General features: G+C 72.9%; 50 protein-coding genes, 1 pseudogene and 1 riboswitch (2 of these 52 cut by a window edge). Of the genes and pseudogenes, 31 read left to right on the forward strand and 20 right to left on the reverse strand.

From position 1 onward, the window contains the following. The 6 genes from ACV7NM_RS23010 to ACV7NM_RS23035 form a co-directional block, all read left to right on the forward strand. A protein-coding gene (locus ACV7NM_RS23010) for an NYN domain-containing protein (RefSeq protein ID WP_463414034.1) crosses the window boundary here: on the forward strand, window positions 1–1,287 show its 3' portion. The gene continues 78 nt to the left of window position 1, outside the view; 1,287 of the gene's 1,365 nt are visible here — the last part of the coding sequence; its start codon lies off the left edge, out of view; the stop codon is at window positions 1,285–1,287. A 300-nt stretch (window positions 1,288–1,587) separates the two neighbouring features. Then, window positions 1,588–2,625, forward strand: a complete 1,038-nt coding sequence (locus ACV7NM_RS23015; RefSeq protein ID WP_463414035.1) for a C40 family peptidase — start codon at window positions 1,588–1,590, stop codon at window positions 2,623–2,625. 238 nt (window positions 2,626–2,863) lie between these two features. Then, entirely contained in the window at window positions 2,864–3,907 is a 1,044-nt protein-coding gene (locus tag ACV7NM_RS23020) for a C40 family peptidase (RefSeq protein ID WP_463412046.1), read from the forward strand. A gap of 24 nt (window positions 3,908–3,931) precedes the next feature. Further along, window positions 3,932–5,050, forward strand: coding sequence for a hypothetical protein (locus ACV7NM_RS23025; protein WP_463412047.1), 1,119 nt, complete (start codon window positions 3,932–3,934; stop codon window positions 5,048–5,050). Between the two features lie 24 nt (window positions 5,051–5,074). Next, complete coding sequence (locus ACV7NM_RS23030; protein ID WP_463412048.1) at window positions 5,075–6,217, forward strand: glycosyltransferase family 4 protein; 1,143 nt, start codon at window positions 5,075–5,077, stop codon at window positions 6,215–6,217. 179 nt (window positions 6,218–6,396) lie between these two features. Beyond that, window positions 6,397–8,028, forward strand: coding sequence for a GMC oxidoreductase (locus tag ACV7NM_RS23035; RefSeq protein WP_463412049.1), 1,632 nt, complete (start codon window positions 6,397–6,399; stop codon window positions 8,026–8,028). Here the strand turns inward: ACV7NM_RS23035 and ACV7NM_RS23040 are convergent. Then, on the reverse strand, window positions 8,025–9,821 hold the full coding sequence (locus ACV7NM_RS23040; protein ID WP_463412050.1) for an AMP-dependent synthetase/ligase: 1,797 nt from the start codon (window positions 9,819–9,821) through the stop codon (window positions 8,025–8,027). The genes ACV7NM_RS23035 and ACV7NM_RS23040 overlap by 4 nt on opposite strands. 229 nt (window positions 9,822–10,050) lie before the next feature. Here ACV7NM_RS23040 and ACV7NM_RS23045 point away from each other — a divergent pair, with 229 nt between their 5' ends. From ACV7NM_RS23045 to ACV7NM_RS23070, 6 genes are all read left to right on the forward strand, one after another. After that, on the forward strand, window positions 10,051–10,833 hold the full coding sequence (locus ACV7NM_RS23045) for a metallophosphoesterase family protein (protein ID WP_463412051.1): 783 nt from the start codon (window positions 10,051–10,053) through the stop codon (window positions 10,831–10,833). 123 nt (window positions 10,834–10,956) lie between these two features. After that, on the forward strand, window positions 10,957–11,397 hold the full coding sequence (locus ACV7NM_RS23050; RefSeq protein ID WP_463412052.1) for an SRPBCC family protein: 441 nt from the start codon (window positions 10,957–10,959) through the stop codon (window positions 11,395–11,397). Window positions 11,398–12,054: 657 nt separating this feature from the next. Continuing rightward, on the forward strand, window positions 12,055–13,212 hold the full coding sequence (locus ACV7NM_RS23055) for an ArsA family ATPase (RefSeq protein WP_463414036.1): 1,158 nt from the start codon (window positions 12,055–12,057) through the stop codon (window positions 13,210–13,212). 76 nt (window positions 13,213–13,288) lie between these two features. Continuing rightward, a complete protein-coding gene (locus tag ACV7NM_RS23060) occupies window positions 13,289–13,768 on the forward strand; it encodes a DUF5304 domain-containing protein (RefSeq protein ID WP_463412053.1) in 480 nt (159 codons plus the stop codon). Window positions 13,769–13,829: 61 nt separating this feature from the next. Next, window positions 13,830–14,771 carry an ROK family glucokinase gene (locus tag ACV7NM_RS23065; protein ID WP_361315987.1) on the forward strand — a complete coding sequence of 314 codons (942 nt, stop codon included), beginning with the start codon at window positions 13,830–13,832 and terminating at the stop codon, window positions 14,769–14,771. A 70-nt stretch (window positions 14,772–14,841) separates the two neighbouring features. Then, window positions 14,842–15,609, forward strand: coding sequence for an endonuclease/exonuclease/phosphatase family protein (locus ACV7NM_RS23070; protein WP_463412054.1), 768 nt, complete (start codon window positions 14,842–14,844; stop codon window positions 15,607–15,609). 298 nt (window positions 15,610–15,907) lie between these two features. On the opposite strand, the gene ACV7NM_RS23075 is transcribed toward ACV7NM_RS23070, so the two are convergent. Further along, complete coding sequence (locus ACV7NM_RS23075) at window positions 15,908–16,501, reverse strand: hypothetical protein (RefSeq protein WP_463412055.1); 594 nt, start codon at window positions 16,499–16,501, stop codon at window positions 15,908–15,910. Continuing rightward, window positions 16,440–17,219: an alpha/beta hydrolase gene (locus tag ACV7NM_RS23080; RefSeq protein ID WP_463412056.1), complete on the reverse strand. Its 780-nt coding sequence runs from the start codon at window positions 17,217–17,219 to the stop codon at window positions 16,440–16,442. Before ACV7NM_RS23080 ends, ACV7NM_RS23075 begins: the two co-directional genes overlap by 62 nt. Window positions 17,220–17,381: 162 nt before the next feature. Here ACV7NM_RS23080 and ACV7NM_RS23085 point away from each other — a divergent pair, with 162 nt between their 5' ends. The 5 genes from ACV7NM_RS23085 to ACV7NM_RS23105 all read left to right on the forward strand — a co-directional run bounded on the left by ACV7NM_RS23085 (window position 17,382) and on the right by ACV7NM_RS23105 (window position 22,392). Further along, window positions 17,382–18,080, forward strand: a complete 699-nt coding sequence (locus ACV7NM_RS23085) for a lysophospholipid acyltransferase family protein (RefSeq protein WP_453355693.1) — start codon at window positions 17,382–17,384, stop codon at window positions 18,078–18,080. A gap of 43 nt (window positions 18,081–18,123) precedes the next feature. Then, entirely contained in the window at window positions 18,124–19,332 is a 1,209-nt protein-coding gene (macS, locus tag ACV7NM_RS23090) for a MacS family sensor histidine kinase (protein ID WP_463412057.1), read from the forward strand. Window positions 19,333–19,466: 134 nt separating this feature from the next. Beyond that, window positions 19,467–20,111, forward strand: coding sequence for a response regulator (locus ACV7NM_RS23095; protein ID WP_463414037.1), 645 nt, complete (start codon window positions 19,467–19,469; stop codon window positions 20,109–20,111). Between the two features lie 174 nt (window positions 20,112–20,285). After that, window positions 20,286–21,314 (forward strand): 6-phosphofructokinase, encoded by a 1,029-nt coding sequence (locus tag ACV7NM_RS23100; RefSeq protein WP_463412058.1) that lies wholly within the window; start codon window positions 20,286–20,288, stop codon window positions 21,312–21,314. An 82-nt stretch (window positions 21,315–21,396) separates the two neighbouring features. Continuing rightward, window positions 21,397–22,392, forward strand: coding sequence for a 2-hydroxyacid dehydrogenase (locus tag ACV7NM_RS23105; protein WP_463412059.1), 996 nt, complete (start codon window positions 21,397–21,399; stop codon window positions 22,390–22,392). 34 nt (window positions 22,393–22,426) lie between these two features. On the opposite strand, the gene ACV7NM_RS23110 is transcribed toward ACV7NM_RS23105, so the two are convergent. Then, window positions 22,427–24,310: an anthranilate synthase family protein gene (locus ACV7NM_RS23110; RefSeq protein WP_463412060.1), complete on the reverse strand. Its 1,884-nt coding sequence runs from the start codon at window positions 24,308–24,310 to the stop codon at window positions 22,427–22,429. A 281-nt stretch (window positions 24,311–24,591) separates the two neighbouring features. On the opposite strand from ACV7NM_RS23110, the gene ACV7NM_RS23115 reads away from it, so the two are divergent. Together ACV7NM_RS23115 and ACV7NM_RS23120 are read left to right on the forward strand one after the other, a co-directional pair. Further along, window positions 24,592–25,956, forward strand: coding sequence for a class II 3-deoxy-7-phosphoheptulonate synthase (locus ACV7NM_RS23115; protein WP_463412061.1), 1,365 nt, complete (start codon window positions 24,592–24,594; stop codon window positions 25,954–25,956). A gap of 155 nt (window positions 25,957–26,111) precedes the next feature. Beyond that, window positions 26,112–26,378: a (2Fe-2S)-binding protein gene (locus ACV7NM_RS23120; protein WP_463412062.1), complete on the forward strand. Its 267-nt coding sequence runs from the start codon at window positions 26,112–26,114 to the stop codon at window positions 26,376–26,378. Window positions 26,379–26,393: 15 nt separating this feature from the next. Here ACV7NM_RS23120 and bfr read toward each other — a convergent pair whose 3' ends face one another. Next, window positions 26,394–26,873, reverse strand: a complete 480-nt coding sequence (gene bfr / locus ACV7NM_RS23125) for a bacterioferritin (RefSeq protein ID WP_463412063.1) — start codon at window positions 26,871–26,873, stop codon at window positions 26,394–26,396. A 172-nt stretch (window positions 26,874–27,045) separates the two neighbouring features. On the opposite strand from bfr, the gene ACV7NM_RS23130 reads away from it, so the two are divergent. Beyond that, the gene (locus tag ACV7NM_RS23130) at window positions 27,046–27,678 is read left to right on the forward strand and encodes a sulfite oxidase-like oxidoreductase (RefSeq protein ID WP_463412064.1); all 633 of its coding nucleotides are present in this window, start codon (window positions 27,046–27,048) and stop codon (window positions 27,676–27,678) included. A 24-nt stretch (window positions 27,679–27,702) separates the two neighbouring features. Here ACV7NM_RS23130 and ACV7NM_RS23135 read toward each other — a convergent pair whose 3' ends face one another. From ACV7NM_RS23135 to thiO, 6 genes and pseudogenes are all read right to left on the reverse strand, one after another. Beyond that, complete coding sequence (locus ACV7NM_RS23135; RefSeq protein ID WP_463412065.1) at window positions 27,703–28,239, reverse strand: DUF4396 domain-containing protein; 537 nt, start codon at window positions 28,237–28,239, stop codon at window positions 27,703–27,705. Window positions 28,240–28,317: 78 nt separating this feature from the next. After that, entirely contained in the window at window positions 28,318–29,202 is an 885-nt protein-coding gene (locus tag ACV7NM_RS23140) for a deoxyribonuclease IV (RefSeq protein WP_463414038.1), read from the reverse strand. 96 nt (window positions 29,203–29,298) lie between these two features. Further along, window positions 29,299–31,189 (reverse strand): annotated as a pseudogene (pknB, locus tag ACV7NM_RS23145) (Stk1 family PASTA domain-containing Ser/Thr kinase). Between the two features lie 525 nt (window positions 31,190–31,714). Continuing rightward, window positions 31,715–32,509, reverse strand: coding sequence for a thiazole synthase (locus tag ACV7NM_RS23150; RefSeq protein ID WP_463412066.1), 795 nt, complete (start codon window positions 32,507–32,509; stop codon window positions 31,715–31,717). Window positions 32,510–32,513: 4 nt separating this feature from the next. Next, entirely contained in the window at window positions 32,514–32,714 is a 201-nt protein-coding gene (thiS, locus tag ACV7NM_RS23155) for a sulfur carrier protein ThiS (RefSeq protein WP_136215206.1), read from the reverse strand. Beyond that, window positions 32,711–33,892, reverse strand: coding sequence for a glycine oxidase ThiO (thiO, locus tag ACV7NM_RS23160; protein ID WP_463412067.1), 1,182 nt, complete (start codon window positions 33,890–33,892; stop codon window positions 32,711–32,713). Before thiO ends, thiS begins: the two co-directional genes overlap by 4 nt. Then, a riboswitch (TPP riboswitch) is annotated at window positions 33,890–34,002 on the reverse strand. It overlaps the preceding gene by 3 nt. A 91-nt stretch (window positions 34,003–34,093) precedes the next feature. Between thiO and ACV7NM_RS23165 the strand changes: the two genes are divergently transcribed. The 5 genes from ACV7NM_RS23165 (at window position 34,094) to ACV7NM_RS23185 (ending at window position 38,577) form a co-directional block, all read left to right on the forward strand. Then, the gene (locus ACV7NM_RS23165; protein ID WP_463412068.1) at window positions 34,094–35,320 is read left to right on the forward strand and encodes an NAD(P)/FAD-dependent oxidoreductase; all 1,227 of its coding nucleotides are present in this window, start codon (window positions 34,094–34,096) and stop codon (window positions 35,318–35,320) included. A 157-nt stretch (window positions 35,321–35,477) separates the two neighbouring features. Continuing rightward, window positions 35,478–35,843 (forward strand): Rv2175c family DNA-binding protein, encoded by a 366-nt coding sequence (locus ACV7NM_RS23170; protein ID WP_136215209.1) that lies wholly within the window; start codon window positions 35,478–35,480, stop codon window positions 35,841–35,843. A gap of 103 nt (window positions 35,844–35,946) precedes the next feature. Continuing rightward, complete coding sequence (gene thiE, locus ACV7NM_RS23175; RefSeq protein ID WP_463412069.1) at window positions 35,947–36,579, forward strand: thiamine phosphate synthase; 633 nt, start codon at window positions 35,947–35,949, stop codon at window positions 36,577–36,579. A 97-nt stretch (window positions 36,580–36,676) separates the two neighbouring features. After that, window positions 36,677–37,591, forward strand: coding sequence for a methylenetetrahydrofolate reductase [NAD(P)H] (metF, locus tag ACV7NM_RS23180; RefSeq protein ID WP_463412070.1), 915 nt, complete (start codon window positions 36,677–36,679; stop codon window positions 37,589–37,591). 50 nt (window positions 37,592–37,641) lie between these two features. Next, window positions 37,642–38,577, forward strand: coding sequence for a hypothetical protein (locus ACV7NM_RS23185; protein ID WP_463412071.1), 936 nt, complete (start codon window positions 37,642–37,644; stop codon window positions 38,575–38,577). A 64-nt stretch (window positions 38,578–38,641) separates the two neighbouring features. Here ACV7NM_RS23185 and ACV7NM_RS23190 read toward each other — a convergent pair whose 3' ends face one another. The 5 genes from ACV7NM_RS23190 to ACV7NM_RS23210 form a co-directional block, all read right to left on the reverse strand. Next, window positions 38,642–40,039, reverse strand: coding sequence for a phytoene desaturase family protein (locus ACV7NM_RS23190; protein ID WP_463412072.1), 1,398 nt, complete (start codon window positions 40,037–40,039; stop codon window positions 38,642–38,644). Window positions 40,040–40,083: 44 nt separating this feature from the next. After that, entirely contained in the window at window positions 40,084–40,710 is a 627-nt protein-coding gene (locus ACV7NM_RS23195) for a DUF4126 domain-containing protein (RefSeq protein ID WP_463412073.1), read from the reverse strand. A 95-nt stretch (window positions 40,711–40,805) separates the two neighbouring features. Beyond that, a complete protein-coding gene (locus ACV7NM_RS23200; RefSeq protein ID WP_463412074.1) occupies window positions 40,806–41,207 on the reverse strand; it encodes a DUF3040 domain-containing protein in 402 nt (133 codons plus the stop codon). Window positions 41,208–41,514: 307 nt separating this feature from the next. Beyond that, the gene (locus tag ACV7NM_RS23205; RefSeq protein ID WP_463412075.1) at window positions 41,515–42,273 is read right to left on the reverse strand and encodes a methyltransferase; all 759 of its coding nucleotides are present in this window, start codon (window positions 42,271–42,273) and stop codon (window positions 41,515–41,517) included. 98 nt (window positions 42,274–42,371) lie between these two features. Further along, the gene (locus tag ACV7NM_RS23210) at window positions 42,372–42,869 is read right to left on the reverse strand and encodes an SAV_6107 family HEPN domain-containing protein (protein WP_463412076.1); all 498 of its coding nucleotides are present in this window, start codon (window positions 42,867–42,869) and stop codon (window positions 42,372–42,374) included. Window positions 42,870–43,086: 217 nt separating this feature from the next. On the opposite strand from ACV7NM_RS23210, the gene ACV7NM_RS23215 reads away from it, so the two are divergent. Genes ACV7NM_RS23215 through ACV7NM_RS23225 form a run of 3 tightly spaced genes read left to right on the forward strand, consistent with a single transcriptional unit; the run spans window position 43,087 to window position 46,899 of the window. Next, on the forward strand, window positions 43,087–44,178 hold the full coding sequence (locus tag ACV7NM_RS23215; protein ID WP_463412077.1) for an ATP-binding cassette domain-containing protein: 1,092 nt from the start codon (window positions 43,087–43,089) through the stop codon (window positions 44,176–44,178). Further along, window positions 44,150–46,237: a YhgE/Pip family protein gene (locus ACV7NM_RS23220; RefSeq protein ID WP_463412078.1), complete on the forward strand. Its 2,088-nt coding sequence runs from the start codon at window positions 44,150–44,152 to the stop codon at window positions 46,235–46,237. The genes ACV7NM_RS23215 and ACV7NM_RS23220 overlap by 29 nt, the downstream gene beginning before the upstream one ends. 29 nt (window positions 46,238–46,266) lie before the next feature. Further along, window positions 46,267–46,899, forward strand: a complete 633-nt coding sequence (locus ACV7NM_RS23225) for a TetR/AcrR family transcriptional regulator (RefSeq protein ID WP_190182138.1) — start codon at window positions 46,267–46,269, stop codon at window positions 46,897–46,899. Between the two features lie 297 nt (window positions 46,900–47,196). Here ACV7NM_RS23225 and ACV7NM_RS23230 read toward each other — a convergent pair whose 3' ends face one another. The 4 genes from ACV7NM_RS23230 to ACV7NM_RS23245 form a co-directional block, all read right to left on the reverse strand. Beyond that, window positions 47,197–49,599, reverse strand: a complete 2,403-nt coding sequence (locus ACV7NM_RS23230; protein WP_463412079.1) for a transglutaminase TgpA family protein — start codon at window positions 49,597–49,599, stop codon at window positions 47,197–47,199. Next, window positions 49,596–50,954, reverse strand: a complete 1,359-nt coding sequence (locus ACV7NM_RS23235) for a DUF58 domain-containing protein (RefSeq protein WP_463412080.1) — start codon at window positions 50,952–50,954, stop codon at window positions 49,596–49,598. Before ACV7NM_RS23235 ends, ACV7NM_RS23230 begins: the two co-directional genes overlap by 4 nt. Next, complete coding sequence (locus ACV7NM_RS23240) at window positions 50,954–51,964, reverse strand: AAA family ATPase (RefSeq protein WP_463412081.1); 1,011 nt, start codon at window positions 51,962–51,964, stop codon at window positions 50,954–50,956. Before ACV7NM_RS23240 ends, ACV7NM_RS23235 begins: the two co-directional genes overlap by 1 nt. A 156-nt stretch (window positions 51,965–52,120) precedes the next feature. Continuing rightward, on the reverse strand, window positions 52,121–52,672 hold the full coding sequence (locus ACV7NM_RS23245; protein ID WP_463412082.1) for a beta-class carbonic anhydrase: 552 nt from the start codon (window positions 52,670–52,672) through the stop codon (window positions 52,121–52,123). A 341-nt stretch (window positions 52,673–53,013) separates the two neighbouring features. Here ACV7NM_RS23245 and rsmH point away from each other — a divergent pair, with 341 nt between their 5' ends. The 3 genes from rsmH to ACV7NM_RS23260 all read left to right on the forward strand — a co-directional run. Next, window positions 53,014–53,943, forward strand: coding sequence for a 16S rRNA (cytosine(1402)-N(4))-methyltransferase RsmH (rsmH, locus tag ACV7NM_RS23250; protein WP_463412083.1), 930 nt, complete (start codon window positions 53,014–53,016; stop codon window positions 53,941–53,943). Between the two features lie 86 nt (window positions 53,944–54,029). Further along, complete coding sequence (gene ftsL, locus ACV7NM_RS23255; RefSeq protein ID WP_463414039.1) at window positions 54,030–54,443, forward strand: cell division protein FtsL; 414 nt, start codon at window positions 54,030–54,032, stop codon at window positions 54,441–54,443. Window positions 54,444–54,554: 111 nt separating this feature from the next. Continuing rightward, window positions 54,555–56,510, forward strand: the 5' portion of a protein-coding gene (locus ACV7NM_RS23260; RefSeq protein WP_463412084.1) for a peptidoglycan D,D-transpeptidase FtsI family protein. It continues 15 nt past the right edge of the window; only the first 1,956 of its 1,971 coding nucleotides appear in the window; the start codon lies at window positions 54,555–54,557; the stop codon falls past the right edge of the window.

Below are 56,510 nucleotides of genomic sequence, written 5' to 3' on the forward strand. Positions count from 1 at the left end.
GAAGGCGTCCGGCGCCGGGTCATCGCGCTCGTCTCGGACGCCTTCGGCGGTCTGACGGTCGCGGACCTGCCCGCGCAGCTGCGCCAGTACGCCCGGTTCACCCCGACCCGACGGGCCAAGTTCGCCGGGAACGCGATGGCCGCGGCCGTGGAGACGGACCCCGTGTTCCGCGGGCGCGTCGCCGAGAAGCTCCGTGACGCCCAGACGGAACTGGCCGGGGCGCTGGAGTGCGGTGCCCCGCCCGCCGCGGCCGACCCGCAGGACGTGGCGGCCGCCGCGTACATCCTGCGGCCCTCCGGCTGGGTCAAGCTGGTGGCCGCCGCCGGCGAGGAGGTCCAACGCGCCGATGCCGAGCGGGTCGGTGACGAGACCCGGCGCGAGCTGGAACGTCTGCGCGAGGAACTGGCCCACGCGCGCGCGTCGCAACGCTCGGGTGGCGAGCAGGTGCGGGCCGAGCTCGACGCGGTCCGCAAGGAAGCGGAATCGCTTCAGCGCAAGCTGCGCAGCGCCCAGAGCGACGTCAAGCGGGGCGAGGCGGCCCTGCGCAAGCTGACCGCGGAGGTCGACGGCATCCGCGGCGACGCCGCCGCCCGGGTCGCCGCCGCCGAGAGCGAGAGCCGCCGGCTCAAGTCCCGGCTGGCGGAGGTGGAGTCGGCGCTGGAAACCTCGCGCCGGGCCACCCGGGAGGGACGCAGCATCGAGGACATGAGGCTGCGGCTGCTGCTGGACACCGTCTTGGACGCGGCCGCCGGGCTGCGCCGGGAGTTGGCGCTGCCGCCGGTCTCCACGCGGCCGGCGGACACGGTGGACGCGGTGGAGCCCGGCCGGATGACGCCGAAGGACATCGCGGCGCGGGCCCTGTCCGAGACCGATCCGGCGCTGCTGGACCAGTTGCTGGCGCTGCCCCAGGCGCATCTGGTGGTCGACGGCTACAACGTGACGAAGACCGGCTACCCGACGATGCCGCTGGAGAAGCAGCGGTTGCGGCTGTTGGGCGGGCTGTCGATGTTGGCCGCCCAGACGGGCGCCGAGATGACCTGTGTCTTCGACGGCGCCGAGCTGGCCGCGCCGGTGCTCCTCGCGCCGCCGCGCGGCGTGCGCGTGCTCTTCTCGAAGGCCGGGGTCACGGCGGACGAGCTGATCCGTCAACTGGTGCGGGCCGAGCCCCCCGGCCGCCCGGTGGTCGTGGTGTCCACCGACCGCGAGGTCGCGGACGGCGTGGCGAAGTCCGGAGCCCGTCCTGTTACGTCCGCCTTGTTGCTGAAGCGGCTTTCGCGCGTTTCATGACGTTCGCCCGCGGTCGTGGTGGATCGACCGTTCTCGACAATTACCGTCCGCGATGCCGGAATTGGCGGTGCGTCGTGGGAACGTACCGTCAAGTCCCCGGCACCCAGCGTTGGGAGCGGGTGAAGAAGTCGGTGTGGGGCCGATTTTTTGCTCACGAGGATTTGAACTGATCACAGCCGGGTCACTAGGGTCTGTTCAAACCTTCGTGCGGTAGGTCACTCATTCGGGGTGACGGCGAAGGTGCTGCCCGAACGTGTGGTGTTCCGTTCCGGCGGCGTGAGGAAGAAGGAGCTCGCCTTCGTGGCGTCCCACCGTCGACCCAAGCAGCCGAGCCGCTCGCGCGTGACCGCGCTCACCGCCTTCGCCGCAGCGGCTGTCGCCCTCTCCTCGCAGTCGGCCATGGCCGCCCCCGACAAGCCGAACAAGGACGAGGTCAAGGCCAAGGTCGACGCCCTCTACGGCGAGGCGGAGCAGGCCACCGAGAAGTTCGACGGCGCCAAGGACCGCCAGGACAAGCTCGAAAAGGAGATCGGGCAGCTCCAAGACCAGGTCGCGCGCGGCCAGCTCGAACTCAACGACATGCGCAACACGTTGGGTTCGATGGCCAGCGCCCAGTACCGCACCGGCGGCATCGACCAGTCCCTCACGCTCCTGCTCTCCGACGACCCGCAGAGCTACCTCGACAAGGCCTCCACCTTCCAGCAGTTGAGCGCCAAGCAGATCGAGACCATCGGCAGGATCCAGGCCAAGCAGCGCTTCCTGGCCCAGCAGCGCCAAGAGGCCTCCGGCAAGCTCGCCGACCTCGACGCCACCCGCAAGGAGCTCGGCGAGCAGAAGAAGGCCGCGCAGGACAAGCTCGCCCAGGCCCAAGCCCAGTTGAACACCCTGAGCGCGCAGGACCGGGCGCAGCTCAGTGCCGACGGCGCGAGCAGCAGCCGGGCCAGCCGCAGCGCGAGCGGTGGCGGCGGCGCCGCGAAGGGCTCGGGCCGGGCCGGGGCGGCCCTCGCCGCCGCCGCGTCCGTGGAAGGCGCCACCTACCACATGGGCGACACCGGCCCCAACTCCTTCGACTGTTCGGGGCTGACGCAATGGGCCTACGCGCAGGCGGGCGTCAGCATCAGCCGTACCACCTTCACCCAGGTGAACGACGGCACGCGCATCGGCCGGAGCGAACTCCAGCCCGGTGACCTGGTCTTCTTCTTCAGCGACCTGCACCATGTGGGCCTTTACGCGGGTAACGGCCAAGTCCTCCACGCCTCCCACCCGGCCCCGAACGGCGGCGTCAAGTACGAGCCGATGGACGACATGCCGTTCCAGTTCGGCGTCCGCGTCGGCTGAGCCGAACACCCCCGGGACGCGCCCTACACCGCCCATCCGAGCGAATCGCGCGGCGCCGCCCTGACCCCCCGCCCCGCCGGTGACCTGCGTCTCCGGCGGGGCGTCGTCGTGCGCACCCCCGGACGGTCGTTGGCCGGTGCCCGGCGGCGCGGCTACTGTCTGCCAGCGCGGAACCCGGCACACGGCCGTCCACGGGGGGCGGACCCGGGCTGCGCGCAGCGCAAGGGAGCGGTTTCACGTGGCGTCCCATCGCCGGCCCGGGCTCACCGGCCTCGACCGGAGCATCAAGCTCACCGCCTTCACCGCCGCCGCGGCCGGCGCCGCCGTCGCCCTGACGGGGGCCGTAGCGAGCGCGGCCCCGGCCCTGCCCCAGGAGCCCCCGTCGGGCGCCCGCGCGCAGGTCGACCGGCTCTTCGAGGAGGCCGAGCAGGCCACCGAGCGCTACAACGAGGCCGACGAGAAGGCCGGCAAGCTCCGGGCCGAGATCAGCCGGGCGCAGGACGCCGTGGCCCGCGGCCAGGACCGCATCAACACCATGCGTGGCGTCCTCGGCGCCTTCGCGGGGGCCCAGTACCGCTCCGGCGGTCTCGACCCCGCCCTCGCGCTGATGCTGTCCGAGGACCCCGACGGCTACCTCGACAAGGCCGCCGTCCTCGACCGGCTCAGCGGCCGTCAGGCCCGGCAGCTCACCGAACTGCGCGAGGAGCAGCGGCGGCTCGGCCAGGAAAGGCAGGAGGCCTCCGTCAAACTGGCGGAGTTGGAGGCGTTGCGCTCTGACGTCGCCGAGCACAAGCGGGAAGTCACGGCGAAACTCGCGCAGGCCCGGCGGCTGCTGGACGCCATGCCGTCCGAGGAGCGCGCCGACTTCGAGCGGGCCTCGCGCTCGGAGGACCGCCCCGACGCGCTGCCCGACCTGTCCTCGGCCGTCCCCTCCTCGTCCCGGGCCGCGGCAGCCGTGCGCGCGGCCCGCGCCGCGATCGGCCGGCCCTACGTGTGGGGTTCGACCGGGCCCTCCGGGTTCGACTGCTCCGGGCTGATGGTGTGGTCCTACCGCCAGGCCGGGGTGTCCCTGCCGCGCACCTCCCAGGAGCAGCGGTACGCCGGCCGGCGGGTGCCGCTGTCACAGGCGCAGCCGGGGGACCTGGTGACGTACCGCTCGGACGCCAGCCACGTCGCCATGTACGTGGGCAACGGGCAGGTCGTCCACGCGCCCTACCCGGGGGCCCGGGTGCGCTACGACCCGGTCGGGATGATGCCGGTGTCCTCGGTGACCCGGCCCTGACGGGCGGGTGCGTACGATCGGCTGATGCCCCCCGGTCGTCGCCTCGTACGCCTCCTCGCGCTCGTCCCGCTCCTGTGCGCGCCGGCGACCGGCTGCGCCGCGCCGGCCGCCGACACGACGGTCCCCGCCGTCCGCAAGGCCGTCGCCGACTGGGCCGCGGCGCCGCCCGCCCGGCTCGCCGGCATCCCGCTGGAGGGATGGTCGTACGAGGTCACCTCGGTGCGTCGGGACGGTGCGCGGGCCTTCGCGCGGGCGGTGCTGCACTACCGCCTTGTCGGCTACGACGGCGCCGCGGCGGACGCCCCGCGCGAGGTGGAGCTGGTGCGCGGCGGCGCCGACGGATGGCGGGTCGCCGCCGACCGCCCCGCGCCGGGAGCGCCGCCGCAGCTTTGGGACCAGGGCGCGGTGACGGTCGTACGGGGAGCGCACGCGCTGGTGCTGGGCGTCGGCCGGGACGAGGGGACGCTGTCCGGGATCGCGGCGGAGGCGGACCGGGCGGTGCCCGCGGTCAGTGCCGCCTGGCCGCGACCGTGGGCGGGCCGGGTGGTGGTGCTCGCCCCGGCGACCCTCGACGCGATGGCGGCGCTGCTCGGCCGCCCGGCCGACGCCTACCGCGGGATGGGCGCCGTCACCACCGGCCGGGTGGGATCCGGGCCCGCCCCGGCCGACCGGGTCGTGATCAACCCGGAGGGGTACGCGAGCCTGTCGGAGGCGGGCCGGGGCATCGTCTTGACCCACGAGACGACCCATGTGGCGACCCGCGCCGCGACGACCGCGAAGACCCCGCTGTGGCTGTCCGAGGGCTTCGCGGACTGGGCCGCGTACCGGGCCGGCGGCCACCCCCCGGCCGAGGCCGCGCCGGAGCTGGCCCGCGCGGTGCGGCGGGGCGACCTGCCGGGCGCGCTGCCCGCGGACGGGGACTTCGCCTTCGGCGGTGCCCCGGAGGCCTTGGCGCGGTCGTACGAGGGAGCCTGGCTCGCCTGCCGGCTCATCGCGGCGAAGTGGGGCGACGCGGCCCTGGTGCGGCTATACGAGGAGGCGGGCCGCGCACCGCTGCCGACGGCCCTGGACGAGACCCTCGGGGTGGACCGGGCCGAACTGACCCGGACCTGGCGCGAGGCCCTGCGGGAGGAGCTCGCATAGGGGCGTCGGGTACGTTGGCTGGCGATGCACAAGACGCTGATCGTGACCAATGACTTCCCGCCGCGACCGGGCGGCATCCAGGCCTTCCTGCACAACATGGCCCTGCGGCTGGATCCCGCCCGGATCGTCGTCTACGCCTCCACCTGGAAGCACGACGAGGAGGGCCGCGCGGCGACCGCCGCCTTCGACGCGGAGCAGCCGTTCCAGGTGGTGCGCGACCGTACGACGATGCTGCTGCCGACGCCCCGCGTGACCCGGCGCGCGGTGGAACTCCTCGGCGAACACGGTTGCGCGTCGGTGTGGTTCGGCGCGGCGGCCCCGCTGGGCCTGATGGGTCCGGCGCTGCGCAGGGCGGGCGCCCGGCGGATCGTCGCGACCACGCACGGGCACGAGGCGGGCTGGGCGCAGCTACCGGCCGCCCGGCAGTTGCTGCGGCGGATCGGCGAGGGCACCGACAGCCTCACCTACCTGGGGGAGTACACGCGTACCCGGATCGCCTCGGCGCTCACGGACGGGGCGGCGGCGCGGATGACGCAACTGCCGCCGGGCGTGGACGAGAAGACGTTCCACCCCGGATCGGGCGGGGCCGCGGTACGGGCCCGGCTGGGCCTGACCGACCGGCCGGTGGTGGTGTGCGTGTCCCGGCTCGTGCCCCGCAAGGGGCAGGACACCCTGATCGAGGCGATGCCGCGCATCCTGGCGGCGGTGCCGGACGCGGCGTTGCTCATCGTGGGAGGCGGCCCGTACGAGGCGGACCTGCGGGCGCTGGCCGCCTCCACGGGGGTCGCGGACTCGGTGGTCTTCACCGGGGCGGTGCCCTGGGCGGAGCTGCCCGCCCACTACGGCGCCGGGGACGTCTTCGCGATGCCGTGCCGGACCCGGCGCGGCGGCCTCGACGTCGAGGGCCTCGGCATCGTCTACCTCGAAGCCTCCGCCACGGGCCTGCCCGTGGTGGCGGGCGACTCGGGCGGGGCGCCGGACGCCGTCCTGGACGGGGAGACCGGCTATGTGGTCCGGGGCGGGGAGCCGGCCGAGGCCGCGGACCGGATCGTGACCCTGCTCCTGAACCCGGAGCTGCGCCGCCGGATGGGCGAGCGGGGCCGGGCCTGGGTCGAGGAGAAGTGGCGCTGGGACCTGCTCGCGGAGAGGCTCCGCGAGCTGCTGTGAGGCCCGGACGCGGGGCGGGGGCGAATTCTCGCACCTCGCGGTCGATCATGGGGCGTGGTCCGGCGAAGCGGGCGGGGTCGGACGGGGCGCGACTACGGTCGAGCCATGTCCGACTGTCACTCACATAAGTGTCGGTGCGGGTTATGGCCGGTTGGGCGGAACCCGCTCATGATGCGCCCATGACACCCAACCTGACGCGCCGTCAACTCCTCGGGGTAGGCGCCCTCCAGACCGCCGCCGTCCTCGGGTTCACCCGGATCGGACTGTCGTCCGCCGCCGCCGCCGCCGTCGAGCCGCCCGCCGCCCAGTACGCCCCCGCCATCGTCGTCGGGTCCGGCTACGGGGCCGCCGTCGCCGCCCTGCGCCTCGGGCAGGCCGGCGTGCGGACCGTCGTCCTCGAAATGGGGCGGCTCTGGGACACCCCCGGCCCGGACGGGAAGGTGTTCCCCTCCACCTCCGCCCCGGACCGGCGCTCCATGTGGTTCCGCGACCGCACCGAGGCCCCGCTCGCGCAGTTCCTCTGGCTCGACGTGGTCAACCGCGACATCGACCCCTACCCCGGCGTCCTCGACCGGGTGAACTACGACGGCATGTCCGTGTACGTCGGGCGCGGGGTGGGCGGCGGCTCGCTCGTCAACGGCGGCATGTCGCCCACGCCCCGCCGGTCCTACTTCACCGAGGTCCTGCCGCGTGTCGACGTCGACGAGATGTACGGCACCTACTACCCCCGCGCCCGCGCCATGCTGGGCGTCAACGACATCGACCCCGCCTGGTTCGAGTCCACCGAGTGGTACCGCTTCGCCCGGATCTCCCGCAAACACGCACACAACGCCGGGCTCAAGACCACCTTCGTGCCCAACGTCTACGACTTCGCCTACATGCAGCGCGAGGCGGCCGGCACCGCCACCAGATCCGCCCTGGCCGGCGAGGTCATCTACGGCAACAACCGAGGCAAGAAGAGCCTCGACAAGACCTACCTCGCCGCCGCCCTCGGCACCGGCAACGTCACCATCGAGACCCTCCAGCGGGTGGTCGGCGTACGCCAGGACCCGTCCGGGGGCTACGTGTTGACCGTACGCACCATCGACCTCACCGGCCGGGTCACCCAGACCCGCGAACTCGGCTGCGCGCAGCTCTTCCTCGGGGCCGGCAGCCTCGGCACCACCGAGATCCTGCTGCGCGCCCGCGAGACGGGGACCCTGCCCGCGCTGGGGGAGAAGGTCGGACTGGGCTGGGGCCACAACGGCAACGTCATGACCGCCCGCGCCAACCACCTCTGGGACACGGTCGGCGCGAACCAGGCGACCATGCCCGCCCTCGGCATCGACGACTGGGACAACGCGGCCAATCCCGTCTTCGCCGAGATCGCCCCGCTTCCCATGGGGTTCGAGCACTGGATCTCGATGTACCTGGCCATCACCAAGAACCCCGAACGCGGCCGCTTCACGTACGACGCGGCCACCGACTCGGCGCGACTGAACTGGACCCGGGACCAGAACGCCCCGTCCGTCGCCGCGGCCAAGAACCTCTTCGACCGCGTGAACCGGGCCAACGTCACGATCTACCGCTACGACCTGTTCGGCGACGACAGGGCCTTCGCCGACGACTTCACCTACCACCCGCTCGGCGGCTGCGTCCTCGGCGACGTCACCGACGACTACGGCCGCGCCAAGGGCTACCGGGGGCTGTACGTCGTCGACGGCTCGCTGATCCCCGGCTCGCTCGGCGTGAACCCGTTCGTCACGATCACCGCCCTCGCCGAGCGGAACATGGCGCGGATCCTGGCGGAGGACCCGCGGCAGGCGTCCTAGCCCCGGTACAGGGCGTCGATCTCGTCCGCGAAGTCCTTCGCGACCACGTTGCGCTTGAGCTTCAGCGAGGGCGTGATGTGGCCGGACTCCTCCGTGAACTGGGAGGACAGAATACGGAACTTGCGTACCGACTCCGCCTTGGACACCGCCGCGTTGCCGTCGTCCACGGCCTGCTGGACGGCGGCGATGAGGTCCGCGTCCTCGCGCAGCTCCGCCGCCGTCACCCCGGCCGGCTTGCCGTGCTCCGCGGCCCACCGGCCGAGGAACTCCTCGTCGATGGTGACCAGCGCGGCCACGAACGGCCTCGCGTCGCCGACCACCATGCACTCCGCGACCAGCGCGTGGGCGCGGATGCGGTCCTCGATCACCGCGGGGGCCACGTTCTTGCCGCCGGCGGTGACGATGAGTTCCTTCTTGCGCCCGGTGATCGCGAGGTAGCCGTCCTCGTCGAGGGTGCCGACGTCGCCCGTGTGGAACCAACCGTCGGACAGCGCCTCGGCGGTCGCCGCCTCGTTGTTCCAGTAGCCCGTGAAGACGTGCTCGCCGTGCACCAGCACCTCGCCGTCGTCGGCGATGCGCACCACGGAGCCGGGCAGCGGCTGGCCGACCGTGCCGATCTTCGTCCGGTCCCACGGGTTGAAGGCCGTGGCCGCACAGGACTCGGTCAGGCCGTAGCCCTCCAGGACCGTGAAGCCGATGCCGCGGAAGAAGTGGCCGAGCCGCTCGCCCAGCGGCGCGCCGCCGGAGATCGCGTACTCGCCGCGCCCGCCGAGGACGGTGTGCAGCTTGCTGTAGACCAGCTTGGTGAAGAGCTTGTGCTTCAGGCGCAGCCCGAGGGACGGCCCGCCCGGGGCGTCCAGGGCTCGGCTGTAGGCGATGGCCGTCTCGGCCGCCGCGTCGAAGATCTTGCCCTTGCCGTCGGCCTGGGCCTTGGCGCGCGCAGAGTTGTAGACCTTCTCGAAGACGCGCGGCACGCCGAGGATCAGCGTCGGCTTGAAGGACGCCAGCTCGTCGGTGAGGTTCTTGATGTCCGGTACGCAGCCCAGGCGGATCGGCGCCAGTACGGACGCCACCTCCACCAGGCGCCCGAAGACGTGCGCCGCCGGCAGGAAGAGCAGCACGGAGCACTCGCCGGTGCGGAACAGGGGGCTGAGGCGCTCCACGACGTTGCCGCACTCGGCGAAGAAGTTGCGGTGGGTCAGCACGCAGCCCTTGGGGCGGCCGGTGGTGCCGGAGGTGTAGACGATGGTGGCCGTGTCGTCGGCGTTCGCGAGGGAGCCGCGGCGGTCGACCTCGTCGTCGGAGACCTCCGCGCCCGCCGCCTTGAGCGCCTCGAAGGCGCCCTGCTCGATCTCCCAGACCTCGCGCAGCTCCGGGAGCCGGTCGCGCAGGGCGGCCACGGTGGCGCTGTGCCCCGGGCTCTCGGTGATCACCGCGGCGGCGCCGGAATCCCCGAGGATCCACTGGATCTGCTCGGGCGAGCTGGTCTCGTACACGGGGACGGTGATGGCGCCCGCGCTCCAGATGGCGAAGTCGAAAAGCACCCACTCGTAGCGGGTGCGGGAGATCAGGGCGACGCGCTCGCCGGGCTGGACGCCCGACGCGATCAGGCCCTTGGCCGCGGCGCGGACCTCGGCGAGGAAGTCGGTGGCCGTGACGTCCTGCCACCGGCCGTCGACCTTGCGGCTCATGACGGCGGTGTCGGGATGCTGGGCGGCATTGCGGCGGATGAGATCCGTCAGGTTCCCGTCCGACGGGACCTCGTACAGGGCCGGAAGGCTGAACTCGCGCAAGACTGCTGCTCCTCTGGGCGCCATCGCCACCGTGTGGACCGACCGGACGTTACCCACCGGTAGTGGGTTCACGATAGAGGGAACCGGCCAGATGTTCCCTGCGTCACACGACGCGGCGGTCCCCTGCCGACACTAGTCGACCCCGCTGACGACTCGGAAGTAACCGCAGGTCCGGCCACTTGCGGGACTGCCCCTACCCGAGCGGCCCGGGCACCCCTAGGGTGGCGGCATGGGTGGCAGGAAGAGTCGTACGCGGGTCCACGTAGTCAGCGACGTCCACGGCAACACCGAGGCGCTCGCCCGGGCCGGGGAGGGCGCCGACGCGCTGATCTGCCTCGGTGACCTCGTCTTGTTCCTGGACTACGCCGACCACTCGCGCGGCATCTTCCCCGACCTGTTCGGCGTCGAGAACGCCCACCGGATCGTGGAGCTGCGCACGCAGCGCCGGTTCGCGGAGGCCCGCGACCTCGGGCGGGAGCTGTGGGCCGGACTGGACCGGGAGCGGCTCATCGAGGGTGCCGTCCGGCGTCAGTACGCGGACATGTTCGCCGCGTTCCCGAGCCCGACGTACGCCACGTACGGCAACGTCGACATCCCGGGGCTGTGGACGGAGTACGCCGGACCCGGCACGACCGTGCTCGACGGCCAGCGGGTGGAGATCGGGGGCCGGGTCTTCGGCTTCGTGGGCGGCGGGCTGCCGACGCCGATGCGGACGCCGTACGAGGTGGGCGTCGAGGAGTACGCGGCCAAGGTCGAGGCGCTGGGGGAGGTGGACGTGCTGTGCTCGCACATCCCGCCGGAGGTGCCGGAGCTCTGCTACGACACGGTGGCCCGGCGGTTCGAGCGGGGCAGCGAGGCCCTGTTGGCGGCGATACGACGGGTACGACCGCGGTACGCGCTCTTCGGGCACGTCCACCAGCCGCTGGCCCGGCGGATGCGGATCGGGGCCACGGAATGCGTGAACGTCGGCCATTTCGCGGCGACGGGGACGCCGTGGGCGCTGGAGTGGTGAGCGGCCGGTGCGAGCGCGCCCCGGGGGAGGCCCTGGAGTGGCCGGGGCCGCACGCGCGGTAGCCTTCACCCGGCGGCCGGAGGCCCCCACACACTTGTCGAACTCCCCGGAGGAGCGACCGCGATGGCGGAACACACCAGCTCGAGCATCACGATCGAGGCGGCCCCGGCCGACGTCATGGCCGTGATCGCCGACTTCGCCCGCTACCCGGAGTGGACCGGTGAGGTGAAGGAGGCGGAGGTGCTGGCGACCGATGCCGAAGGCCGCGCGCAGAAGGTCCGGCTGCTGCTGGACGCCGGGGCGATCAAGGACGACCACACGCTGGCGTACACCTGGAAGGGCGCGGACGAGGTCAGCTGGACGCTGGACAAGTCGCAGATGCTGCGGCAGCTGGACGGCTCGTACAAGCTGACTCCGATGGCCGGCGGCAAGCACACCGAGGTGACCTACCAGCTGACGGTGGACGTCAAGATCCCGATGCTGGGCATGATCAAGCGCAAGGCGGAGAAGGTCATCATCGACCGCGCCCTGGCCGGCCTGAAGAAGCGCGTCGAATCCGCCTGAGCGCGGGTACGCGGAGGCCCGCGCCGCGGTGAGCACAGCCTCCACCGGCCGCTGCCGCCCGGCCATGAGCGGCCGGCCGGCCGCCCGGGCGTGGCTGCCGGGCCGTGAGCGGGCCGTCGCCCTCCCGTCGTAGCCGCCCGCGCGTTGCCCCTGGCCCCGGCGGGCCGGGTCCTGACGTCTTGGTCCCGGCGGTCCGGGCTGCCGGTTCCGACGCGTCCTGCGGTCCGCCGGGGCGGGGGTCGTGTGGTGGTTGGGGTCGGGGGTGCTCGTACGGGGCTTCGGGGCCGCCGGGTGTTGCCCGTGGGTTCGCAAACAGGTGCCCGGTCTGCCCGGGTCCCGGTCGTTCGGGGCGGCCCGGCGTCGGGTTCGGCCCCGCCGTGAGCGGGCCGGCAGCCGCCCCGGCTGTAGCCGCCCGGGTGCTGCCGTCCCGCCCCCGGCCGGGGCGCGCCGCCCCGGTCCCGGCGACGCGGTCCTGACGTCTTGGTCCCGGCGGTCCGGGCCGTGCGTTCCGATGCGTCCTGCGGGCCGCCGGCGGGGCTCGTACGGGGCTTCGGGGCCGTCGGGGGTTGCCCGTAGGCTTCGGGAGCAAGCGGTCGGTCCGCCCTGGCGCCGGCCGGGGCCGTGAGCGATCCGTACCGCATCGAGGAGCACCGCAGCATGCACACCCTGCTCGTCACCGGACCCGGTGGCGCCGGGCGGACCACCGTGGCCGCCGTCACCGCGGTCGCCGCCGCGCGGGACGGGCGGCGCGTACTGCTGCTCTCCGGTGACCCCGGCGATCCCCTCGGCTCGCTGGTCGACCGGGACGAACCCCGGCTGCGGGTCGCTCGGATCGACTCGGGCGAGGAGTTCCGGGCCGAACTCGTCGCCCTCCAGGAACGCGGCGCCGCCCTCCTCGGCATGCTCGGCAGCCGTCCCCTCGGAGCCGAGGAACTCACCGAACTGCCCGGCGCCGAACAGTTCGCGCTGCTCCGCGCCCTGCGGCGGGCCGCCGCGGCCCCCGACACCGACCTGGTCGTCGTGGACATGCCCCCGCTGCACCAGACGGTGACCACCCTTGCCCTCCCCGCGCAGCTCCGCCGCTACCTGGCCCGGCTGCTGCCCGCCGAACGGCAGGCCGCCCGCGCCCTGCGCCCCGTACTCGCCCAGCTCGCCGGGGTCCCGATGCCCGCCCAGTGGCTCTACGAGGCCGCCGCCCGCTGGGACGAGGAACTCGCGGCCGTGCAAGCGGTCGTCGAGGCCCCGACGACCGAGGTACGCCTCGTAGCCGAGCCCGGCCCCCGGGCCGACACCGCGCTGCGCGCCGGCCGACTCGGGCTCGCCCTGCACCAGCTGTCCGCCGGGTCCCTCGTCGCCAACCGGACCCTGCCCCGGGACTCCGCGGAGCCCTGGCCGGCCGGACTCGTCGCCCAGCGGGAGAAGTACGCCGCCCAGTGGGCCGCCGAGCTCCCCCTGGTCCCGCTCCCGCACCTGGGACGAGACCCCGAGGGCCCCGAGGACACGGCCCGGCTCGCCGCCTCCGCCCCCGGACTGGCCCCCGCGGCGCCCGCGCCCCGCCCGACCTGGGCCGTCGAGGACCGGCGCGCCGAAGACGGCGTACTCGTCTGGGCGATCCCGCTGCCCGGCGCCCGCAAGGCCGACCTCGACCTGGTCCGGCGTGGCGACGAGCTGCTCCTGGCGGCGGGGCCCTACCGCAGGATCGTTCCGCTGCCGTCCGCGCTGCGCCGCTGCACCGTCTCGGGCGCCGCCCTCATCGACGGCGTGCTCCGCGTCCGGTTCACCCCGGACGCGCAGCTGTGGCCCCGCGCGCGCTGATTCCCGTACCGCCGTTCGGGTACCGTCGAAGGTAGCCAGTACCGCACGTATCGCAGCCGCCGCAGGAGTGTCCGCCATGAGCGAGGCCACCGACCGCCCTACCGACGACGACGCCTGGGCCAAGGCCTGCGCCGAGGACCTCGCGGCCGAGAAGGAGCGCCTCCGCGCGGAGCGGGGCGCCGCCGCCGGCAGCGGCGGCGGGACCGGCACCGCCGCCGAGGAACTCTTCAAGCTGTTCGAGGCCGTCGCCGACAAGGTCTCCTCCCTGAACAACCCGTTGCTGGGCGGCGCCGCCCAGGGCGCGGTGCGCCAGTTCGTCGACCAGGCCAAGACCGCCGTCAAGCCCGTGGTCGAGCGCAACCCCGAGGTCTTCGACCACCTCGCGGCCGCCGGCTCCGAGCTGCTCGCCGCCTACCGATCCGCCGTCGAGGGCCACGAGCGCCGCTGGACGCGGGAACGGCCGACGGCCACCGCGCCGCGCGCCGAGGACGCCGCCCGCCACGACGGCGACGAGGACCCCGGCGCCGGGCCCGCCGAGCGGATCGATCTCGACTGAACCTCCGCCGGGCTCGGGTACGGTTGGCCGTGGCGGGGCTTGACCGGAAACCGAGGGACTAATGGGACTCACCATCGGCGTCGACATCGGCGGCACGAAGATCGCGGCCGGCGTGGTCGACGAAGAGGGCACCATCCTTGAGACGTACAAGGTGCCCACCCCGCCGACCCCGGACGGCGTGACGGAGGCGATCTGCACCGCGGTCTCCGCGGTCGGCAGCAACCACACGATCGACGCCGTGGGCATCGGCGCCGCCGGGTACGTGGACGACAAGCGCGCCACCGTGCTCTTCGCCCCCAACATCAACTGGCGGCACGAGCCGTTGAAGGACAAGGTCGAGCAGCGCATCGGCCTCCCCGTCGTCGTCGAGAACGACGCGAACTGCGCGGCCTGGGGCGAGTACCGCTTCGGGGCCGGCCAGGGCCACGACGACGTCATCTGCATCACCCTCGGCACCGGCCTCGGCGGCGGCATCATCATCGGCAACAAGCTGCGGCGCGGGCGCTTCGGCGTCGCAGCCGAATTCGGGCACATCCGGGTCGTCCCGGACGGCCTGCTGTGCGGGTGCGGGAGCCAGGGCTGCTGGGAGCAGTACGCCTCCGGGCGCGCGCTCGTCCGGTACGCGAAGCAGCGCGCCAAGGCCACGCCCGAGAACGCGACGATCCTGCTCGGGCTCGGCGACGGCACCCCCGAGGGCATCGAGGGCAAGCACATCAGTCAGGCGGCCCGGCAGGGTTGCCCGGTGGCCGTCGACTCCTTCCGCGAGCTCGCCCGCTGGGCCGGGGCGGGGCTGGCCGACCTGGCGTCGCTGTTCGACCCGTCGGCGTTCATCGTCGGCGGCGGGGTCTCCGACGAGGGCGACCTCGTCCTCGACCCGATCCGCAAGTCCTTCAAGCGCTGGCTGATCGGCGGCGCGTGGCGTCCGCACGCGCAGGTGCTGGCCGCGCAGCTCGGCGGCAAGGCCGGACTGGTCGGTGCGGCGGACCTGGCCCGCCAGGGGTGACCACGATCGACGCCCGCTGCCCGCCGCGCCCCCTGGGGGAGCGGCGGGCAGCTGCGTAGGGTGGGTCGGTATGGAGCTGCCTTCGCTGTCGGCCACGCTGCCGAAGTCCCTTACGGAGCCCGACGGTTCCGCCGTGATCCGGGTGCTCAGCTACAACGTGCGCTCGCTGCGCGACGACGAGGAAGCGCTGGTCCGGGTGATCCGGGCGTGTGAGCCGGACCTGGTGTTCGTGCAGGAGGCGCCGCTGTTCTTCCGGTGGCGCAAGCACGCGGCGCGGTTGGCCTCGAAGTGTGACCTGGTGGTGCTGAGCGGGGGCGGGAGCGCCGCGGGGCCGCTGCTGCTGTGCTCGCTGCGGGCCTTCGTGGAGCGGACCGAGGACGTCCTGCTGCCGTTGACGCCGGGGCTGCACCGGCGGGGCTTCGCGACGGCCGTCGTGCGGTTCGGGCCGGCCGTGCGGGTGGGGGTGGTCAGCGCGCACCTGTCGCTGAACGCGCGGGAGCGGGCGGCGCAGGCGGAGATGCTGCTGGAACGGGTGCGGTCGATGGACACGCCGTACGCGATCGTGGCGGGCGATGTGAACGAGAGCCCGGGAGGGCCGGCGTTCGGGCGGCTGGCGTCGCAGATGCAGGACGGCTGGGCGGTCGCGCCGTGGGGCGGGGAGCACACGTTCACGCGGTCCGGGGCGCCGCGGCGCATCGACGCGGTGTTCGCTTCGCGGGGGGTGGAGGTTCTGGGCTGCGGTGTCCCGCAGGGCCTGCCGGGCGTTGTGGAGCCCGACCTCGACGCGGCCACGGACCACTTGCCGGTCCTGGCGGCCCTCCGCCTGCCGGCGTCCTGACCGGCCGCCCGCCTTCTTGGGGCCGGGCTCCGTGCGCCTGGGGCGCGCTGTCCGGGAGGGGTACGGCGCCGCCGCGCAAGCGCCCCCGGCTCCGCCGGGCTGCATGGGGCTCCGCCCCAGACCTCGCGCCTCAATCGCCGGCGGGGCTGGGTGTGCCCGCGTTGGGCGGGGCCCCGGGCAAGCCGCCGGAGCCACACGCGGGTGGCCCCGGCCCCCGGCGGACGGGGTTCGCCGCAGGGGTGCGGAGCCGGGGAGGGCCGCCAAGGCCGGGGCGTGCGGGCGGCGCGTCAAGAAAAGGTCACACCACCGCGCCGCGGCCCGGGTCGTCCTCGTCGTCGTCATCGTGGGCCATGCGCGCCACCAGCGTCGCGAAGCCGCCCAGGAAGCCGCCGATGCCGAGCGTCGTCAGCCACCACGTCATCTCCCACTGCAGCAGCACCGCCAGCAGCAGCAGGACCGGGCCGCCCACCACCGCCAGCCAGGCGAACTTCGCCGTGGTGTCCGCCGGTGGGAGCTCCGGTTCCGGGGGGACGAAGTGGTCGCCGCCGTCGCTGTCGCCGTCCTGAGACTCCGCCGGGGTGTGTTCCCGGGGACCCGGTCCCGGCGCCGGGGTCAGGGAAACCCCCGGGGCGAAGACCACCGAGCCGCCCAGGGGCTTCTCGGGCCGGGGCTCCGGCTGGACGTCCTCCTCCGGCAGCAGCAGGTTCTCGATGGGGCGGAACGGTCTGGACCCCGGCGGGTCCGGCGGTTCCTGCCCGTACCCGGCGACGATCGCCGCCCACGCCGCCTCCTCGTCCAACGGGGGCACACCCCCGGACGACTCCTCGTGCTCAGCCACCGCTGGCCGCCCCCTCCCGCCCGACGCTCTTCGCGAGCCGCCCGACGAACGCATAGCTGTCCGCGAAGATCCGCTCCGCGTCATGGTCCAACGTCGCGACGTGGTAGCTCTGTTCCAGCAGGGTCTCCGTCACGTCCGTGGACGAGATGCGGGCCAGGATGCGCGCCGAGTCCACGGGCGGTACGACATGGTCCTGCGGGCTGTGCAGCAGCAGCACCGGCTGCGTCACCTGCGGCAGTTCGGCGTCGACCAGCCGGAAGAACCGACGCACGGAGTGCGCGGCCCGCGTCGGCACCCGGTCGTACCCGACCTCCACCGACCCGGGCTTGGCGATGTCGCTCGCGATACCGGGAGTCGAGCGGATGAAGTGCCGCGCCACAGGAAGGGCGAAGGCCAGCGGGTCGTGCACCTTGTTGGCGGGGTTGACCAGCACGAGGCCGCTGATCGACTCCCCGTGCTTCGCCGCCAGCCGCAGGCTCAGCGCCCCACCCATCGACAGTCCGAACACGAACACCTGCTCGCACCGTTCGAGCAGCTCCCGCAGCGCGCGGTCCACCTCGGCGTACCAGTCCTGCCAGCCCGTGAGCTGCATGTCCTGCCACCGCGTGCCGTGTCCGGGCAGCAGCGGCAGCGACACCGTCAGTCCCCGCTCGGCCAGGTACTCGGCCCAGGGTCGCAGCGACTGCGGGGAACCGGTGAAGCCGTGGCAGAGAAGGACGCCGACCGGCCCGCCGTCGTGGCGGAACGGCTCTGCTCCAAGGAGGACGGGCACCAGGGACTCCTTTGAAAGGGCGGGGGGTACGTAGCGCTGTGTGACTTCACCGTACGCGACCGCGCCGGCACCGACCAGGGTCGTCGGGCCGCTCCTGCGGCGGCCAGGGGTTAAGGTCTGTTCGACGGACAAAGGAAGGCTTTCGAGTTGATCTACGGCGCTATGAAGTTCTCGATCGGCGGTTCACTGAAGCTCGCCTTCAGGCCGTGGGTGGAGGGCCTCGAGAACATTCCCGCGGAGGGGCCGGCGATCCTCGCGAGCAACCACCTGTCCTTCTCCGACTCGTTCTTCCTGCCGGCCGTGCTGGACCGGAAGGTGACCTTCATCGCGAAGGCGGAGTACTTCACCTCCCCCGGGGTCAAGGGGAAGCTGACGGCCGCCTTCTTCAAGGGCGTCGGCCAGCTCCCGGTGGACCGCTCCGGCGCGCGCGGGGCCGGCGAGGCCGCCATCAAGAGCGGCATCGACGTCATCGAGCGCGGAGAGCTGTTCGGTATCTACCCCGAGGGAACCCGTTCACCCGACGGCCGCCTCTACCGCGGCAAGCCCGGCGGGCTGGCCCGGGTCGCGCTCGCGACCGGCGCCCCGGTGATCCCGGTGGCGATGATCGACACGGAGAAGATCCAGCCGCCCGGCAAGGTGGTGCCCAAGCTGATGCGCCCGGGCATCCGGATCGGCAAGCCGCTCGACTTCAGCCGCTACCGCGGCATGGAGAGCGACCGCTTCATCCTCCGCTCGGTGACCGACGAGGTCATGTACGAGATCATGAAGCTTTCCGGCCAGGAGTACGTGGACATCTACGCGACGGCCGCCAAACGGCAGATCGCCGACGCGGAGAAGGCCGCCAAGGCGGTCAAGGAGTAGGAACGGGCGGGGCCTGCGGCGCCCGCGCGCGGGGGTGGGGGAGATGGCGGAGCGCGAGCGCGTCGTACGCATGTCGGTCGAGCAGCCGCTGTGGCGCGCCCTGACGGTCTACCGGCTCCTCACCATGGTCTACGCGGTGTTGCTGTTCGCCTTCGCGTACAGGGAGTTCGACCGGCCGGCGGTCGCGATGGGCTTCCTCGCCGTGCTCGCCGTCTGGACCGTGGCCACCTACCGCAACGTCGCGAGCGCCGTCCGTTGCACCAAGCGGTTCCTCGGGGCCGACCTCACCGTCGCGCTCGCCGGCATCCTGCTCACCCCGCTCGCCGACACCCACCAGCGGATCGGCGCCGGCGGTCCCACCCTCCCCAGCATCTGGACGGCCGGCTCCGTGCTCGCCTTCGCCCTCAAGGGCGGTTGGCGCTGGGCGGCTCTCGCCTCCACACCCGTCGCCGTCGCCAACATCGTCATCCACGGCGGTGACCCGACCCGCGACACCCTGCACAACGTGCTGCTGGTGTGGGTCGCCTCCATCGCCATCGGCTACGTCGTCGAGGTCGCCCGCGCCAGCGAGGCCACCCTCGCCCGCGCGCTGGAGATCGAGGCCGCGACCCGCGAGCGCGAGCGCCTCGCCCGCGACATCCACGATGGGGTCCTCCAGGTGCTGGCCATGGTCCAGCGGCGCGGCTGCGAACTGGGCGGCGAGGCGGCCGAACTCGGCAGGATGGCCGGGGAACAGGAGGTGGCGCTGCGCACCCTGGTCTCCAGTGGGCTCGTACCCGCGTCCCGGGTCTCCCGGGACCAGTCGCTGGGCGCGTTCGTGGACGCGTACGAGGACGAGGAGTCGGGCGACGAGGAGGGGGAGTTGGACCTGCGGACGCTGCTCGCCCCGCACGCCGGGTCCCGGGTGAGCTTCGCCGAGCCGGGCAGCCCCGTGCCGCTGTCGGTGCCCGCCGCCCGCGAGTTGGCGGCGGCGGTCGGCGCGGCCCTGGACAACGTGCGCAAGCACGCGGGGGAGGGCGCCCGGGCCTGGATCCTGGTCGAGGACTGGGGGGACGAGGTGATCGTCACCGTCCGGGACGACGGTCCGGGCATCCCGGCCGGCCGGCTCGACCAGGCGGAGGGCGAGGGCCGGATGGGCGTGGCGCTGTCCATCCGGGGCCGGCTGCGGGACCTCGGCGGCACCGCCGAGTTGGTGTCCGTCCCCGGACAGGGCACCGAAGTGGAACTGAAAGTACCGAGGGGGAGAACCTGATGACGCGACCCGACGAGTCGAACGAACTCGACAAGCCCGGCAACCCCGATGAGCGCAACGAGCGCAACGAGCCCGACGGGTCCGGAGCGCTCGGAGCGCTCGGAGCGCTCGGAGCGCTCGGGGCGATCAGGGTGATGGTGGTCGACGACCACCCCATGTGGCGCGACGCGGTCGCCCGCGACCTGGCCGCCGCCGGCTTCGATGTCGTCGCCACCGCCGGGGACGGCCCCGAGGCGGTCCGCCGGGCCGTTCCGGCCGCCCCGCACGTCCTGGTCCTCGACCTCAACCTGCCGGGCATGCCGGGGGTGCGGGTGTGCAAGGAGCTGGTCGGCGCCGATCCGGCGCTGCGCGTCCTCGTCCTCTCCGCCAGCGGTGAGCACGCCGACGTGCTGGAGGCCGTCAAGTCCGGTGCCACCGGCTACCTGTTGAAGTCCGCCGGGGCCCAGGAACTGATCGACGCGGTGCGCCGCACCGCGGCCGGCGACCCGGTCTTCACCCCTGGTCTCGCGGGTCTGGTCCTCGGCGAGTACCGGCGACTGGCCACCGACCCGGCGCCGGTCGCGGCCGACGAGCCTAAGGCCCCGCGGCTCACCGAGCGCGAGACCGAGGTGCTGCGGTTGGTGGCCAAGGGTCTGTCCTACAAGCAGATCGCGGAGCGGCTGGTCATCTCCCACCGCACGGTCCAGAACCACGTGCAGAACACCCTGGGCAAGCTCCAGTTGCACAACCGGGTGGAGCTCGTCCGGTACGCCATAGAACGCGGCCTCGACGACGCGTAACCGCGGTCGTACGTCGTACTCATGTCCTCGTACGAGTGAACGGGCGTACGCAATGTCCCTTGATTCAGCCGGAATTGACCCCTCCGGGGCCCTTGCTGTGATCTGAGTCACCACTAGCGTGACCGTCATGCGGGCCCCGCGCCACCGCCGGGCCCTGTGGCGAAGGGAAATTCCATGAAGGTCGGAGTGCTGACGGGCGGCGGCGACTGCCCTGGCCTCAACGCGGTCATCCGGGGCGTCGTGCGCAAGGGCGTCCAGGAGTACGGTTACGGGTTCGTCGGCTTCAAGGACGGCTGGCGAGGGCCGATCGAAGGGGACACCGTCCCGCTCGACATCGCCGCGGTGCGGGGCATCCTGCCGCGCGGCGGCACCATCCTCGGCTCCTCGCGCACCAACCCGTTCAAGCAGGAGCACGGGGTCCGGCGGATCAAGGAGAACCTCGCCAAGTACGAGGTCGAGGCGCTCGTCGCGATCGGAGGCGAGGACACGCTGGGCGTGGCCGCGCAACTGTTCGAGGAGTACGGCGTCCCGTGCGTCGGCGTACCGAAGACCATCGACAACGACCTGTCGGCCACCGACTACACCTTCGGCTTCGACACCGCCGTCGGCATCGCCACCGAGGCCATCGACCGGCTCCACACCACGGCCGAGTCCCACATGCGGGTGCTGGTCGTCGAGGTCATGGGGCGCCACGCCGGCTGGATCGCCCTGCACTCGGGCCTGGCGGGCGGGGCCAACGTCATCCTCATCCCCGAGCAGCGCTTCGACATGGACAAGGTGTGCGCCTGGGTGACCTCCCGCTTCACGTCGAGCTACGCGCCGATCGTCGTCGTCGCCGAGGGCGCCATGCCCAAGGACGGCGACATGGTCCTCAAGGACGCCACCAAGGACTCCTTCGGCCACGTCCGGCTGTCGGGCGTCGGCGAGTGGCTGGCCAAGGAGATCGAGGCGCGGACCGGCAAGGAGGCCCGTACGACCGTGCTCGGACACGTCCAGCGCGGCGGCACGCCCAGTGCCTTCGACCGGTGGCTGGCCACCCGGTTCGGGCTGCACGCCATCGACGCGGTGCGTGACGGCGACTTCGGCAAGATGGTCGCGCTCAAGGGCACCGACATCGTCCGGGTCCCGATCATCGAGGCCACCTCCAAGCTCAAGACGGTGGACCCGGCGCTGTACGCGGAGGCGGGAGTGTTCTTCGGCTGAGCCGCGGGGCGCCCGCGGATCATGGGTCGTATCGTGACGAACGACCCATGATCCGTCTTTTCCGGGCGCGGCGGGAGCGAACGTGGAGATCCTGGCATTCGGGGTGCGGGCCGACGAGAGGCCGCTGATGGAGAAGGCGTTCGCCGGCCATCACGACGTGCGCTGTCTGGACGTCTTCCTGACCGAGGACACCGCCCCCATCGCCGGCGGCTACGAGATCGTCTCCACCAGCGTCAACGCCGACCTCGGCGGACGGGTCCTGCGGGCCCTGGCCGACGGCGGGACCAGGATGATCGCCCAGCGTTCCACGGGCTTCGACAACATCGACCTGGAGGCCGCCCGGGAGCTCGGGCTCACGGTAAGCCGGGTGTCCTCCTACTCGCCCTACTCGGTGGCCGAGTTCGCGTGGGCCCTGGCCATGGCCGTGAACCGGCGGATCGTGCGCGCGTCGAACCGGACACGGGATTTCGACTTCCGGCTGGACGGGCTGATGGGCCGCGACATGCGGGGCCGCACCGTAGGCGTGCTCGGCACCGGCAAGATCGGCGAGGCCTTCACCCGGATCGCTCGCGGCTTCGGGATGAACCTGCTGGGCTGGGACGTGGTGCCCAACCCCGCCTGCGTGGAGCTGGGCATGCGCTACGTCGACAAGGACGAGCTGTTCGTCGCGTCCGACCTGATCAGCCTGCATCTGCCGCTCGTCGACGCCACGCACCACATCGTCGACGGCGCGGCCCTGCGGCTGATGAAGGACGACGCGATCCTGGTCAATTCGAGCCGGGGCGGCCTGGTGGACACCGAGGCGCTGGTCGACGAACTGCGCGACGGGCGCTTCGCGGGGGTGGGGCTCGACGTCTACGAGGCGGAGGCCGGCGTGTTCTTCCCGGACAAGTTTCTGGAGGCCCTGGAGGACGACACGCTGGCCCGCCTGATCACCTTCCCGCACGTGGTGGTCACCTCCCACCAGGCGTACTACACGCACGACGCGGTCGGTCAGATCATCGGCGCGACGGTCGCCAACGTGGCCGACTACCTGGCCGGCCGCCGCTCCGGGAACACCCTGTCGCCCCCGGGGTAGGGGGCCGCGCGCTTGCGGCCCCCCCTGACGGGACCTACGCCGGGGCGCCCGCGCGGACGGACGCCAGCAGGTCGCCCATCAGCCGCGCGCCGCGCAGCGTCAGGACCGACTCCGGGTGGAACTGGACCCCGGCGAAGCCCGCCGCCGAGCGCAGGGCGTGCACCTCACCGCTCGCGGTGTCCCGGGCGACCTCGACCCCGCGCGCCGCCAGCCGTTCGGCGTCCCGCGCGGAGCAGCGCGCCGTGTACGTGTTGTAGAACCCGACCACCTCCGGCGCCCCGAACAGATCGATCCGCGTCTGCGCCCCCTGCGCCGGCTCCGCCTTGCGCACCAACGGCAGCCCGAGTTCGGCGGCGAGCAGCTCGTGGCCCAGGCAGACCCCGAGCAGGCCGCCCCGGTGCCCGGCCAGCAGGTCCGCCGCCAGCGCGCGCAGCATCCGCATCTTCGCGTCGGCCGCGTCCGCCGGGTTCCCCGGCCCCGGTCCCAGCACGACCGGGCCCTCCCAGGCCAGGGCCGCCGCCCGCAGGCCCGGATCGTCGAAGCGGCGCACGCTCACCTCCAGCCCGGTCACCCTCAGGACGTGCGCCAGCATCGCCGTGAAGGTGTCCTCCCCGTCCACCACCAGCGCGTGGCCCGAGGTGCCCGCCGGCCGGTCCTGCATCCGCAGCCAGAACGGCGCCAGGTCGTGCCTGCGGGCGGCGAGGGCCGCCTGGACCCGCGGGTCGCAGCCCAGGCCCGCGGCGGCGGCCACCCGGCGGGGAGCGGCCGCGCGGACGCCCAGCGCGGCCAGCACCCCGGCCGCCTTCGCATGGGTCTCGGCCACCTCGCCCGCCGGGTCGGAATGCCGCACCAAGGTGGCGCCGACCGGCACGCGCAGGGTCCCGTCCGGCGCGATGTCGGCGGTGCGGATCAGGATGGGGGAATCCAGCGTCTGCGCCCCGGCGCCGTCCCGGCCCAGCAGCGCGAGGGCCCCCGCGTAGTAGCCACGGCCGCCGCTCTCGTACCGCTCGATCACCCGGCAGGCGTTCTGCACGGGCGAGCCGGTGACGGTCGCCGCGAACATCGTCTCCCGCAGCACCTCCCGCACGTCCATCGAGGAGCGCCCGCGCAGCTCGTACTCGGTGTGCGCGAGGTGCGCCATCTCCTTGAGCCGGGGCCCGACGACCACACCGCCCATGTCACCGACCGTGCACATCATCTTGAGTTCCTCGTCGACCACCATCGACAGCTCCTCGGTCTCCTTGCGGTCGCCGAGGAAGGCGAGGAGGGACTCGGCCGTGGGCCCCTCGGCCGGATACCGGTACGTCCCGCTGATCGGGTTCATCACGACCGTCCCGCCGGACATCCGGACGTGCACCTCCGGGCTCGCGCCGACCAGGGTGCGCTCCCCGGTGTGGACCACGTACGTCCAGTAAGCGCCCCGCTCGCCCAGCAGCAGCCGGCGGAACAGGGCCAGGGCGTCGGCGCGCCCGAAACCGTCGATCCGGCCCTCGAAGGTGCGCCGGATGACGAAGTTCGCGCCCTCCCCGCGCCCGATCTCGTCCCGGATCACGCGCTCCACAGTTGCGGCGTACTCCTCGTCGGGGACGTCGAAGCCGCCGCCCTCGACGCGCACCGCGTGGTCCGGCAGTGCGGCCAGAGCCTCGGCGAGCGGCACCTCGTAGGCCTCCTCGGCGACCAGCACGCTCAGCGGGGTCCCGTCGTCGCGCACGTCGAACCCGCGCTCGCGGATCTGCCGGAACGGCACCAGGGCGAGGGTCGGCAGGTCCCGTACGGGGAGGTCGGCGAGGTGCTCGGCCTCGTGGACCGGGCCGAGCAGCACCTCGACGGTGTCGTGGTCGCGGCCGGGGGTCCTGCGGCGCAGCAGGGCGAACGATGGGCAGGACTCGTCCAGCAGGCGGCTGAGGTCCGTGGTCATGGGGTGGGCGTCCTTCCGGAGGGAGGGACGGCCCGCGTCGCAAAACGCGGAAGGCCGCCCCTCGGGGCGGCCTTCGTGTCGCTCGTGTCTTCTTACGTACGCGAGAGGAGTGGGCCGCCGGGAGCGGGCCACCACCAGTTCAGGTTCGAGTGCGCGTACATGCCGCCGACCCTAGCGCACGCATTGGCGGAGGCGAGGCTTCCGGACCGCGTCCCCCATATCCGGAGACACCCGTCTCACCAAGTGGGCATCGGGCTGGACGTCCCGCCTGACGACGTAATGTGTACGAGGTGACCGTGAACGCTGAAAACCACGCCCCCGCCGTCAAGGCGACCTGGCGAGACCTTCCCGCGGCGCAGCAGCCTTCGTACCCCGATGCCGAGGCACTGCGCGCTGTCGTCGCGGACCTCGAGTCGTATCCGCCCCTCGTTTTCGCGGGCGAGTGCGACCAGCTGCGCGCCCGTCTGGGAGCCGTCGCCAAGGGCGAGGCGTTCCTGCTCCAGGGCGGCGACTGCGCCGAGGCCTTCGACGCCGTATCCGCCGACCACATCCGCGCCAAGCTCAAGACGCTGCTCCAGATGAGCGCCGTCCTGACGTACGCGGCCTCCGTGCCCGTCGTCAAGGTCGGCCGCATCGCCGGCCAGTACTCCAAGCCGCGCTCCAAGGACACCGAGACCCGCGACGGCGTCACCCTGCCGACCTACCGCGGTGACTCCGTCAACGGCTTCGCCTTCACCGAAGAGGCCCGGATCCCGGACCCCGAGCGGCTCAAGCGCATGTATCACGCGTCCGCGTCGACGCTGAACCTGGTGCGCGCCTTCACCACCGGTGGTTACGCGGACCTGCGCCAGGTGCACGCCTGGAACCAGGACTTCGTGAAGAACTCCCCGTCCGGGCAGCGCTACGAGCAGCTCGCGCGGGAGATCGACAACGCGCTGAACTTCATGAAGGCCTGTGGCACCGACCCGGCCGAGTTCAAGGCGGTGGAGTTCTACGCCTCCCACGAGGCGCTGCTCCTCGACTACGAGGGTGCGCTGACCCGCACCGACTCGCGGACCGGCAAGCTGTACGACACCTCCGGCCACATGGTCTGGATCGGTGAGCGCACCCGCCAGCTGGACCACGCGCACATCGAGTTCTGCTCGCGGATCGCCAACCCCATCGGCATCAAGCTCGGCCCCACCACCACCGTGGACGAGGCGTTGACGTACGTCGACCGCCTGGACCCCGAGCGGGAGCCGGGCCGGCTGACCTTCGTCGTCCGCATGGGCGCCGACAAGGTCCGCGACAAGCTCCCCGAGCTGGTCGAGAAGGTCACGGCCTCGGGCGCGACGGTGGCCTGGGTCACCGACCCGATGCACGGCAACACCTTCGAGGCGGCCTCCGGCCACAAGACGCGTCGTTTCGACGACGTGCTCGACGAGGTCAAGGGCTTCTTCGAGGTCCACAAGGCGCTGGGCACCCACCCGGGCGGCATCCACGTCGAGCTCACCGGTGACGACGTCACCGAGTGCGTGGGCGGCGGCGACGAAATCTTCGTCGACGACCTGCACCAGCGCTACGAGACGGCCTGCGACCCGCGGCTCAACCGCAGCCAGTCCCTGGACCTGGCGTTCCTCGTCGCCGAGATGTACCGCGACCAGTAAGCGGCTCGTGACGGTGGGGCGCGGATCGATGTGATCCGCGCCCCACTGTCGTATCCGGGTCTTTTAGGGGAGCCTCACCTTAGGTACGGTTAGGTAAGCCTCACCGAATAGGAGTGGCTCGTCCGACCCCGTCCGACCCAGTCCACTCCCGGGAGGTGAACCGCGTGTACGTCTGCTCGTGCTTCGGGATCACCGACAAGCAGGTCAAGGAACACGCGGAGGCCGGGGCGTGCACCCCCCGGCAGATCGCCTCGGCCACCAAGGCCGGCACCGACTGCGGCTCGTGCGTCCGCACCATCCAGGGCCTCCTCGGGCGCGGCGCGTGCCCGCGCCGCGAGCTGCTGGAGAAGGGCCGGACGGCGGCCGTGCTCGCCGCCGAGCCCGCGCCGGTCGCCGAGCCCGCGCCGGCGTACGCGGCCTGACCGCACGCGGTCGGCTCAGCCCTCCGGCTGCTCGATCTGCTGCGCGATGTACAGCGGCTCCCCGATGCTCTCGATGAGCTCCAGCTGGGTGTCGAGGTAGTCGATGTGGTGCTCCTCGTCCGCCAGGATCTCCTCGAAGAGACGCGCGGAGGTGACGTCGCCCTTGCCGCGCATGACCTCGATGCCTCGCCGCAGGCGGTCGATCGCCTCGACCTCGACCTGCCGGTCCGCCTGGAACATCTCCGTCAGGGTCTGACCCACGCGCACGTGGAAGAGGCGCTGGTAGTTCGGCAGGCCGTCGAGCATGAGGATGCGCTCGGTGATCTTGTCCGCGTGCTTCATCTCGTCGATGGACTCGGCACGGGTGTAGTGGGCGAGCTTCGTCCAGCCCTTGTTCTCCTGGATGCGGTAGTGCAGCCAGTACTGGTTGATGGCCGTGAGCTCGCCGGTCAGCTGCTCGTTGAGAAACTCAAGGACCTCGGGGTCGCCCTGCATCGCAGAGGCTCCTTCCAAGCAATGTCAGCTACGTGACTGGGCAGTGCGCGCATCCTTCCACCGTCCCCCGGGGCAGTCCAGTAAGTGCCTCCTTAGTGGGAGTTACCATGACTTGCCCGGATCGGCCCGGAGCTGGTCATGACCACCCCGCGCCGTCTGTCACCATGGAGACATGGGTCAGCCGGAAAGCCGGGAATCTCCGGGAGCAGAGCAGTTCGAGCTCCCTCCGGGGCAGCGGTTGCAGCGAGGCTGGCCGGTCACCCATTACGGGCCGGTGCCCAAGTTCAAGCCCGACCGCTGGGAGTTCCGCGTCTTCGGAGCCACGGCCGACGGGGAGAAGCACTGCTGGAACCACGAGGAGTTCGCGGCCCTGCCGTTCGACTCGGTCGTGGCGGACCTGCACTGCGTGACGAAGTTCAGCATGCAGGGGGCCGAATGGGGCGGGGTGCTCGCACGGACCGTCCTCGAACTGGCCCCGCCGGCACCGCAGGTCACCCATGTGATGGTGTGGGCCGAGTACGGGTTCAGCTCGAACATGCGATTGGCTGATTTCTCCTCGGAGCGGACCGTCTTCGCCACCCATCAGGGTGGCGAACTGCTGACGGCGGAGCACGGTTTCCCGCTGCGGCTCGTGGTGCCGCACCTGTACGCCTGGAAGGGACCCAAGTGGGTCCGGGGCGTGGAGTACATGACCGCCGACCGGCGGGGCTTCTGGGAGGAGCGGGGGTACCACAACATCGGCGACCCCTGGCGCGAGCAGCGCTACTCGTACCAGGAGGAGCCGGGGGACGGCCCCGAGATCTAGGCCGTCCCTCCCGGATGTCGCCGATCAGTGGTACTGGTGGACGACCGCGTGGCCCTTGCCGCGGCCGATCATCCACTTGTTGACCGGGGTGGTGACGACGAAGGCGAGCGCGAGGGAGAGCGCGAGCGCCGTCCAGAACAGCGCCTCCGAGAGTTGGGCGTCCATCGCGCCCGGCCACAGAGCGATCACGCCGTTGTCGATCAGCTCCATCACCGCGATGGAGAGGGTGTCGGCGGCCAGCGCCACCCGGACGGCCGTACGCAGGTCCACGCCCGCACGGAGGATGCCGCGCAGGGTGAGCGCGTAGCCGAAGAAGAACGCGAGGACGATGGCCGCGATCATCGTGGCCGTGTTGCCCCAGCCGAGCGCGGTGCCGATGATCATCCCGAGTACTTCGCCGATGGCGCAGCCCGTGAGGCAGTGCAGGGTGGCCTTGGCGGCCATGGCCCAGCTGACAGGGCCGTTGTGGCCGGCGTGGCCGCTGTGGTGCTCGTGGCCTGCGTGCGCGTCGTGGTCGCCGTGTGCCTCGTGGTCGGCATGCCCGTGATGTGCGTGGTCCATCGCAGCCCCCTGGGAACGTCGGATTACGGTCCTGCGGATAGCGGAACCGTATACCCCCCAGGGGTATTCCCCAATGCTTTAGGCGTGGGCGCCGCGCAGTTCTTTCAGCAGGGCCACGTCCGCGGCGTGACCCTCCTTGCCGCCCGGCGTCTCGATGATCAGCGGTACGCCCTCCATCGCGGGGTGGGAGAACAGCTCGCCGAACGCCTCCCGCCCGATGTGGCCCTGGCCGATGTTCGCGTGGCGGTCGTTGTGGGCGCCGACGCCCTCCTTGGAGTCGTTGGCGTGGATCAGTTTCAGCCGGCCCTCGCCCACCGTGTCCACGAGCAGGTCGAGCGTCTGCTTGGCGCCGCCCGGCTCCGCCAGGTCGTGGCCCGCCGCGAAGATGTGGCAGGTGTCCAGGCAGATGCCGAGCTTCGGGTGGTGGTCGAGCGCCTCGAAGTACGGGCCGAAGTCCCAGGTGCGCGAGCACAGGGAAGAACCCTGACCGGCGGTCGACTCCAGCAGCAGGAAGGGGTCGTCGTCGTGCGTCAGCTCGTCCAGCAGCGGCAGCATGTACTGCCTGACCTGCGCGTACGCGGCCTCGCGCGGGCGGCCGCCGGTCGCGGAGCCGGTGTGCACGACCACCCCGAGCGCGCCGATCTCACGGGCGCGGCGGAGCGAGTGCCGCAGGGACTCCACCGACTTCTCGACGGTCGCCTCGGTGTGGGAGCCGAAGTTGATCAGGTACGGCGCGTGAACGTAGGCCGGAACCGACCCCGCCGCGCACTGGGCCCGGAACAGCTCGTCCTGCGCCGGGTTGCCGGTCGGGGTGGCCCAGCCGCGCGGGTTGGCCACGAACACCTGGACGGCCTCGGCGCCCATCTCGCGGGCGTACGTCAGGCCGACCGAGGCGAGCCCGCCGGCCACGGGGACGTGCCCGCCGACCGGATTGCGGCGCGCCGCGGCCCCGGAGGCGCGCACGTCGGCGGCCGGGTCGGTGGCGGCGGCCTGGCCCGTGAGGGCCGGGTCGGCGGGCGGGCCGGTCAGGGCCGGGTCGGAGGGCTGGTTCACGAGCACTTACAGCCCCTTGGTCCTGATGATGATCGTGCTGCCTTCGGGCGCGTTCTGGCCGCCGGGCACCGACTGCGCGTCGATCGTGTTGCTGAAACCGAAGAAGGGCCGCTCCACCTTCACCTTGAAGCCCAAGGCCTCCAGCGCCCTGCGGGCCGCGTCGGCCTCCTGACCCGTGACGTTCGGTACCTGCACCGGGCGCGGGCCCTTCGACACCGTCAGCGTCACCGTGTCGCCCGCCGCGGCCTGGGTTCCGGCGGCGGCCGACTGGTTGGCGACCGTACCGGCGGGGGAGGGCGAGTTGACCTGCTCGGCCGCCGTCTCCACCTTGAGGCCGAGGTCCTGGAGGGCGACGCGGGCCTGGTCCACGGGCTGGCCGGCCACGTTCGGGACCTGGACCGGGCGACCCTTGCTGACGACGATCGCCACCGCCGTGTCGGGGGCCCGCTTCTGGCCCCCCTCCGGGTCCGTGCTGATCACCGCGCCCTGGGCGACGTCCTGACTGAACGCCTGGGTCACGATGCCGGGCGCGAGACCGGCCGACGTCAGCTCCGCCTTCGCGGCGTCCAGAGTCTTGCCCTTGACCGCCGGGACGCTCACGACCTCGGGGCCGCGGGAGAGCGTCAGCGTCACCGCGCCGTTGCCGCGGATGCGCTTGCCGCCCTGGGGGTCGGTGTTCATGACCGTGCCGCGGTCGAAGGCCTCGCTGAACTTCCGGTCCACCCCCTTCACCCCCAGACCGGCCGCCGACAGCTCGGACCGGGCCTGCTCCTCCGTCTTGCCCAGGAGATTCGGCACCTTCGTGAACTGGCCCGAGTTGATGTACCAGACCCCCACCCCGAGACCGAGGGCCAGCAGTACCCCGGCGATGACCAGGTACAGGCCGCGCGGCCGGGACCGGCGGCGGGGTCGCCAGGCGCGAGGTGTGGTGGACGCCGTCGGCCGCCGTCCCGCCGGTCGGGGCGACGGGACGCGGGATCACGCTGGTGCGGTCCTCGCTCGTGGCCCGCTCCCCGGGGTGCGCCTGGGGCGGTACGGCGTCCAGCTCGGCCTCGCTCAGCTCGGCGCGGGCCTCCAGGGTCAGGCCCAGCAGCGCGACCGCGTCTGCGGGCCGCAGCCTCGGGTCTCGGGCCGTGGCGTGCGCGACCAGCCCGTCCAGGCCGGCGGGCAACCCGGGGACGGCGGCCGACGGGGGAGGCACGTCCTCGTTGAGGTGCTGGTAGAGCACCTGGGCGGGGCTGCCGCCGGTGTGCGGCTTGGCGCCGGTGAGCATCTCGTAGAAGACGACCCCGCAGGCGTAGACGTCCACGCGGGTGTCGGTGACGCCGTTCTCGATCTGCTCCGGGGCGAGGTAGGAGACGGTGCCCAGGACGGAGCCGGTGGTGCTGGTGACGGTGTCGACGCTGCGGACCAGACCGAAGTCGGCGACCTTGACCCGGCCGTCGTCGCCGATCAGGACGTTCTCCGGCTTCATGTCGCGGTGCACGAACCCGGCCCGGTGCGCGGCGCCGAGGGCGGCGAGGACCGGTTCGAGGATGTCGAGCGCGGCCCGGGGCTGGAGCGCGCCGCGCCGGCGCAGGACGTCGCGCAGGGTGCAGCCGGAGACGTACTCCATCGCCAGGTACGTGTACGGGCCGTCCGTGCCCTGGTCGAAGACGGCGACGACATTGGGGTGGGCGAGACGGGCCACGGACTTCGCCTCACGGATGAAGCGGTCGACGAAGGCGGCGTCCGCGGCGAGGGCCGGGTGCATCACCTTGAGCGCGAGGACACGGTCGAGACGGGTGTCGAGGGCCCGGTAGACCGTGGCCATGCCGCCGGCCGCTATGCGGGCGTCGATGCGGTAGCGGCCGTCGAGCGTCTGCCCGACGAGGGGGTCATCCAGGGTCGTGTCCACCCGGCGATTCTACGAGCCGGTGCGGGGGCGCTCGCGCGTGCGGGTGGGTTGCAGCGCAGCTGTGACGTTGCCCCGCCGGGCGGACCCGGGCACCCCTCCCGCCCCGGTCCCCGCGCCTCAATCGCCGGTGGGGCTGAATATGGCGGGCTCCGCCCCGGGGCTCAAGCGTGGGCGGGGCCGGATCGCCGGGCTCTGCCCGGACCCGCGCCTCAAGCGCCGGCGGGGCTGAGTTTGCCGGGCGGCGCCCTGGGCCCTGCGCCTCAAACGCCGGCGAGGCTGAGTCTGCCGGGCGGCGCCTGATGTGCCGGGCTCCGCCCCCGGTCCGTGCCTCAAGCGCCGGCGAGGCCGCGTTTGCCCGGCGGCGCCATGAGTCGAGCCTCAAGCGCCGGCGGGGCTGGATGTGCCTGGCCTCCGCCCCGGCTCCGGCGTCTCAAGCGCGGGTGTCGGTGGCCCGTCCGGGTCTTGGGCGGCGGGCGGGGCCGGGTGGTCCGGTCCCGCCCGCCGTGCGCGGAGCCGGGGCGCGGGTCAGAACGCCGGGCGTTCCGGGTCGAGGGTGGCGCGGCCCTCCGTGGGGGAGGAGGCCTCCGCGAAGCGGCGCTGCGGGATGCGCCCCGCGCGGTACGCGAGGCGGCCCGCCGTGACGGCGTCCCGCATGGCCGCCGCCATCAGCACCGGCGCCTGGGCCCGGGTGACCGCCGAGGCCAGCATCACCCCGGCGCAGCCCAGCTCCATCGCCAGCGCCGCGTCCGACGCCGTACCGGCCCCCGCGTCCAAGATCACCGGCACGCCCGCCCGCTCCGTGATCAGCTCGAAGTTGTGCGGGTTGCGGATGCCCATCCCCGAACCGATCGGCGAGCCCAGCGGCATGATCGCCGCGCAGCCGACGTCCTCCAGCTTCCGCGCCAGCACCGGGTCGTCGTTCGTGTACGGCAGCACCGTGAACCCGTCGTCGACCAGGATCTCGGCGGCGTCCAACAGCTCGACGCCGTCCGGCAGCAGGGTGCGTTCGTCCGCTACGACCTCCAGCTTGATCCAGTCGGTGCCCAGCGCCTCCCGCGCGAGGCGCGCCGTCAGCACGGCCTCGCCCGCCGTGAAGCAGCCCGCCGTGTTCGGCAGGACCGCGATGCCGAGCCGGTCCAGGACGGACAGCACGGAGCCCTGCACCGTCGGATTCAGGCGGCGCATGGCCACGGTGGTCAGCTCCGTACCGGACGCGACCAGCGCGCGCTCCAGCACGTCCAGGCTCGGGGCGCCGCCCGTGCCCATGATCAGGCGGGAGGAGAAGGTCCGTCCGCCGAGGGTGAAAACGTCGTCCACCATGCGGTCAGCCTCCCTGTACCGCGGTCAGGACCTCGACCCGGTCGCCGTCGTCCACCGGGGTGTGCGGCCACTGTCCGCGCGGTACGACCGTCTCGTTGAGGGCCGCGGCGACGCCCTTGGGGGCCGCGGTCAAGGTGGCGACCACCGCGTCGAGCGTGGTGCCGGCCGCGATCTCGCGCGGCTCGCCGTTGACGGAGATGGTCATGCGTACGACTCCTGACGTGCCTCGGTGAAGCGGCGCGGGGTGAAGGGGCGGGCGATCTCCGGCACCGTTCCGGTGGCCAGCAGCTCCGCCATCACGTCGCCGGTGAGCGGGGTCAGCAGCACCCCGTTGCGGTAGTGGCCCGTGGCCAGGTGCAGTCCGGGCAGCACGGTCGGGCCCAGCAGCGGGGCGTTGTCGGGGGAGCCGGGCCGCAGCCCGGCCCGGGTCTCGGTCAGCGGCAGTTCGGTGATGCCGGGCACCAGCTCGTGGGCGTCGCGCAGCAGCTCGTAGACCCCGCCGGCGGTGACGGTGGTGTCCCAGCCCAGCTCCTCGCTGGTCGCGCCGACGACGAGTTCGCCGTTCTCGCGCGGCACGAGGTAGACGTGGCTGCCGCGCACGACCGCCCGTACGGTCCGGGACAGGAAGGGCCCGTACGCGGCCGGCACCGTCAGCCGCAGTACCTGCCCCTTCACCGGCCGCACCGGTACCGCCACCTCCGGCGGCACCCCGGGCAACCGTCCCGAGAGCGAGCCCGCCGCCAGGACCGTCTGGCCGGCGCGGAGCTCCGTACCGTCGTCGAGCAGCGCCCCGGCGGCCCGGTCGCCCGCGACGAGGAGCCGGGCCGCGCCCGCCCGGCGCACGGTGACCCCGGCGCGTTCGCAGGCGGCCAGCAGCGCGGCCGTAAGCCGGCGCGGATCCACCTGGTGGTCACCGTCGACGCGCAGGCCGCCGCGTACGCCCGGCGCCAGCATGGACTCCAGGCGGCGGCATTCGCGGCCGGTCAGCCACTGCGAGTCCAGGCCGCAGCGGCGCTGGAGGGCGTGCAGTTCGCGCAGGTGGAGGCGGTCGTCGGCATCGAGCGCGACGGCCAGGGTGCCGCAGGTGCGGTAGCCGATGTCCATGCCGCCGCTCGCCTCGGCGAGTTCGGCTGCGAACTCCGGGTAGCGGGCGGCGGAGGCGAGGTTGAGCCCGAGCAGGGTCTCCTCGCCGTAGTGCAGCTCGGTGACGGCGGCGAGCATGCCGGCCGCGACCTGGGCGGCGCCGCCGCCGGGCGCCGGGTCGGCCAGTACGGTGCACAGCCCGCGCCGGGCGGCGCGCCAGGCGGTGACCAGGCCGATGATGCCGCCCCCGATGACGAGGACGTCGAATCCCTTCGGGGAATGACTCCGAGATGAGTGCATGGGCGTCCAGCCCCTCCCTTCGCCGGCATGACCCGGATCAGGTTCGTACGGTCGGAGGCCGGCCAGCCTCCCTCTCAGCCCGGTACGTCCGGACTCCCGCGATAGGTACGGTGGCCAGACTAACCCCGCCGCGCATGCCGGGTAAGGCTGCCATCCTCGGCTCTGTTCCTGATGGCCCATCAGGTGATTAGGGTGGGCGGCGTGAGCGAGCAGACGGAACAGACTCAGAGCGGTGTCGTCATCGTCGGTGCCGGAATGGCCGGGGTGCAGACCGCGGTCGCCCTCCGGGAACAGGGCTTCACCGGCCCTGTGACCCTCCTGGGAGCCGAACCCCACCAGCCCTACGACCGGCCCCCGCTCTCCAAGGCGGTGCTGCTCGGCAAGGCCGAGGACTCCGCCTTCGACGTGGACTTCGAGGCCCTCGGCATCGGACTGCGCCTCGGTGTCGAGGTCACCGGGCTACGGGCCGACGCCCGCGAAGTGGACACCGAGGCGGGCCCCGTCCCCTACGACGTCCTCGTACTGGCGACGGGAGCGCGCCCGCTGACCCTGCCGGGCTCGGACGGGGTCCCCGGCGTGCACCTGCTGCGCACGCTGGACGACGCGGCCCGGCTGCGGCCGGTGCTCGCGCAGGCGCCGCCCGTGGTGGTGGTCGGGGCCGGGTGGATCGGCGCGGAGTTCGCGACGGCGGCCCGGGAGGCGGGTTGCGAGGTCACGGTGGTCGAGGCGGCGGAGCGGGTGCTGGCGGGGGCCGTGCCGGCGGAGGTCGCGGAGCCGATGGGGAACTGGTACGCGGAGGCGGGCGCGGAGCTGCTGACCGGGGCGCGGGTGGCCTCCGTGGAGGAGGGCCGGGTCCACCTGGCGGACGGGCGGACGCTCGAAGCGGGCGCGGTGGTCGTCGGCATCGGCGCCCGGCCCGCCACCGACTGGCTGGCGGGGTCCGGGGTCGAGCTGGGCCCGGACGGCTCGGTCACCGCGGACGCCCGCCTGCGGACCTCCGTGCCGGGCGTGTACGCGGTGGGGGACTGCGCGTCCTTCCCGTCGGCGCGGTACGGGGAGCGGCTGCTGGTCCACCACTGGGACAACGCGCTCCAAGGGCCGAGGGTGGTCGCGGCGAACGTCGTCGCGGGGGAGGCGGTGGAGAGCGGCCCCTACGATCCGGTGCCGTACTTCTGGTCGGAGCAGTTCGGGCGGTTCGTGCAGTACGCGGGGCACCACGGCGGGGCGCACGAAATGGTGTGGCGCGGCGATCCGGCCGGGGCGTCGTGGTCGGTGTGCTGGCTGCGGGGCGGGGCGCTGGTGGCGATCCTGGCGGTGGGGCGGCCGCGGGACCTGGCGCAGGGGCGCCGGCTGATCGAGGCCGGCACGGCGCTCTCGCCGGTCGCGGTCTCGGACCCCGAGATCCCGCTGAAGTCGGCGTCGGCCTGACGCCGGCCGGACCCGGACGCCGTCCTGTCCCGGCGGCGCCGGGCGCTCCGTCCGGGCCGGCCCTCGAACGCCGGTCGGGCCCCGGCGCGGTCGGGGCGGAACCCGGACGGGGTGGTCCAGGTACCGGCGGCGAGTCCGAGATGGCAGGCTTGTGCCCGTGACCGAGATTGACGCAAAGATCGATGCCCTTGTCCCCGCCTGGCTCTACCTCCCCGACATCGCCGAGATGCTCGACATCGAAGTGACCCGGGTCCGCCAGCTGGTCAAGGAAGGTCAGCTGCTCGCGGTGCGCCGCGGCGAGAACCGCTCCCTCCAGGTTCCCGCCCCCTTCATCGACGGCGACAAGATCGTCAAGGGCCTCACCGGTCTGCTGACCGTGCTCCGCGACGACGGTTTCTCCGACGAGGAGATCCTGGAGTGGATGTTCACCCCCGACCCGACCCTCCCCGGCACCCCCGCCCAGGCGCTGAGCGAGAATCGTGGCACGGAGGTGAAGCGCCGCGCTCAGGCGCTCGCCCTCTGACGAACCCGCGCACCACGTGACGTACTGATCGCCACGTACCGATCCACACGGTGTACGGGCCGCCCGCGGCCCGTACACCGCCATCACCAACGGGGGTACACCCATGCTGCTGTCCGACGCCCGGCTCTACCTGTGCACGGACGCCCGCAAGCGGCAGGGCGACCTCCCCGAGTTCCTCGACGCCGCCCTGGCGGGCGGCGTGGACATCGTCCAGCTCCGCGACAAGGGCATGGAGGCCGGCGAGGAGCTCGAACACCTGCGGGTCTTCGCCGACGCGGCGCGCCGCCACGGCAAGCTGCTCGCCGTCAACGACCGGGCCGACGTCGCGCACGCCATCGGCTCCGACGTCCTCCACCTCGGCCAGGGCGACATCCCCGTCCCCGCCGCCCGCGCCATCCTCGGCCGGGGGATCGTCGTCGGCCGCTCCTGCCACGCCGAATCCGAGGTCGACGCGGCCGTCGCCGAGCCCGGCGTGGACTACTTCTGCACCGGCCCCTGCTGGCCCACCCCCACCAAGCCCGGCCGCTACGCCCCGGGCCTCGACCTGGTCCGGTACGCCGCCTCCCTGCGCCAAGGCCGCCCCTGGTTCGCGATCGGCGGCATCGACGCCGGCAACCTGGACGAGGTGCTCGACGCCGGCGCCACCCGGATCGTGGTCGTGCGCGCCATCACCGAGGCGAGCGACCCCGGCGCCGCCGCCAACGAACTCGCCAAGCGGATCCGCGAGCGCGTGTGACCGGCCGCTGACCCCCGCCCGGCGGGGAGTGTCCAAAAAGCTGTCCAATGGGCGGACCGCGCTACGGCCCGGGCGCACCCCCGTCTAACCTGCCCGTATGGCCCTTGGTACCGCTTCCACCTGGTCGGACCGTGCACACACGGTCCGCGACCTCCTCGCGTCCGGGAGCTCGTACTCGTTCGAGTTCTGGGCCCCCAAGACCGAGAAGGGCGAGCGCAACCTCTGGAACGCCCTGCGCCGGATCGAAGCGGTGGCCCCCAGCTTCGTCTCCGTCACGTACGGGGCCGGCGGCTCGACCCGCGGCGGCACCGTCCGCGCCACCGAGCAGATCGCCGCGAACACCACCTTGACCCCCGTCGCCCACCTCACCGCCGTGGACCACTCCGTCGCGGAGCTGCGCCACGTCATCGGGCAGTTCGCGGACGCGGGAATCCGCAACATGCTTGCGCTGCGCGGTGACCCGCCGGGCGACCCCATGGGTCGCTGGGTCAAGCACCCGGAGGGCGTGGACTACGCCGCCGACCTCGTACGCCTGCTCAAGGAGTCCGGCGACTTCTGCGTGGGCGTCGCGGCCTTCCCCGAGATGCACCCCCGCTCCGAGGATTGGGACACGGACATCCGGCACTTCGTGGACAAGTGCCGTGCGGGCGCGGACTACGCCATCACGCAGATGTTCTTCGACCCGGAGAATTATCTGAGGCTGCGCGACAGCGTCCAGAAGGCGGGCTGCGAGACCCCGATCATCCCCGAGGTCATGCCTGTTGTGGGGATCAAGCAGCTCGACCGACTGCCACAACTCAGCAACGCCGTCTTCCCCGAGGCGGTAAAAGACCGCATGCTCGCGGTCAAGGACGACGCGGCCGCTGTACGCTCCATTGGCATCGAGTTCGCAACGGAGTTCTGCGCGCGGCTGCTGTCCGAGGGTGTCCCGGGGCTGCACTTCATCACGCTGAACAATTCCACGGCGACTCTCGAGATCTACGAAAACCTGGGTCTGCACCAGCGGGCCTGATCGGCCGGCCCCCGTTTCCCGCGCGGTCTGCCGTACGAGAGGGGCCATGCATGGGAATGACGGTCCTCTACATCGCGTTCGGTTTCGTCGCGTTGTGGCTGCTTGCCGAGGTCCTGATGCAGTACAAGGCCCGGCTCCGCTGGCGCCTGCTCGCCTTCGCGGGGTTCGTCGGCGTGGTAGCCGGGGTGGTGCTGCCGTCGGTGCTGGTCATCGCGGTCGGCGCGAGCGCGTTCGCGGTGGGCCAGACCCTGGTCACGCTCTCCTTCCGCAAGGGCTTCGTCGCCGGTTGGGCGTTGCGCCGGGGCGGGGAGCCCGTGCGCAAGGGCGGACGGCGCCGCAGCGGCGGCGCTCCGCGACCGCCGCGTCAGGAACCCGCGCTGGAGGTGACGGCGCTGGAATACGGCGCCGAGCACGACCCGCCGGAATACGAGGCGTCGTCCGGGCGCCGCGCCGGGGACCTCGACGGGCCGGACGCGGGGGACGAGGACGTCTTCACCCCGCAGCCCGTGCCCGAGGAGACCGGCTCCTACGGGATACAGAGTCTCGCCCCCGAGGCCCCGCAGGGCGCCCCCCAGTCGTGGGGGTACTCCGAACACCCCGCCGGGACGGCCGACTTCGCCCCGCCGTTCACCACGGCCGAGCAGGACGCCCACCAGTTCGCGGCCTACTACGACCCGCAGGGCCAGGGCGGCTACGACTACTCCGCCGGCTACCCGGGAGCCCAACAGCAGGTCTACGCCGCCTACTCGGACCCGTACATCGGCACCGGCGGCGGGGTCGCCCCGGCGCAGGAGTACGACTACACCGCCTACGGCGACTACGGCCGGCAGCAGTACTCCACGGACACCCCGCCCGGCGGGGTCTGGGTCCCGCAGCAGCGGGACGCCGCCCAGCCCTACCCGTCGGAGGACCAGCAGCCCCCTCAACAGCCGCAGGGCTACCCCTACCAGGGCGACCCCGGCGAGTACGGTCAATACCGCTACTGAGCCCCCGAGGGCGCTCCCTGGGCCGTTCCAGGGCCGCTTCGGGGGCGGTTCCCGGGCAGGCGCGCTAGCGCGAGCCGCGGAAGTCGGCGCCCTCCACGATCAGGCCCGCCACCAGCGCGCCGGTCATCCCGGCGTGCGGGAGGCCGCCGCCCGGGTGTGCCCAGCCGCCGGCGAGGTACAGGCCGGGCAGGGCGGTGGTGTTGGCGGGGTAGAGCAACCGCCCGCCGGCCCCCGCCAGCGCGGGCGCCGGGACCGCGCCGTCCACCGCCCCCGTGGCTTGGGCGATGTCGGCCGGCGTGCGCGCCTCGTGCCACAACAGCCGCTCCCGCAGCCCCGGCACGGCGCGGTCGGCAGCCGACAGCAGTTCCTCGGCCGACGGCGCCGCACCGGGGCCCACGACGGCCTGTACGGTGACGGCCTCGTGCTCCGCGTCGGGCACCGCGGCCGGGTCGTCCGGGCGCAGCACGGTGACGCCGCCCCCCGCCAGGGTCCGGTGCACGGCATCCGCCGGGCGGGCCCCGCGCAGCGCCAGGAACAGCGTGTACCGGGTGCTGAGATCCGTGCTCCGGGCGGGTGTGGAACCCGGCGCGAGCGGGATCGACAGCGCCCTCGGGTCCACCCCGCACACCACCGCGTCGGCCTCGACCGCCTCGCCGTCGGCCAGCAGCAACCCGGCGGTCCGGCCGCCCCGCTCCACGACCTCCCGTACCGCGGCGCCGAAGACGAAGTCGACCTTCCGCTCACGGCACCGCTCGTGGACGGCGGTGGCCAGCGCCCGCAGACCACCGCGTACGTACCAGCTCCCGAAGGTCTGCTCCATGTACGGCAGCACCGCGGCGGAGGCGGGCGCGGTCGCGGGGTCCGGTCCGTGGGCGAGCACCCGCTCGGCGAGCAGCTCCGCGAGCGGGCCACCCAGTTCGCGCGCGGCGACTTCGGCGAGGGTGGGAGGCCGGCGGCGCAGCAGGCCGCTCTTGCGCAGGGCGGGGTAGGGGTCCTCGCCGAGCACCTGCCAGTCGGGCCACAGCGGCTCCTCCAGCAGCGGACGCCGGGTGGCGTTCCAGGCGTCCCGGGCGCGGCCGAGCACATCGCTCCAGCGGTCGCCGGCGCCGGGACCGAAGACCTGGTCCAAGACGGCGGCGGCGCCGCCGCGCGAGGCGTTGGGCAAGGTCACCGTCGTGCCGTCGGGCAGTACGTGCCGCACGGCCGGATCGACCTGGACCAGCTCGACGCACTGTTCGAGGGGCCGCTTGCCGGTCTTCACGAATAGGTCGCGGTAGACGGCGGGCAGGTGCAAGAGCCCGGGCCCGGTGTCGAAGGCGAAGCCGTCGCGTTCGTGGCGCCCGAGGGCGCCTCCGTAGGTGGAGCCGCGCTCGTACACCGTCACCTGGTGCCCCGCCACGGCCAACCGGGCCGCCGTCGCCATCGCGCCCATGCCGGCGCCGATCACCGCAATTCGTGCCATGCGGTGGAGCCTACCGAGCGGCGCCGGGAGCGGATCGACCGAGGTCAGTAGGGCGGGGCGCCGGTGATCCGGCCGCTTTCGGCCGCCAACCGCTTCTCCTCGCGGCGCTGGGCCCGGCGGCGCAGGAAGCGGCGGATGCGGGTCCAGAGGTAGATCACCACGGCCAGGCCGGCGGCGAGCAGCCCGGCGGCGATGATCGCCGCCGCCTGCGGGTTGAACATCGCGAAGGTGACGATGCCCGCCACGCCGAGGTCCTCGGCGGTGCTGAGCACGATGTTGCTGAAGGGCTCCGGCGAGGTGTTGACCGCCATGCGGGTGCCCGCCTTGACGAGGTGGCTGGCCAGTGCCGCGGAGCCGCCGATCGCGCCGGCCGCGATGTGGGAGAGCGAGCCGCTCTGCCCCGCCAGCAGGGCGCCGACCACCGCCCCCGCGATCGGGCGGATCACCGTGTGGACGGAGTCCCACACGGAGTCCACGTACGGGATCTTGTCGGCCACCGCCTCACAGAGGAAGAGCAGGGCCGCGACGACCAGGACGTCGGTGCGTTGGAGGGAGGCCGGAACGTCGTCGCTCAGCCCGGTCGCGCCGAAGACGCCGAGCAGGAGGACCACCGCGTAGGCGTTGATCCCGCTGGCCCAGCCGCTGGTGAAGACCAGGGGGAGGACTGTCATCGGGCCATCATGCCGCAGGGTGGCACGAGAGAGGGACGGTCGCCATCGGGCGGCCGTCCCTCACGAAGTCATCCGGGATCACTGTCCCTGTTCGATCATTGCCCCTGTTCGTCCCGGCGGCGCTGCCACCGTTCCTCGATGCGGGTCATCATCGACCGATGCTGCCGGTTCTGCCCGCGGGCCGAACCACCTGCACTGTCGGAGACGGGCTGCTCGCCAGGCTTGGGTGCTCTGCGCCAACCGGTGACCACGAGGACCGTGCAGGCCAGCATGACGAGGAATCCCACCACGCTGATCCAGAGCACGCTCTGCCAGATCACACCGGTCATGAGGAGCGCGATACCCACCACAATGCCTGCGACTGCCTGGTAGACCCGTCGCCGGGTGTACGTACGCAGTCCGCTTCCCTCAAGCGCTGTCGCGAACTTGGGATCTTCGGCGTACAGCGCTCGCTCCATCTGCTCGAGCATTCGCTGCTCGTGCTCCGAGAGCGGCACGGGAGTCCTCCTCATCCGTCGGTCGCGGGGGGAGCGACCAGGGGTCCCTCTCAGGATAGGCGGGGAATCGCCCCCGTGACACCCGCCCTCTACGCCAGGTTCGAAAAAGCACCGCCTGGAAAAGCACTGCCGGAATGGCGTCGCCTCGAAGAAGCGCAGCGCCAGACCGCACCGCGGCGGGCGTGGTCATTGAGGCGTTTATTCCCCAATGACCGGTCCGCCATGCCGACCGGTGCACTCGATCATACGGTGACGGCGGCCCGTTCGGAGGGTGTCCGGCGAACCCCGCTCGCGGGAGCTTCGCAGATCAGGCGGGCTTCTCGCCCAGGACGTGCAACTGCGTGGCCACCGCGTGGAAGGCGGGCAGCTCGGCAGCGGCCTCCTCCAGGCGCAGCAGCGCCTCGACCGCCCCCGGTTCGGTGTCCACCAGCACCCCGGGCACGAGGTCGGCGAAGATCCGGACGCCGTGCACCGAGCCGACGTCGAGTCCGGCTCCACCGACGACCTCGGCCAGCTGCTCGGCGGTGAAGCGGCGCGGCACGGGGTCGCCCGCGCCCCAGCGGCCCGCCGGGTCGGTCAGGGCCGTGCGGGCCTCGGTGAAGTGCCCGGCCAGCGCGCGGGCCAGCACGGCTCCGCCGAGGCCGGCGGCGAGGAGGCTGAGGACGCCGCCGGGGCGCAGGGCGGCGACCGCGTTGGCCACGCCCTCGGCCGGGTCGTCCACGTACTCCAGCACGCCGTGGCAGAGCACGACGTCGTAGGCGTCGCGCTCGACCACGTCGAGCAGGCCTTGCGCGTCACCCTGGACACCGCGCACCAGGTCGGCGACGCCGGCCTCGGCGACCCGGCGCTCCAGCCCGAAGAGCGCGTTCGGGCTGGGGTCGACCACGGTGACGCGGTGGCCCAACCGGGCCACCGGTACGGCGAACTTGCCGGTGCCGCCGCCGGTGTCGAGTACGTCCAGCACGTCCCGGCCGGTCGCCTTCGCCCGGCGGTCGAGGACCTCCTTGAGGACCTCCCACACCACGGCGGTGCGGAGCGAGGCGCGGGGGCGGGAAGTGTCCGACACGGCTGATGACTCCTCGGCTTGGGGGGCACCTCCCAGCGGTGGCCGGGGGAGGGTGAGCGGTGCAGGCCCCACCCTATTGCCTCCCGCAGCCGGGCAGGTCACCCCGCCTGTGGACGCTCCGACCGGGGTTGCGGCAGCCCCTGCCCGTCACCCGGTGCGGTCGTCGGCCGCAGCGCCAGCATCCGCTCGACCAGGCGCAGGAACATGCCCACCTCGCGGACCAGGTCGTCGGCGTCCCGGCCGGTCGCCGCATCCGGTATGCCCGCCTCCGCCCGGGCCCGACGGGCGGCGCCGGAGGCGAACAGCGCACTCCACTCCGTCAGCTCCGGCGCCATCTCCGGCAGTACCTCCCACGCGCTGCGGATGCGCGGCCGCCGCCGCGGGTTCACCGGCTCGGGCCTCCCGCGGGCGGCGAGCACCGCCGCGGCCGCGCGCAGGGCGGCGAGGTGGGCCGTGGCGTACCGCTCGTTGGGCCGGGGTAGACGGACAGCCTCGGCCAGGCCGTCGTGGGCCTTGGCGAGCAGATCGAGGGCGGCCGGTGGGGCCGCCGACTTCCTCGGGACGGGGTGGACAGGGGACGGGGACGGTGTGGCCATGACGAACCTCCTGTCGATGCGTACTGCTGCGAACCGCTGGATGGCGCCGGGCAACCGCCCGGCCACCTGCTTCCCATCGTGACGTGCCCCACTGACAATCGCGCTGACCTGCGCGTTTGCCCGAAAGTCGGCCATTTCGAACCCCTCGGGAGGCGAACGGCAACTAAGCCTGGTAGTTTTTGAACTGACCGGTCAGTTCAAAAAGAAGGGGGACGGCGTGGACAGCCCACAAGGCGCGGCCGTCAGGGCCGAGGGCTTCGGACTCAAGGGCCCGCGCGGCTGGGTGTTCCGCGAAGTGGCGATCGACGCGGAGCCCGGCTCGCTCATCGCGATCGCCGGCCCCTCGGGCAGCGGCCGCACCTGCCTCTTGCTCGCCCTCACCGGTCGGATGAAGCCCTCCGAGGGGCATGCCGAGATCGGCCGCCACCGACTGCCGAAGAAGATGGCCGCGGTCCGCCGGATCTCCGCCCTCGCCCATGTACCCGGAGTCAACGACCTCGACCCCGCCCTCACCGTCGCCGAACAACTGCGGGAGGGCGTCCTGCTCCAACGCCGCTACGAGGGCCCCGTACGAGCCCTGCTGCGCCCGCGCGGCGAGCGCCGGCTCTCCGGCTCGGCCCGGATGGAGGAGGCGCTCGCCGCCGCGGGACTGGACCTGGACACCCTGCCCAAGGGCCCGCGCACCGCCGTGCGCGACCTCGAACGGCTGGAGTCGCTGCGACTCTCGGTGGCCATCGCCCTTTTGGCCGCCCCCCGGCTGCTGGCCCTCGACGACGTCGACCTCAAGCTCCCGGCCGCCGAACGCGCCGAGGCCTGGGCCCTGCTCCGCTCGCTCGCCGAGCACGGCACCACCGTGCTCGCGGCGTGCAGCGAGGCGCCCCCGGATGTGACGGTCCTGCGCCTGGGTGTCGCGGGCGAGGCACGGGAACAGCCCGAGCCGCCCGCCACCCGGGCCGCCCCACCCGGCGGGGACCCCAAGATCACCTGGGGCGCCGAGCCCACCGCGGACCCGGCCGAGACCGAGACCGCCGCCAAGGCCGAGGTCGAGACCGCCGCCAAGGCCGAGGTCGAGGGCGCCGCCAAGGCCAAGGCCAAGGCCAAGGCCAAGGCCAAGGCCAAGGCCGACGAGGCCGCTCCCGTAGAGGACGCGCCCGTCGCCGCCGACACCGGCCCCACCCGGCCCAAGGCCGCCGTCGACGCCGACGGCACCACCGACCACCACGCCGACGAAGACACCGCCGACGCCGCCACCGCCGACGCCGACACGAAGGGGACCGACGATGCGCTCACCCAAGCTCGCCGCGCTTGAGCTCAAGCGCTTCGGCCGGGGCAAGCTCCCCGCCGCCGCCCTCGTCGCGCTGCTCCTCCTGCCCCTGCTCTACGGCGCGCTGTACCTGTGCTCCTTCTGGGACCCGTACAGCCGCCTCGACAAGATCCCCGTCGCGCTCGTCAACGCCGACCGGGGCGCCACCGTCGACGGCAAGCGCATCGCCGCCGGCGACGAGATCACCAAGAAGTTGCACACCAGCAAGACCTTCGACTGGCGCGAGGTGAACGCCGGCGAGGCGGCCAAGGGGCTGGAGCACGGGAAGTACTACCTCTCGCTGACCATGCCCGCCGACTTCAGCACGAAGATCGCCTCCAGCTCCGGCGCGGACCCCACCACCGGCGCCCTCCAGGTGCGCACCAACGACGCGAACAACTACATCGTCGGATCGATCTCGAAGACGGTCTTCTCCGAGGTCCGCGCGGCGGCGTCCACCAACGCCTCCCGGGGTTTCCTCGACAAGATCTTCGTCAGCTTCTCCGACCTGCACGACAAGACCGCCGAGGCCGCCGACGGGGCCGACAAGCTCAAGGACGGCGCCGGCAAGGCCCAGCAGGGCGCCAAGGAGCTCGCCGAAGGCCTCGACACGGCCAAGGAGAAGTCCGGCGAACTCACCGGCGGCCTCAAGAAGCTGAACTCCGCGGCCGGTCAGCTGGAGACCGGTGCGAAAGAGGTCGCCGACGGCACCCAGACGGTCGCCGACCAGGTCAACGGCGCCGCCGCCAAGGCACGCCCCTTCGTCAAGGACCCCAAGTCCCTCGCCGACACCGCCCGCCTGGTCGCCGACACCGCCAAGGTGGTCAACAACCACCTCGGCACGTTCGCCGAGAAGGCCCCCGCCGCGGCGGTCGTCACCAAGCGGGTCGCCACCGACACCGCCACCTACTACACCGACCACTGCGTCACCCCGGGCGCCGAGCCGCACCTCGCCTCCTGCCCCACCCTGAAGAGGATCAAGGACGACGCGGCCGAGGGCGCCCTGCTGGCCGGCGACGTGAACGACGTCGTCAAGGACACGAAGGGCGACCTGACCACCCTGCGCGGTCAACTCGCCGACCTGGAGACGAAGGCCAACGCGCTCGTCGCGGCCGCCCCCGGCCTCTCCTCCGACCTCGAAACGGCCGTCACGAAGGTCAACGCCCTCAACGACGGCGCCCACCAGGTCGCCACGGGCATGGCCAAGCTGCACACCGGCCTCGGCACCGCCGCCGGCGGCTCCGGCGCCCTCGGCGAGGGCGTCGGCAAGCTCGGGGACGGCGCCCACACCCTCGACGGCGGCATGTACAAGCTGGTCGACGGCACCGGTGAGCTGGCCGGCGGCCTGCACGACGGCGCCGGGAAGATCCCCGACTACGACCAGCAGGCGCGCGACGCCCGCACCCAGGTCATGGCCGACCCGATCCGGCTCGCCAACCAGTCCCTGCACCGGGCTCCCAACTACGGCACCGGCTTCGCCCCCTACTTCATCCCGCTCTCCCTCTGGGTCGGCGCGATGGTCGCCTACATGCTGATCGCGCCCCTCAACAAGCGGGCCCTGGCCACCGGCGCCTCGCCGTGGCGGATCGCCTTCGCGGGCTGGCTGCCGGTGGCCGGAATCGGCGTCGCGCAGGTCGCCGCGCTGATGTCCGTGCTCCACTGGGGCCTCGGCCTGGAGATGTCCCGCCCGGCGCTGACCATCGCCTTCCTGGCGCTGGTGACCGCCTGCTTCGCCGCGATCGTCCAGTGGTTGAACGCCAAGTTCGGCGCGGCCGGACGCATCCTGGTCCTCGCCTTCCTGATGCTCCAGCTGACCTCCGCGGGCGGCACGTACCCCGTCCAGACCAGCCCCGGCTTCTTCAACGCGATCCACCCCTGGCTGCCGATGTCGTACGTCGTCGAGGGCCTGCGCCGGCTGATCACCGGCGGCGACCTCACGCCGGTGTGGACGGGCTGCGCCGTACTGACCGCCTTCACGGTCGGGGCGCTCGCCCTCACCGCGCTCGCCGCCCGCGGCAAGCAGGTGTGGACGATGGACCGGCTGCACCCCGAACTGAGCCTCTAGGGAGCCGGTGACCTGTGAGAATCAGCGCCATGGAAAGCAGCAGCACCGGTACGGGTACCGGCAGCGGCCGACGGCGGGCGACCCGACAGAAGCTCTACGAAGCGGCCGTCACCCTCATCGCCGAGCAGGGTTTCTCCGCGACGACGGTCGATGAGATCGCCGAGCGGGCGGGCGTTGCCAAGGGCACCGTCTACTACAACTTCGCCAGCAAGACGGACCTCTTCGAGGAGTTGCTGCGCCACGGGGTGGGGCTGCTGACCGCCTCGCTGCGGGAAGCGGCGGAGTCCACCGAGGCCCGGGGCGGCACCCGGGTCGAGGCGCTGGACGAGATGATCCGCGCCGGCCTGGTCTTCATCGACCGCTACCCGGCCTTCACCCAGCTGTACGTGGCCGAGCTGTGGCGCACCAACCGGGCGTGGCAGTCCACCCTGATGGTGGTCCGCCGGGAGGCGGTGGCCGTGGTGGAGACCGTGCTGCGCGAAGGCGTGGAGCGCGGGGAACTCAGCGCGGAGATCGACGTGCCGCTCACGGCGGCGGCCATGGTCGGCATGGTGCTGGTGGCCGCCCTGGACTGGCAGTCCTTCCAGAGCGAACGCTCGCTGGACGACGTGCACTCGGCGCTGTCCCTGCTGCTGCGGGGCCGTGTCAGCGGGAGCCGGTGACACCCGCGGGTGACCCCCGGTCGGCGGTGCCGCCGGACGGGGGTGGCGGCGTAGAACTGAGTATCCGTACCCAGACGCCCCCGGGCCTCGAAATGAGTACGCGTACGGATGGGCTCCCACCTGCGCGAACAGCAGACTGGGGGCGACGGACGGGGCCGCTCGGCCCGCACCGCGGACACGGGGCCGCGGAGCGGGACCGGGCCCTCGGCCGGCACCGGGAGGGGGAACCCGGTGGGTAGGCCGCCGCGGCGGGGCTCGGGGGGATCGAGCCCCGCCGCGGCGGCGCGTACCGGGTCGTCAGCCGCGCCCCCGCAGCGGGAGGCGGATCGCCGCCAGGCGGGCGGAGAGCGCCTGGACGAACGCCGACCACCGGGCCGAGACCGCCCAGCCCACCCGGGCGGCCGAACGCGGCAGCAGCAGGGCCCGCAGGCGCGCGCCCCGGGACACCGCCGCCAGCAACCCGGCCCGCGCCACCAGGACGTCGCCCGCCGTGTCCTCGTCCGACGGCCCGGTTCCCGGCGGGGCGTACAGCGCCCGCTCCACCGCGCCCGCGACCCGGTGCACCGCCTGGGCGGACGCGCCCTCCAGCCCTCCTCGCGCGACGATGCGTCCGGCCGCCCGCCGGGGCGACAGTGCCTCGTCCGGCGTGATGCCCACGTCCCAGGCGGCGTCTCCCAGTTCCCGCCAAGCGGGCAGCGCGTCCTTTCCGGCGAGCCGCCGCTCCCGCAGCCGCCTGCGCCACACCAGCGGAAGCAGGGGCAGCGACAGCAGCGCCAGCCCACCGGCCGTCCAGCCCAGCACGGCGAGGACCGACACACCGCCGGGACCCGCTCCGGCGTCCTGCCCGGGGACCGGAGCCCCGCACTCGCCGAGCTTCTTGAGGTCCGGCGGGCAGGCGTCGGACCGCGACGGCGCGGCCGTCGGCTGCGAGGCGTCCGGTGACGGCAGGGAGGTCGGCGCGGACGGCTGGGTCTGCGGGGTGTCGGCGTGGGTGTAGTCCGGCAGCGAGATCCCGGACCGGGGAGTCGGCTCGAACCGGGTCCAGCCGGCGCCCTCGAAGTACAGCTCGGGCCAGGCGTGCGCGTCGCGCATCGTCACGTTCACGCTGCCGTCCGACTGCTTGGTGCCCGGGGTGAAACCGACCGCGACCCGCGCCGGGATGCCCAGCGAGCGGGCCATCGCCGCCATCGAGAACGAGAAGTGGATGCAGAAGCCCTCCTTGTCGTTCAGGAAGCGGGCGATGGCCTGTGAGCCCGTACCCGAGGACACCGTCGTGTCGTAGCGGAACCCCCCGCTGACCGCGAAGAAGTCCTGGAGCATCACGGCCCGCGTGTAGTTGTCCTTGGCGCCGTGGGTGACCCGCCGGGCCGTGTCGCCGACGACCGCCGGAAGGTTGTCCGGCAGCTTGGTGTACTCGTTCATCACCGGCGGGTCGGTCGGCGGCGCGTGCCGCAGTTGCTCCGCCGTCGGCTGGAGCAGCAGGCTCCGGACCGTGTACTGCGCGCCCTGCACGTTCTGGTAGGTGTCCTTGCCGAGCTGGTCGCCGACCAGGGTCCGACCGACCGGTTCGAAGCGCCACTTGCCGCCGATGTCCACCTGGGTCGCCGGGTAGGGCATCGGCAGGTAGCGCTGGGCGTACGTCTCGGCCGCCGAGACGGTCGTCCGCACCTCGGAAGCGCTCCGCCGGATCTCCAGATCGCTGAGCCCCTGCGGGTTCGGCAGCCGCGGCGGCACATCCGTCAGGGGCCGCCCGGAGGCCTCCCACTTGACCCCGTCGAACTCGTCGAGCGCCAGGATGCGCAGGTACTGCTCGGACAACTGCGGGCTGTCCGTGCGGTAGCGCAGCACCACCCGGTTGTCCTGCGCGTTCAGGCTGCTCTGGAGGGAGACCAGCGGGTTCACCGCCGAGATCGTCCCGCCGCCCGCCCCGCCGGAGCCGCCGTCGCCGCCGGTCCCCAGCATCCCGCCGCCCATGGCGGGCAGCGCCACCGGCACGACCAGCGCCAGACCCAGCGCGACCGCGCCGATCCGCCGCCCCGTCCGTACCGGGGCCACGGCCTGACCACCGCCGCCGCTCCCGACGCCTCCGGTCCCCGCGGCGGCCCCGCCGAACACCCGGCCCCACTGGGCGAGCCGGTCACGGCTCTCCGAGAGCAGCAGCAACAGGTAGCCGCAGCCGGCCAGCAGGAAGGAGAGCCAGGCGCCCCCGCGGCCCGCCGACAGCCCGGCGGCCACCGAGTACAGCGCGAGCAGCGGAAGCCCGGCCGCGGCGGCGGACCGCACCGTCACGGCCAGCAGGTCCACCGACAGCCCGATCAGCAGCACCCCGGACAGCAGCAGCAGCCGGATGCCGTCGGTCGTCGGAGCCGGTATGGCGAACTCGCCGACGTCCCGCACGCCCTGCCCGAACAGCGAGCCGAAGTCCGTGACCAGGTAGCCCAGGACCCCGCCTGCGGGGTTCTCCGCCTTCCCCGCGAACAGGAACGCGAGGAGCAGCAGGGACACAAGGAACTGCGCGCCGACCGTCAGCGCACGGGCCAGCGGTACCCGCCGGGCGCCGGCGCCCACCAGGCTCTGTACGGCCAGCAGCGCCGCCGCCTGCACCAGCCAGCCGGGGGACTCCACCAACGGCGTCAGCGACCACGAGGTGAGCAGCGTCGCGAGCAGTGCGAAGAGCGTCAGCCGTGCTTGTCCGCTCATCCGCGGCCTCCCGTGGCGGTGGTGCCGAGGGTGGCGGTACCGGACTGGCGCCACAGTTCGCCGAAGGCGGCCCGGGGCGGCGCGGCCAACGCCGTCCAGCCCGCTTCGCGCAGTCGGCGCAGTGTTCCCTCCACCCGCGAGGGCCGCCCGGTCCAGACCGCGGAGTCCAAGACGTACGCCACCGCGCCCCCGCTGCGTTGGCGCATCCGGGCCGCCAGTTCGATCTGCGCGTCGTCCAGGTCGCCGAAGAAGGCGACGAGGAGCCCGTCGGCGCCGGCCCCGGCGAAGCCGCCCCCGCCCCCGCGCAGTGCCTCGTAGGCGCGGCCGAGGCCCGCGCCGTCGGAGTGGCCGACGACCGCGAGGGCGTCCATCATCAGCCCGGCCGCCTCGGCGGACTCCTGGGAGCCGGAGGAGAAGCCGCCGCCCGTCTCACCGGGGACCGAGTCGCCCGTGTCGGTCACCAGCCGCACGGAGAAGCCGTGCTCCAGCAGGTGCAGCAGGGTGGAGGCGGCCCCCGAGACGGCCCACTCGAAGGCGGAATCGGGTCCCGCGCCCTCGTACGCGCCCTGTCGGGTGTCCAGCAGGACGGTGGCCTTGCTGCGCTGCGGCTGCTCCTCGCGACGCACCATCAGTTCGCCGTAGCGGGCGGTGGATCGCCAGTGCACCCGGCGCAGGTCGTCGCCGCGCCGGTAGGTGCGCGGGATGACGTCGTCGTCGCCGGCCAGGGCCAGCGAGCGGCGGCTGCCGTCGCCGTAGCCGGAGGACTCCCCGCTCAGCCGCACCGGGGGCAGGGCCTCGGTGCGCGGGATGACGGTCAGGGTGTCGTACGCGCTGAAGGAGCGGGTCAGCTCGACCATCCCGAACGGGTCGGTCAGACGCAGTTGGAGCGGGCCCAGCGGGTAGCGCCCGCGCAGGTCGGAGCGGACCCGGTAGGACACCTCCCGGCGACCTCCCGGCTCGACCCGGTCCAGCACGAAACGGGGCCGCGGCCCCAGTACGTACGGCACCCGGTCCTGGAGCATCAGCACTCCGGTGGGCATCCGGGAGACGTTGTCCATGCTCAGTCGCACCCGGGCCTCGCCTCCGGCGGGTACCCGGGCCGGGGTCAGCCGGCGGCTGCCGGAGACCCGGTAGCGGGTGCGGTGCAGGGCGGCGACGCAGATCAGCGGCAGCAGGGCGAGCAGCAGCCCGACCCGGAGCAGTTCGCTCTGGCCCAGGACGTAGGCGCACACGGCGGCGGCGGCCCCGGCGGCGAGGAAGGACCGGCCGCGGGTGGTGAGCCCGGACAGCGAGTCCCGCAACCCGCCGGCGCCCTGGGCCGTCCCGCCGGCGCCGTGCGGGGCACCGGCGCTCATCAGAAGCCCCGGATGCCCGCGCCGGGCGGCATCTCGCCGCGGGCGTGCGCGGCGGGGACGGGGGTGCGCTGGAGGATGTCGATGACGACCTGTTCCGCGGTGCGCCGGTTCAGCTGGGCCTGCGCGGTGGGCAGCAGTCGGTGCGCGAGGACGGGTCCGGCCAGTTGCTGGACGTCGTCGGGCAGGACGTAATCGCGCCCCGACAGCGCGGCGGACGCCTTCACCGCGCGCAGCAGGTGCAAGGTGGCGCGGGGCGAGGCGCCCAGGCGCAGGTCCGGGTGGCCCCGGGTGGCGGAGACCAGGTCGACCACGTACCGGCGGACGGGCTCGGCCACGTACACCTCGCGGACGGCGTCGATCAGTTTGACGATGTCGTGGGCGTGGGCGACGGCCTGGAAGTCGTCGAGGGGGGAGGCCCCGCCGTGCACGTCGAGCATCTGGAGCTCGGCCTCGCGGCTCGGGTAGCCGACCGAGACGCGCGCCATGAAGCGGTCGCGCTGTGCCTCGGGCAGCGGGTAGGTCCCCTCCATCTCCACCGGGTTCTGGGTGGCGACGACCATGAAGGGGGTGGGCAGCGCGTAGGTGGTGCCGTCGGTGGTGACCTGCCGCTCCTCCATCGACTCCAGCAGCGCCGACTGGGTCTTCGGCGAAGCGCGGTTGATCTCGTCGCCGATGACGATCTGCGCGAAGATCGCGCCCGGCTTGAACTCGAACTCGTGGCGCTGCTGGTCGTAGATGCTGACGCCGGTGATGTCGGAGGGCAGCAGGTCCGGGGTGAACTGGATGCGCTGGACCGAGCAGTCGATGGACTTGGCGAGCGCCTTGGCGAGCATCGTCTTGCCCACGCCCGGGACGTCCTCGATCAACAGGTGCCCTTCGGCGAGCAGTACGGTCAGCGCGAGGCGGACGACCTCGGGCTTGCCCTCGATGACGCTCTCGACCGAATGGCGCACCCGCTCCGCCGTGCTGGTCAGATCCGCGAGGCTCGCTCGATCGTCGTACGTGGTCACCTGGTTCTCCTCGGCCCTTTCCCAGGGCCGACGCCCCTTGGCGCATGACCGGCCCACCCCGAAACCCCCCGAACGCGCAGGGGTGCGGACGCCGGGCCCGACGGCTCCCGGGTGGCGTCACCCCGCATTCTTGACGGCGTTGTGGCGTCGTGTCACTCAGGAGACGGGATCGATCTCCCGCAGGAGCCCGGTGTGTACGTCGAAGACGAAGCCTCGCACATCGTCCTTGAAAGGCAGGAAGGGGTTCGTGCGGACCCGCTGCATCGACTGCCGGACGTCCTGGTCCACGTCCCGGAAGGCCTCCACGGCCCAGGCGGGACGCTGGCCCACCTCGTCCTCCAGCTCGTGCCGGAAGTCCTCGGTCAGGCTTTCGAGGCCGCAGCCGGTGTGGTGGATCAGTATCACCGTGCGGGTGCCGAGCGCCCGCTGGCTGATGGTGAGCGAGCGGATGGTGTCGTCGGTGACCACGCCGCCGGCGTTGCGGATGGTGTGGCAGTCGCCGAGTTCCAGGCCGAGGGCCTTGTGCAGGTCGAGGCGGGCGTCCATACAAGCCACGACGGCGACCTGCAGTACGGGACGCGCGTCCATGCCGGGGTCGGTGAAGTCTGCGGCGTAGCGCCGGTTCGCCTCGACCAGCCGGTCGGTGACGGAGCGGCCGCCGGATGCCTGGCGTGCCGGGTCTGCGGGCAGCGATGCGGAAGTCGTCATGGGTACGACGTTAATGGTCACAGCCGGTCGAGGCACTGGGTGAGGCCGGACAAAGAACGTCAACGGGAGTTGTTGTGAGCTAATCCACAGGGGTGGGGCGGGGTAGCCCGTTGGGGTGATTGGCGGCTTTTGCGGGTTGGCCGACAGCGGGGCGCACGGCGCGCGGGGCGGTTCGTTGACCGTGGCGACCGTTGCACTAAAGTGACGCGAACCGGCCGGAGCCCGGCCCTCACCGGCCGCCCGGCCCCCTGGTAACACTCCGCGTGCGCGGCGCGGCGTATGCCTGCCGCGCCGTTATCTGAGAGGGCGCTTTGACTAGCGAGTCCCGACATGTCCCGGTAATGCTCCAGCGGTGCCTGGACCTGTTGGCCCCGGCGCTGGAGAGGCCCGGCGCCGTCGTCGTCGACTGCACCCTCGGCCTCGGCGGCCACAGCGAGGCCCTGCTGACCCGGTTCCCCGAGGCCCGTCTGATCGGCCTGGACCGCGACAAGGAGGCCCTGCGGCTCTCCGGCGAGCGGCTCGCGCCCTTCGGCGAGCGGGCCACCCTCGTGCACGCCGTCTACGCCGACCTCGCCGAGGTGCTGGACAGCCTGGACATCCCCACCGTCCAGGGCATCCTCTTCGACCTGGGCGTCTCCTCCATGCAGCTCGACGAGGCCGACCGCGGTTTCGCGTACGCGCAGGACGCGCCGCTGGACATGCGGATGGACCAGACCACCGGCATCAGCGCCGCGGAGGTCCTCAACACGTACGCACCCGGTGAGCTGGTCCGCATCCTGCGCCAGTACGGCGAGGAGAAGCAGGCCAAGCGCATCGTGTCGGCGGTCGTGCGCGAGCGCGAGCGGGAACCGTTCTCGAACAGCGCCCGGCTGGTCGAGGTGATCCGCGAGGCGCTGCCGCAGGCGGCGAAACGAACGGGCGGCAACCCGGCGAAGCGGACCTTCCAGGCCCTGCGGATCGAGGTCAACGCCGAGCTGGCCGGGCTGGAGCGGGCCATCCCCGCGGCCGTGGACCGGATCGCGGTCGGCGGCCGGATCGCGGTGCTGTCCTACCACTCGCTGGAGGACCGCCTCGTGAAGCAGGTGTTCGCGGCGGGCGCCGCCTCCACCGCTCCGCCGGGCCTGCCGGTGGTGCCCGAGCGCTACCAGCCGAAGCTGAAGCTGCTCACCCGCGGTGCGGAGCTCCCGACGGAGGAGGAGATCGCCGAGAACCGGCGGGCCGCCCCGGCGCGCTTCCGCGGGGTCGAGCGCATCCGGGAGGCGCGACTGTGACGAAACGCGGGCTGCTGCGGGGCGGGGGCGGGGCGGGGACCGGTCAGGGCCCGTCCGGCCAGGGCACCTCCGGGCAGGCGGCGCGGATGCCGTTCGTCCTGCTGGTCGTGGCCCTGCTCGGCGGCGGGCTGATCAGCCTGCTGCTGTTGAACTCGGCGCTGAACCAGGGCTCCTTCCAGCTGAGCAAGCTCAAGAAGGAGACCACCGTCCTGCGGGACGAGCAGCAGGAGCTGCAGCGGGACGTGGACGGGTACTCGGCGCCGGACGCGCTCCAGCGGCGGGCGCACGAGCTGGGCCTGGTGCCGGGGGGGAGCCCGGTCTTCATCGGCCCGGACGGGAAGGTCGCGGGAACCCCGGCGGCGGCGGAAGCACCGCCCCCGCCCGCGCCCCCGCCGTCCGCCCCGCCGGTGTCCCAGAGTCCGGCCGCACCGTCCGCCCCGCCGGCCGCGGCCGCCTCACCCACCCCGAGCCCGGCGGGCTCGCCCTCCTCCGGAAGGTGACGTCGTGAACGCAATCCAGCCCCGCCGGCCATCGAGGCACGGGGTCGGACGCGGAGCCCCGGCAACGGCGCCGCGGACGACCACGGCGGGTCGGCGGCACGGGGCGGGCGCGTGAGCCCGCAGGTGCCGCGGCGCAGGGTCCCCGGCCCCGCGCGGGCGCGGGCCACCGGCCGCCCCGCCCCCGCGCGCACCCAGCACACCATCCGCCTCGGGAGCCCCAAACCTCGCCTGCGCCTGGTCAGCGTCGCCCTCACCCTGGTGATGGCCGCCTTCGTCGTACGGCTCCTCCAGGTCCAGGCCGTCGACGCCTCCGCGTACTCCGCCAAGGCATCCGAGAACCGCTTCGCCAGCTACACCCTGGCCGCCGAGCGCGGGGAGATCACCGACCGCAAGGGCGTGGCCCTGGCCACCAGCGTCGACGCGTACGACATCACCGCCGACCCGAAGATGTTCACCCCGCAGGAGAGCAAGGCGCCCGACGCCCCCGAGCAGGCCGCCGCCCTCCTCGCGCCGATCCTCGGCAAGGACGCCAAGGAGATCGCGGGCCGCCTGTCGACCAAGAACACCCGCTACGTCGTCCTCGCGCGCCGCCAGACCCCTCAGGTCTGGAACCAGATCAAGGGCCTCCAGAAGGTCTTCGCCGACAAGGCGGCCGCCGACCGGAAGAACAACGGGCCCGGCGCCAACGTCCTGGCCGGTGTGTTCAAGGAGGACAGCAGCAAGCGCGTGTACCCGAACGGCGACCTGGCCGCCGGGATACTGGGTTACGTCAACGCCGACGGCAAGGGCGGCGGTGGCCTGGAGTCCGCCCTCGACAAGAAGCTGGCCGGCAAGGACGGCGAGCTGACCTACGCCCAGTCCGGCGGTCGTCGCGTCCCCACGGCCGGCTCCAGCGAGAAGCCCGCCGTACCCGGCGAAGACATCGAACTGACCATCGACCGCGACATCCAGTGGGCCGCGCAGAGCGCGATCAGCGAGCAGGTCGAGAAGTCCGGCGCCGACCGCGGCTACGTGATCGTCCAGGACACCCGCACCGGCGAGGTGCTGGCGATGGCCAACGCCCCCGGCTTCGACCCCAACGACCTCGGCAAGGCCGGCTCGGCCGCCATGGGCAACGCGGCCCTCCAGGACGTCTACGAGCCCGGCTCCACCGCCAAGGTGATGTCGATGGCCGCCGTACTGGAGGAGAAGAAGGCCACCCCGGAGACCCACGTCGAGGTCCCCAACCGGCTGCACCGGGGCGACCGGCTCTTCAAGGACGACATCGACCACCCCACCTGGTACCTGACCCTCAACGGGGTCCTCGCCAAGTCCTCGAACATCGGCACGATCCTCGCCACCGGCCAGCTGGGCAACACCCAGACCGAGGCCAACAAGGTCCTCTACTCCTACCTGAACAAGTTCGGCATCGGGCAGCCCACCGGCCTGAACTACCCGGGAGAGTCCCGGGGCATCCTCGCCAAACCCGAGGACTGGTCCACCTCCCAGCAGTTCACGATCCCCTTCGGCCAAGGCCTCTCCCTCAACGCCATGCAGGCGGCCTCGGTCTACTCGACGATCGCCAACGGAGGGGTCCGGATCGAGCCGACCCTGGTCCGCGGCACCAAGGGCCCCGACGGCCGCTTCACCCCGGCCAAGGCGCCCGCGCAGACCCGCGTCGTCAGCCACGACACCGCCAAGGCCCTCGCGCAGATGCTCGAATCCGTGGTCGACGACCAGGACGGCACCGGCACCAAGGCGCGAATCCCCGGCTACCGGGTCGGCGGCAAGACCGGCACCTCCAACCGGGTGGATCCGGCCACCGGCCGCTACAAGGGCTACACCGCCTCGTTCGCCGGTTTCGCGCCCGCCGACAACCCCCGGATCACCGTCTACTGCGCCATCCAGAACCCCACGAAGGGCAGCTACTTCGGCGGCCAGATCTGCGGGCCGATCTACAAGAAGGTCATGGAGTTCGCGCTCAAGACCCTCCAGATCGCCCCCACCGGAACCGCCCCCGCCGGGCTGCCCGTCACCTACGACGTCGCACCCCCGCCGGCCCCGCAGCCCGCACCCCGGACCAGCCCA

The organism is Streptomyces sp. Tek67B01, assembly GCF_055231995.1.

Excerpts from the sequence above, each read along its gene's own strand:
- ACV7NM_RS23075 (WP_463412055.1), bottom strand. The coding sequence starts at position 16,501 with ATGCGTTCGTCGGGCGGCTCGCGAAGAGCGTCGGGCGGGAGGGGGCGG.
- ACV7NM_RS23035 (WP_463412049.1), top strand. The coding sequence starts at position 6,397 with ATGACACCCAACCTGACGCGCCGTCAACTCCTCGGGGTAGGCGCCCTC.
- ACV7NM_RS23185 (WP_463412071.1), top strand. The coding sequence starts at position 37,642 with ATGGGAATGACGGTCCTCTACATCGCGTTCGGTTTCGTCGCGTTGTGG.
- ACV7NM_RS23060 (WP_463412053.1), top strand. The coding sequence starts at position 13,289 with ATGAGCGAGGCCACCGACCGCCCTACCGACGACGACGCCTGGGCCAAG.
- ACV7NM_RS23055 (WP_463414036.1), top strand. The coding sequence starts at position 12,055 with ATGCACACCCTGCTCGTCACCGGACCCGGTGGCGCCGGGCGGACCACC.
- ACV7NM_RS23230 (WP_463412079.1), bottom strand. The coding sequence starts at position 49,599 with ATGAGCGGACAAGCACGGCTGACGCTCTTCGCACTGCTCGCGACGCTG.
- ACV7NM_RS23050 (WP_463412052.1), top strand. The coding sequence starts at position 10,957 with ATGGCGGAACACACCAGCTCGAGCATCACGATCGAGGCGGCCCCGGCC.
- ACV7NM_RS23190 (WP_463412072.1), bottom strand. The coding sequence starts at position 40,039 with ATGGCACGAATTGCGGTGATCGGCGCCGGCATGGGCGCGATGGCGACG.
- ACV7NM_RS23130 (WP_463412064.1), top strand. The coding sequence starts at position 27,046 with ATGGGTCAGCCGGAAAGCCGGGAATCTCCGGGAGCAGAGCAGTTCGAG.
- metF (WP_463412070.1), top strand. The coding sequence starts at position 36,677 with ATGGCCCTTGGTACCGCTTCCACCTGGTCGGACCGTGCACACACGGTC.
- ACV7NM_RS23235 (WP_463412080.1), bottom strand. The coding sequence starts at position 50,954 with ATGAGCGCCGGTGCCCCGCACGGCGCCGGCGGGACGGCCCAGGGCGCC.
- ACV7NM_RS23030 (WP_463412048.1), top strand. The coding sequence starts at position 5,075 with ATGCACAAGACGCTGATCGTGACCAATGACTTCCCGCCGCGACCGGGC.
- macS (WP_463412057.1), top strand. The coding sequence starts at position 18,124 with ATGGCGGAGCGCGAGCGCGTCGTACGCATGTCGGTCGAGCAGCCGCTG.
- ACV7NM_RS23245 (WP_463412082.1), bottom strand. The coding sequence starts at position 52,672 with ATGACGACTTCCGCATCGCTGCCCGCAGACCCGGCACGCCAGGCATCC.
- ftsL (WP_463414039.1), top strand. The coding sequence starts at position 54,030 with ATGCCGTTCGTCCTGCTGGTCGTGGCCCTGCTCGGCGGCGGGCTGATC.
- ACV7NM_RS23025 (WP_463412047.1), top strand. The coding sequence starts at position 3,932 with ATGCCCCCCGGTCGTCGCCTCGTACGCCTCCTCGCGCTCGTCCCGCTC.
- ACV7NM_RS23220 (WP_463412078.1), top strand. The coding sequence starts at position 44,150 with ATGCGCTCACCCAAGCTCGCCGCGCTTGAGCTCAAGCGCTTCGGCCGG.
- ACV7NM_RS23045 (WP_463412051.1), top strand. The coding sequence starts at position 10,051 with ATGGGTGGCAGGAAGAGTCGTACGCGGGTCCACGTAGTCAGCGACGTC.
- ACV7NM_RS23225 (WP_190182138.1), top strand. The coding sequence starts at position 46,267 with ATGGAAAGCAGCAGCACCGGTACGGGTACCGGCAGCGGCCGACGGCGG.
- ACV7NM_RS23135 (WP_463412065.1), bottom strand. The coding sequence starts at position 28,239 with ATGGACCACGCACATCACGGGCATGCCGACCACGAGGCACACGGCGAC.
- bfr (WP_463412063.1), bottom strand. The coding sequence starts at position 26,873 with ATGCAGGGCGACCCCGAGGTCCTTGAGTTTCTCAACGAGCAGCTGACC.
- rsmH (WP_463412083.1), top strand. The coding sequence starts at position 53,014 with ATGCTCCAGCGGTGCCTGGACCTGTTGGCCCCGGCGCTGGAGAGGCCC.
- ACV7NM_RS23085 (WP_453355693.1), top strand. The coding sequence starts at position 17,382 with ATGAAGTTCTCGATCGGCGGTTCACTGAAGCTCGCCTTCAGGCCGTGG.
- thiO (WP_463412067.1), bottom strand. The coding sequence starts at position 33,892 with ATGCACTCATCTCGGAGTCATTCCCCGAAGGGATTCGACGTCCTCGTC.
- ACV7NM_RS23095 (WP_463414037.1), top strand. The coding sequence starts at position 19,467 with ATGGTGGTCGACGACCACCCCATGTGGCGCGACGCGGTCGCCCGCGAC.
- ACV7NM_RS23070 (WP_463412054.1), top strand. The coding sequence starts at position 14,842 with ATGGAGCTGCCTTCGCTGTCGGCCACGCTGCCGAAGTCCCTTACGGAG.
- thiS (WP_136215206.1), bottom strand. The coding sequence starts at position 32,714 with ATGACCATCTCCGTCAACGGCGAGCCGCGCGAGATCGCGGCCGGCACC.
- ACV7NM_RS23210 (WP_463412076.1), bottom strand. The coding sequence starts at position 42,869 with ATGGCCACACCGTCCCCGTCCCCTGTCCACCCCGTCCCGAGGAAGTCG.
- ACV7NM_RS23195 (WP_463412073.1), bottom strand. The coding sequence starts at position 40,710 with ATGACAGTCCTCCCCCTGGTCTTCACCAGCGGCTGGGCCAGCGGGATC.
- ACV7NM_RS23065 (WP_361315987.1), top strand. The coding sequence starts at position 13,830 with ATGGGACTCACCATCGGCGTCGACATCGGCGGCACGAAGATCGCGGCC.
- thiE (WP_463412069.1), top strand. The coding sequence starts at position 35,947 with ATGCTGCTGTCCGACGCCCGGCTCTACCTGTGCACGGACGCCCGCAAG.
- ACV7NM_RS23110 (WP_463412060.1), bottom strand. The coding sequence starts at position 24,310 with ATGACCACGGACCTCAGCCGCCTGCTGGACGAGTCCTGCCCATCGTTC.
- ACV7NM_RS23150 (WP_463412066.1), bottom strand. The coding sequence starts at position 32,509 with ATGGTGGACGACGTTTTCACCCTCGGCGGACGGACCTTCTCCTCCCGC.
- ACV7NM_RS23100 (WP_463412058.1), top strand. The coding sequence starts at position 20,286 with ATGAAGGTCGGAGTGCTGACGGGCGGCGGCGACTGCCCTGGCCTCAAC.